The sequence below is a fragment of the Clostridioides sp. GD02377 genome (assembly GCF_045899875.1).
GTDB classification, from domain to species: Bacteria; Bacillota; Clostridia; order Peptostreptococcales; family Peptostreptococcaceae; genus Clostridioides; species Clostridioides difficile_A.
Window position 1 is genome coordinate 1 of sequence record NZ_JBJODA010000022.1, and the last position, 57,671, is coordinate 57,671.

A 57,671-nucleotide genomic window follows, 5' to 3' on the forward strand; every position below is an offset into this window, starting at 1 on the left:
ATTTATTTCTTTTTCCTTTTTTCAAGGACAAGTAATACTATACCACCTTTAAAACAGTAGGTCAATACTTTTTTTATATTTTTTTATAAATTCTTTTCATATTCTTTTTTTAGCTTTTCTACTACTTTTTTCTCCAGTCTAGAAACAGTCATCTGAGATATCTCTAATTCCTTAGCTATACTAGATTGTGTTTTATCAAAGAAAAATCTATCTTTAAATATTTTTACTTCCAATTCATTCAAAGTTTTAATAAACTTATTAATAAAATCTTCATACTCTATACTTCCAAAATTACCTTCTTCTTTTCCTATCTTGTCAATAAGAGTTATATCTTTATCTTCTGAATCATCATTACTTGATGAATCTAAAGACATAGGTTGATACCCGTAAGAAGCTTCCATAGCCTCTAGAACATCTTCTTCACTAACTCCTATATAATCAGCTATATCTTTTACTTTTGGATGCTTTTTATTTTCTTGCTCCAATTTAATCTTTGCATCACTTATCTTTTTACTTAGTTCCTGTATTCTTCTTGGTACTCTAAGTGTCCATACTTTATCTCTAAAATATTTTTTTATTTCTCCTACTATAGTTGGTGTCGCGAAACTGGAGAATTCAAATCCTTTTTCAACATCATATCTATCAATAGCATAAATTAACGCTAATGAAGCAACTTGATATATATCTTCAAAATCAACACCCTTATTTATATACTTCTTAGCTAACAATCTTGCTAAATACAGATGCCTTTCAATAAGAATATTCCTAATATCTACATTTTTATTTTTATTATATAAATTAAATAGCTCTTTTGTATCCATATTTAGGTAATGTGTAGCATTAGCTACATTTTTCATTAAATATCAACTCCTAAATATTTAGTCATTTTTATTTTTGTTCCTTGATTGTGTTCCGATTCAATATCTACATCATCCATTAAAGTTCTAATTATAAATAGTCCAAGACCACTCTCTTTTGGATTCTCTAAATCTGGTGTACTTATTGAGCTAACATCGTATCCTTTTCCATTATCCTGAATTTCTATATTAATTGCATTGTCTAAGATATTAAATACTATATTGAACACATCATCTTTACTGTGCTTTATTGCGTTTGTACACGCTTCTGATACTGCTACCTTTATATCTTCTATATCATCTATTGGAAATCCCATTTTATTAGCAATTCCAGACGCTGTTAATCTTATTATGCTAACATAATCCGGATTTGTAGTAATTTCCATCTTTATAGTCTCACAAGCCAAAGTCTATCCCTCCACTTTAAATATTTTATCTAGACCTGTTATAGTAAAAATCTTTCTGACATTACTTTTAGGATTTACTATGTATATCTCTTTTTCGTTTATTTTTAATTTTTTTAATACACCTATCATAGCTCCTAAACCTGTTGAATCTATATAATCTAAATCTTTAAGATTAATTTTTACATCTAACATATTTTTTTCTATCAAGTTATGCAAATGTTCCTTTAGTTTATCTGCTGTAGAAACATCAAGTTCTCCATCAAGACAAACATTCCAAAATTTATTTTGAGAATCTAAATTTGAATCTATATTCATAGACATGTAAAAACCTCCTATTTCCTCTTAATAATTTTAAATATATTTCCTATACTCATTATTTTGTTAATTACATAAACTATATCATCTATTCCCTTTGATATTGATGACGCATTCTCAACAATATCCTGTATGTGTCTCTCATTATAATCTACAATTTTATAAGCCTTTTCAACAACCTTATTTAGACTATTTAGAGTTTTTGCTAAATAAATTGCTACTATAAGAGCAGAACTACCTACTAACACTGCTCCAATCTGCCACCCCCATGCATTCATTAGTTAACATCTCCCTCCTCATCAAAGCTTTTACTTATTACTATATCTTCTTCAGAAATCTTTATATCTTCTTCATTATTATCATCATCTACTAAATTTATTATTCTCTCTTTGACATCATTAAATGTTTCATGTAGAACTTCTTTTGGATTTTCTTTCACATCATTAAACTTCTCTTTTGTTTCTTTTCTTAATTCAGAACCTTTTTTTGGTGCAAAAAACAGACCAAATACAAAACCTAAAATAGCTCCTATTAATAAAAATCCACCTTTTTTACAACTTTTTTTATTACACATAACAATTACTCCTTTCAATTTTAAATTTTTATCTAAGTACATTATACAAAAAGAATAGGATATTTATCCTATTCTTCTTCAATATTTATTTTGGCAATCGAAACTACATTGACCTCGTCATTAGTTTTCATTAATTTAACACCACTTGTAACCCTTCCAAATAGTGATATCTCATTAACTCTTATTCTAATAAGAACTCCATCAGAATTTATAATCATTATCTCATCATCTTCATTAACCATATCTGCACCTACAATTGTGCCAGTCTTTTCAGATATATTATAAGTTTTAATTCCTTTACCAGCTCTTATTTGGCTTCTGTATTCTTCTATATTTGTTCTTTTTCCAAAGCCATTTTTACTTACAACTAATACATCTGTACCTTTACTACAAAGGTTCATAGACACAACAAAATCGTCTTTACCTAAAGTTATACCTTTTACACCCATTGCTGTTCTACCCATATATCTTATATCATTTTCATCAAATCTTATAGACATACCATCTTTAGTGACTAAAAGTACTTCTTGTTTTCCATCTGTAAGTTCTACTCCAATAAGTTCATCATCATCTCTTAAACCTATAGCAATAAGACCAGATTTATTTATATTTCTAAACTCTTCTCTCTTAGTCTTTTTAACAATACCTTTTTTTGTTGTAAGTAGTAAATATTCATTTTCATCATTTCCATCTATAGGTATCAATGTAGCAATTTTTTCATCTGCTGATAATTGAAGTAAATTCACTATAGCAGTACCTTTAGCTTGTCTTTTACCTTCAGGTATTTCATATGCATTTAGTTTAAATACTCTACCTTTATTTGTAAAGAATAACAGTCTACTATGAGTAGTTGTAGTTATTAAGTGTCTTACAAAATCTTCTTCCCTAGTTGTAAGTGCTGAAATACCTCTTCCACCTCTTTTTTGACTCTTGTAAGTGTCCGATGGAAGTCTCTTTATATAACCAAAGTGAGTAAGAGTTATTGCTATTTCTTCATCGCTTATAAGGTCTCTCATATCTATTTCGCCTTCAGCATGTCTTATCTCAGTTCTTCTCTCATCAGCATAGTTCTCTTTTATTATTGTAATTTCGTCTTTTATTACATTTAAAAGTAATCTTTCATCAGCTAAAATTTCTTTTAATCTATTTATCTTCTTAATTAACTCTTCATATTCAGCTTCTATCTTATCTCTTTCTAGACCTGTAAGTCTTTGAAGTCTCATATCTAATATAGCTTGTGCTTGAATTTCAGTTAAATTAAATTTATCTATTAAACCTTGTTTAGCCTCTTGACCTGTTTTTGAAGCTCTTATCAAGCTTATAACTGCATCTATATTATCTAAAGCAATTTTTAATCCTTCTAAAATATGTGCTCTTGCCTCAGCTTTATTTAATTCAAATTTAGTTCTTCTTGTAACAACATCTTCTTGATGTTTAATATAATGATATAATATTTGCTTAAGATTTAAAACTCTTGGTTGTCCATCTACAAGTGCAAGCATTATTATACTAAAAGTATCTTCCATTTGAGAATGTTTATACAGATTATTTAATACTATATTAGCATTAGCATCTCTCTTTAATTCTATAACAATTCTCATACCATTTCTATTACTTTCATCTCTTAAATCTGATATACCTTCTATTCTTTTTTCTTTAACTAACTCAGCTATTCTCTCAACTAATTTAGCTTTATTTACTTGATAAGGTATCTCTGTAACTATTATTTGCTGTTTTCCCTTTGGAAGCTCTTCTATAAAAGCTCTAGACCTAACTTTAACTTTACCTCTCCCAGTTCTGTATGCTTCTGCTATACTCTCTTTTCCCATTATAATCGCAGCTGTAGGAAAATCTGGACCTTGCACAAATTTTATTAAATCATCTACACTACACTCTGGATTATCAATTAAATATATCGTTGCATCAATTACCTCAGCTAAATTATGTGGAGGTATTGAAGTTGCCATACCAACAGCTATACCATTAGAACCATTCACTAATAAATTAGGATATCTTGCTGGTAATACTGAAGGCTCTTTTAATGACTCATCAAAGTTTGGTTTAAAGTCTACAGTTTCTTTTTCTATATCTCTTAATAACTCTAATGATAATTTACTCATTTTGGCTTCTGTATAACGCATAGCTGCTGGTGAATCTCCATCAACAGAACCAAAGTTACCATGACCATCTACTAAAAGTGCTCTAGTTGAAAAATCTTGAGCCATTCTTACCATTGCATAATAAACAGCAGTATCTCCATGAGGATGGTACTTACCTAAAACGTCCCCAACAATACGGGCTGATTTTCTGTAAGGCTTATCTGGAGTTAAATTTAATTCACTCATTGAGTACAATATTCTTCTATGAACTGGTTTTAAACCATCTCTAACATCAGGAAGAGCACGTCCAGCTATAACACTCATAGAATAATCAATATATGATTTTTTCATTTCTTCCGCTATTTCAATAGGGAGTATTTTGTTTTTTTCTTCCATGTATACTAATCCCCTCTCTCTATATATCTAAGTTTCTAACAAATCTTGCATTTTCTTCTATAAATTCTTTTCTTGGAGCAACCTTATCACCCATAAGCATTGAAAATACTTCATCTGCTATTGCCGCATCCTCTACTGTTACTTGTAACAATGTTCTTGTATCAGGATTCATAGTTGTATCCCATAATTGCTCTGCATTCATCTCTCCAAGACCTTTGTATCTTTGAAGCTCCGCACCATTTCTTCCAATTTCATCTAATAAGATATTTAGTTCTTTATCTGAATAAACATAATGTTCCTTTTTTTGCTTTGTTACTTTATATAAAGGCGGTTGTGCTGCATAAACATAACCTTCATCTATAAGAGGTCTCATATATCTAAAGAAGAATGTTAATAATAAAGTTCTTATATGAGCTCCATCTACATCGGCATCGGTCATAATTATAATTTTATGGTATCTAGCTTTATCTATATCAAAATCTTCTCCAATACCACAACCATAAGCTGTTATCATATTTTTTATTTCATCTGAAGATAATATTCTATCTAGTCTTGATTTTTCAACATTAAGTATCTTCCCTCTTAATGGAAGTATAGCTTGGCTATTTCTATCTCTACCTTGTTTAGCTGAACCTCCTGCTGAATCCCCTTCGACTAAGAATATTTCACTTTTGGCAGGGTCCTTTTCTGCACAATCTGCAAGTTTTCCAGGTAAGGATGTACTTTCTAGTACACTTTTTCTTCTTGTTAACTCTCTTGCTTTTTTTGCAGCTTCTCTAGCTCTTTGTGCTCTTAAAGCTTTATCAACTATTATTCTAGCTGTTGCTGGGTTTTCTTCTAGGAAGGACCCAAGTTCATCAACTGTTACACTATCAACTAAACCTCTCATAAAACTATTACCTAGTTTTGTTTTAGTTTGACCTTCAAATTGAGGCTCTGGTAATTTAACTGATACCACTGCTGTAAGACCTTCTCTTATATCTTCACCAAGTAAGTTAACATCATTTTCTTTTAAAAATTTATTTCTCTTAGCATAATCATTTACCGTTTTAGTAAGAGCAGCTTTAAATCCACTTAAATGAGAACCACCTTCATGTGTATTTATATTATTTGCAAAGGAATATATGTTCTCTGTATAACCATCTGTATATTGCATAGCTAATTCGACAAAACAATCATCGACCTTTTTATCTATATAAACTATGTCATCATGTATACCAGTTCTAGATTTATTTAAATACTTAATATATTCCACCAAGCCACCTGTATAGTGAAATTCTTTTCTTTTCTCTTGACCTTCTCTTTTGTCTTCAAATACTATTTTTATACCTTTATTCAAAAAAGAAAGTTCTCTAAGTCTATACTCCAATGTTTCATATTTAAATTCTATTTCATCAAATATTGTCTCATCTGGCATGAACTGAATCATTGTTCCTTTATCTTGTGATTCTCCAACTACTTCAAGTTTAGATGTTGGTAATCCCTTTTCATATGTCTGCTTGTATACTTTTCCATTTAAATAAACCTCTGCTAGCATCCATTTTGACAGTGCATTAACTACAGAAACACCAACACCATGAAGACCTCCAGATACTTTGTATCCTCCGCCTCCAAACTTTCCTCCTGCATGAAGATTAGTTAATACTGTTTCTAAAGTTGATTTACCAGTCTTAGGATGTATTTCAACAGGTATACCTCTTCCATTATCCTTTACTAAAACACTGCCATCTTCATTGATAGATACATATATGTCTGAACAATATCCTTGCAAAGCCTCATCTATACTATTATCTACAACTTCATAAACTAAGTGATGTAAACCTCTAGGGCTTGTACTACCAATATACATACCTGGTCTTTTTCTAACGGCTTCTAATCCCTCTAATACTTGTATCTGACTTGCACCGTATTCTTGTTTCATTTAATTTCCTCCATTCTCTATGCTAATAACATCGCCATTTTCAATATTAAATATTGTAACATCCTTTTCATCAAATATTTTTTTATGTGAAACCTCAGCACTTGTTATAAACATTTGAACATTGCTTAAATTGTTTACTAAAAGTTTTTGTCGTGCTTCATCTAACTCACTAAAAACATCATCTAAAATTAATATTGGATATTCTTCAACTTCATTTTTTATTAATTCTATTTCTGATAGCTTTAATGATATTGAAGCTGTTCTTTGTTGACCTTGTGAACCAAAAAGTCTTGCATCTAAATCATTTATGAATATATTTAAGTCATCTTTGTGTATACCATATCTGGTAGTCTTAGATTCTATATCATTAGGTCTATTCGATGACAACTTGGCTAAAAATTTATTATATACTGTCTCTATAGTATCTTCATCAGTTATATTTATTTGATTCTTATATCTAATTGACAATTTCTCAATTCCATTAGTCAAATTCATATGCATATTTTCAGATATATTAGCTATCTTTTTTACAAAATCTCTACGTAAAATATAAATATAACTTCCATACTTTGCTAATGTATCATCATATACATCTAATAAAGCCTCATCAACATGCATGCTTTTAAGCACTCTGCTTCTTTGAGAAAGTGTTTTATTATAATTGGTAAGATATTTATAATATTTAGGCATAATCTGACTAATCTCTTTATCTATAAATGTCCTTCTCTCTTTAGGTCCTTCTTTAACCAGTCTCAAATCTTCAGGAGAGAATATGACAACATTTAAGTTGCCAAGTAATTCCTGTATTTTTTGTAAAGGGACTTTATTTATTCGTATCCCCTTTTTATCTTTTCCAATAATTAGCTCTATTAGACTATATTTATTATATTTTGAAAAACTTCCTCCAATATATAAATTTTCACTATTAAATCTAACCATTTCTTTATCTTTGTTGGTTCTGAATGATTTACCAAAAGAGAGCATATAAATAGATTCTACTATATTTGTCTTTCCTTGACCATTTTTCCCAACAAGAAGATTTACTTTTCCATTAAATTCCAGATGCAACTTTTCATAATTTCTAAAATTAACAAGTTGCAAACTTTTAAGTTTCACAAAAAGTTCTCCTTTTTTACAATACTTTTATTTTAGTTCCTTCTATTTCAACTATATCTCCTGATTTTATCTTTTTTCCTCTTCTTAATTCTATTTCATCATTTACTGTCACTAAACCTTCTTGAATTAAAAATTTTGCATGGCCTCCTGTTGATGCAATCTCTGCTAATTTGAGAAATTGGTCCAACTTTATATATTCTGATTCTATAGTTATTTCAGTCATAATAGTTCCTCCTTGTCACTATTTTAGGTAAACCCCTATTGATACACTAAAAGTATATTATACCATAAATGTGCTTATAAAAGGAGTTGTCTAATATTAGAAAAATTTTTCTACAAAAGACAACTCCTTCATGTCTGCTATATATTTGATGATATTCTTACTGGAAGTAGTAAGTAAATATAATTAACATCATCTGTTGGTTTAATTATACAAGGATTTACATTTGTAGTAAATTCTATAAATATTTCTTCATTATCTATATTTTTTAAACCTTCAATAAAGTATCTAGAATTGAAAGCTATATCTAAATAATCTCCATCTAAATCTATTTCAACTTCTTCATATACATTTCCTTTTTCTGTATTAGAAGTAATTGCCATTACTTTATCTCTTATAGATAATTTTATAAGATTATTTTTTTCTGATTGAGATAATAAAGATGCCCTTTCTATACTATTTAAAAGTTCTTTAGTATTTAATTTAACTCTACTATTATGCTCTCTTGGTAATAATTTTTTATAATCGATAAAGTCTCCTTCAAGCAATCTCGTAATAATTTTTGTATCATTAATTATAAAAATAGCATTTTTTTCATTAAATCCAACCTTAACATTATCTTCCCCAGAAAGTAAGCTATTTACATCTATAAGTGTCTTTCCTGGAATTATAACTTTTATATTTTCAGTTAAACTATCCACTGAACAACTTTTTACAGCCAATCTATATCCATCAATAGCGACTAAATTCAAATTTCTATCCACAATTTCTAAAAGTTCTCCCATTAAAATAGGTTTTGTTTGGTCCTGTGAAATAGCAAATACGGTTTGTTTAATCATATTTTTTAGAATTTCTTGAGGTATGCTATATAAATCTTCTTCGTTTAATTCTGGTAGCTTAGGAAATTCTTTAGCTGCATATCCTTTAATCTTGAATCTTGAATTTACACAATTTATGTAAATATTATTTTCTGAATCTGTTTCTATCTCAACAAATGAATCTGGTAATTTTCTAATTATATCTCCAAATAATCTTGCATCTACAACAACATCACCTTTTTCTATAATCTCTGCTTGTACATACGTTTCTATTCCTATCTCAGCATCATATCCAGTAAGTTTTAATTGACCTTCTTCTGTAGATATAAGTATACCCTTTAATAGTTCTATAGTTGTTTTTCCATTAATAGCTTTTTGAGCAATCCCAATTCTATTTGCTAGGATTTTTTGGTTACAAATTATTTTCAATGTGGATAACCTCCTTTGGTCTTTTATATAAAAAAATAAGTTAAAATCATAGTAGTAATAGTAGTAGGTGTTGTTGATAATGTTAATAAGTACTTATAACGTTATAAATACAAAGATATCAACATGTGTATAAAATGTTAATATCTTTGTTATTAGAGACTTAATTATTTGTTAATAATTTTTATTCAAAAAAAATATTAACAAGTTATCCAATAGATATAAACAGACAATTGTGTATAAATTATCCCTTTAAATCTGATATGATTTTCTCTATTTTAGTTTTAATTTCTTCGCTTTCTGCTATATCTTTAGATACCTTATCATGAGCATGAATTACTGTTGTGTGGTCTCTACCCCCAAACTCTTCTCCTATTTTGGGAAGGGATAAATCAGTAAGTTCGCGCGTTAAATACATAGCTATTTGTCTAGGATAAGCTATTGAGCGTGTTCTTTTTTTAGAATTAAAATCTTCCATTTTTATACTAAATACAGAAGATACTTTTTCTTTTATTCTAAGAACATTTATTTCTTCATTTTTAGATGTAGTTATAATATCTTTCAAAGCTTCTGTAGCAAGATCAAAAGATATCACTCTATTACTAAGAGAAGAATAGGCAACTACTCTAGTTAAGGCGCCTTCTAGTTCTCTTATGTTTGACTTAATATTTTTTGCTATATATGACATAACTTCATTTGGTACTTCGATGCGTTCCAATTGAGCTTTTTTTCTAAGTATAGCAATTCTCGTTTCAAAGTCTGGTGCTTGAATATCAGTTATAAGTCCCATTTCAAATCTCGATCTTAGCCTATCTTCTAGTGTAGGTATATCTTTTGGTGGTCTATCACTAGATATAATTATTTGTTTATTCGCCTCATGAAGAGTATTAAACGTATGGAAGAACTCCTCTTGAGTTCTTTCTTTTCCCGCTATAAATTGAATATCATCAATTAATAATACATCTACATTTCTGTACTTATTTCTAAATTCTTCGTTTTTATCATCTTTTATAGAGTTTATAAGTTCATTAGTAAATTTTTCTGAAGAAACATAAACAACTTTTGAGTCTTTTTTTTGACTAACAATGTGATGCCCTATAGCGTGCATCAAGTGGGTTTTACCTAGCCCAACTCCTCCATACAAAAAAAGTGGATTGTAAGCCTTAGCAGGAGATTCAGCGACCGCAACACATGCAGCATGAGCAAATCTATTGCTATTACCAATAACGAACGTATCAAATGTGTATTTTGGATTTAGGTTAGGGTAAAGTACTCTATAATTTAAATCTGTACTATCAGAATTTAGGTCAGCAACCTCTTTTTCGCTCAATACAAATTTAATATTATATTTTTTTAATGACAGTTGATTTATGGCATCTTCAATTAAATGCAGATATCTGTTTTCTAAGATATCTTTATTAAAATCACTAGGAGCCAATAGTATTAAGTCATTAAGATGTATTTTTAATGGTACGATGTTTTTAAAAAAGGTATTAAAACTTACTGAAGTTAAGTCACCTTTTATTAATTGTAGGGTTTTGTCCCATAAAGAAACTATATCCATAATATAAACCTCCGAACAGAATAATTAATATTTTCCACAAAGTTATTAACAGAAAAGCAAAAACATATATAAATTTTACAGAATAACTAAATTTATGGATAATGGTGTTGATAAATTAATAATAGTATAAATTATTAAAAAAATATGAAAAGATATAAACAATATGTAGATAAAGTTATAAATAACATAAACATACAATAAATGGTGATTATAACTAGAGTATTGTCAGTAATCTTAAAAGTTATACACAAAAGTATCCACAAGCTGTGAATAATTTTTAATAAGTTGATAACATTTATGCACATTATCAACAAGTATATTTATAATATCAAAATATATGTCAAACTTCAATGATTTGTAACTAATTTATCCACAATATTAACTAATTGTTGATAAAAATATAAACATGTTAAAATTACTTTATTTGTGTATATAATTGAAAAAAATAATTTAGAATAAAATTAAATAGATTTTTACTAGTATTTTCAATAAAAAAAATACATAATATATATATGGTAGATTTTGTGATAGAAGCGTCCCAAAAACTCGTTGACAACAGTGGTAAAAGTATTTATAATTATATGTGTTATGTTTACTTTGAGGGTAAAGTTATTATTTTTATAAACGGAAAATGAAATCTGAAAGGCGGTGCAAAATAATGAGTAAAAGAACTTATCAACCAAAAAAGAGACAAAGAAGTAAAGAACATGGTTTCAGAAAAAGAATGAAGACGTCTAACGGAAGAAACGTGTTAAAGAGAAGAAGAGCTAAAGGAAGAAATAGATTAACTCATTAATTACAAAAGGGCCGCTGCAAAGGTGGCCTTTTTGTGTAAATAATTACAATTCATAGCTGTGTTTATGGAGGTTAACTATGGACTTTAATAGGACTAAAGGGTTAAAAAAGGACTCTGATTTTAGAAAAGTATATAAACACGGCAAATCTTTTGCAAACAAATATTTAGTAATATATATACTTAAAAATAAATCAGATTATAGTAGAGTGGGTATTTCTGTTTCGAAGAAAGTAGGAAAAGCCATCACTAGAAATAGAGTAAGAAGACTAATAAAAGAAGTCTACAGATTAAATATTGATGAAAAAATTAAGCCTGGATATGATATAGTATTTATAGCAAGAGTATCTAGTAAAGATGCTACTTTTAAAGACATAGACAAGTCTATAAAAAACCTAGTTAAAAGAACGGATATTTCTATTTAAATTGTATGCTATAAATATGGAGGTTCATAACTTTGAATAAAATAATTTATATATTAAAGGAAATAAGTAAGCATTTATCGAATTTATGTATTTATTTAGTGAGATTTTATCAAAAATATATATCTCCCTTAAAGGGACCTACCTGTAGATTTTATCCAACTTGCTCACAATATTCAATAGAGGCATTTAAGAAATATGGATTTGTAAAAGGTATGTATTTAACAGTAAGAAGAGTTTTAAAATGTCATCCTTTTCATCCAGGAGGTTACGATCCTCTAAAATAAAAGAGAGTAACTATTAGGAGGTATAAAAAAATTGAATATAATAGGAAATTTCTTAGGAATGATTCTTAAGGTAATATTTGAATTTGTTAACCACTATGGTATTTCTATAATACTTTTTACTATTCTTGTAAAGATTATTTTATTACCATTAACAGTTAAGCAGACTAAGTCAACAAAGGCAATGCAAGATATACAACCTCGTATAAAAGAGATACAAGAAAAATATAAAAATAAGCCAGAAAAACAAAATGAAGAAATTGTTAAGTTATATGGAGAGGCTAAAATTAATCCACTATCTGGTTGTTTACCTTTATTAATACAGTTTCCTATATTAATAGGATTATTTAGCGTTTTGAGAGAGCCAGTTGCTCATGGCGTTTTTGCAAATCAAGCTGCATTTTTAGCAGCTGATAATGGGTTTTTATGGATAAAAAGCTTAACAGCACCAGATTATGTACTAGCAGTATTTTCAGGAGCAAGTGCATATGTAATGCAAAAAGTAATGACTCCAAAAGATCAATTACAAGGCTCTATGAAAGTAATGACATATGTAATGGCAGGTATGTCTTTCTATTGGGGATTTATATTCCCAGCAGGACTTACGTTGTACTGGACAGTAAGTAACTTATTCTCAATAGCTCAATATTACTTAATAATGAATCCTTTAAAAGCTAAACTGGCTGCTAACTCTAAGGAGGAAAAAGTTAATGAGAAAAAGCCTAAAATTAATAAAAAGTAAAAGCAAGGAAGAAGCTATAAGTAAGGCTATAGCAGAGTTAAATTTAAAATCAGAGGATATAGAAGTTGAAATACTTGAAAATCCAAGCAAAGGGTTTTTAGGTCTTATAGGTGCTAAAGATGGTACTTATGAAATTTTTGTTATCGAGAGGGAACTAGATGTAGCTAAAAATTTTATAGAGGTAATGTTGAAAAATGCAAATGTTGATGCCAAAGTCAATGTATCTCAAAAAGATAATTTAATCATGGTTGATATTGAAGGCAAAGAAGCTGCAAGTTTAATTGGTAGAAGAGGGGAAACTTTAGATTCTATTCAATTTTTAACTGGATTAGCTCTTAATAAAATAAATAAGGATTCTCATACAAGAGTACTTGTAGATATAGAAAACTATAGATCAAAAAGAGAAGAATCTTTAATAAGATATGCTAATAAAGTTGCTAGAGAAGTAGCGAAAACAAGAAAAACTAAAAAATTAGATTATATGAATCCGTATGAGAGAAGAATAATACATTCAGCTCTTCAAAACGACAAATATGTAATTACATATAGTGAAGGTACCGATCCATATAGAAGATTAGTAATTGAGTGTAAAAGATAAAATCAACCTCCTAAACATTAGGGGGTTTTATTTTTTAATATTATTACATTATTGTGATTAGCCAAAAGTAAATCTATATGTAAAAAATTATAAATTAAGAGGTGATAAATTTGTTTATAGATGATACAATTGCAGCAATAGCTACAGCACCTGGAGAAGGTGGTATAGGAATACTTAGAATAAGTGGAGAAAAATCCTTAAAGGTTGCAGAAGAAATCTTTAAGTCTATGTCAGGAAAAAGTATTAAAGAATATAATAAGAGAACATTAATATATGGAAATATAGTAGACGATGAAAATGTAATTGATGAAGTTTTATTGGCATATATGAAAGGTCCAAATTCATATACAGGAGAAGATGTAATAGAAATCAATTGTCATGGTGGATTTATATCAGTAAAGAAAATATTAGAATTAATATTATCAAAAGATATTAGGTTAGCAGAAGCTGGAGAGTTTACTAAAAGAGCGTTTTTAAATGGGAGAATAGATTTATCACAGGCAGAGGCAGTAATTGATGTTATAAAGGCTAAAACAGATATAGCTCATGAAGTTGCTCAAAACCAATTAGAAGGCTCTTTATCAAAAAGAATAAGGGAACTAAGAGATAAAGTTACTGAGATATTAGCCCATGTAGAAGTTGCTATAGATTATCCTGAGGAAGATATTGAACATATAACATATCAGACTCTTAAGGAAAAAACTGATGAACTTAAAAAGGAAATTAAAAAATTATATGATACAGCTGAAAGTGGAAAAATACTTAGAGAAGGTTTAAAAACAGTAATAGTTGGGAAACCAAATGTAGGTAAATCTTCATTGCTTAACTCTATTTTAGGAGAGAATAGAGCCATAGTTACTGATATACCAGGAACTACTAGAGATGTTATAGAAGAGTTTGTAAATATAAAAGGAATACCTTTAAAAATTGTTGATACAGCAGGTATAAGAGATACAGATGATATAGTTGAAAAAATAGGTGTTGAAAAGTCTAAAGAATCATTTACTAGTGCAGATTTGATTATAATGGTTTTAGACGCATCTAGGAAGCTATCAGAAGAAGATATAGAGATATTAGAAAATCTTAGAGATAAGCAAACAATAGTACTATTAAATAAGAATGATTTAAAACAGGAAATTGAAGAAGAAAAAATACTTAAATATGTAGAAAATAATAGTATAATAAAAATATCAGCTTTACAGCAAGAAGGTATAGAAGAATTACAAGATAAAATAGAGTCTATGGTATATAAAGGTAGTGTTAAAAATAACTCTAGTTTAGTAGTAACAAATTCTAGACATAAAGATGCACTTAATAAAGCATATAAATCTGCTACAGATGCTTTAATTGCTTTAGAACAAAGCATGCCATTTGACTTTGTAGAAGTAGACTTAAAAAATATATGGGATTATCTTGGTTATATTAATGGAGATACAGTAACAGAGGATTTATTAGATAATATATTCCATAACTTCTGTATAGGTAAGTAAGGTGTAAAACAAATTTGATTTTTTGATTATATAGGTGTTAAAAAATTATAGTGTTTCTCATGAAACATTAATTTAAAAGAAAGGAATTATAAATGATAAAGTTTGAAGCAGGAAAATATGATGTTATAGTGGTTGGGGCAGGACATGCTGGATGTGAAGCTGCCTTGGCTACTGCAAGAATGGGATATAAAACTTTGATAATAACAATGTCTTTAGACTCTATAGCATTGATGCCTTGTAATCCATCAATTGGTGGAACTGGTAAAGGTCAATTAGTTAAGGAAATAGATGCCTTAGGTGGTCAAATGGGATTAAATATAGACAAGACATATATACAAAGTAGAATGTTAAACACTGCCAAAGGACCAGCAGTGCACTCTTTAAGAGCTCAAGCAGATAAATTTAAATATCATGAAGAAATGAAAAAGACGTTAGAAAATGAACCAAACCTTGATATAACTATGGATGAAGTTGTGGAAATGTTACATGAAGGAAATGTTGTAACAGGAGTTGGGACTAAGCTAGGATGTTCATTTAAATCTAAAGCTGTAATACTAGCTACTGGAGTTTATTTAAATTCAAAAATATATATGGGTGAGGTTGCATTTTATGAAGGACCTAATGCATTAGGATATGCAAAATACCTTACAGATAGTTTAGTTGAATTGGGTCTGAGAATGAGAAGATTTAAGACAGGAACTCCAGCTAGAGTTCATAGAGATAGTATAGACTTTTCTGTGATGTCTTTACAGGAAGGTGATGAAAAAGTAACTCCTTTCTCATTTATGAATGAAAATATAGAAAAAGAGCAAGAGCCTTGCTATTTAACAAGAACTACTGAAGAAACTCAGAGGGTTATATTGGAAAATTTAAAAAGGTCTGCTATGTATAGTGGAGTAATAGAAAGTACTGGGCCAAGATATTGTCCTTCTATAGAAGATAAAGTGGTGAGATTTAGTGATAAAACATCACATCAACTATTTATAGAACCAGAAGGTTTAAATACTAAAGAGATGTATATCCAAGGAATCTCAACTAGTTTGCCTTTTGAAGTGCAATTAGATATGTACAAGACGATAAAAGGACTTGAAAACTGTAAGATAATGAGACCTGCATATGCCATTGAATATGATTGTGTTGACCCAACACAACTAAAAATAAGTTTGGAAATAAAGGGAGTTGAGAACTTATTTAGTGCTGGACAATTTAATGGGACTTCTGGATATGAGGAGGCCGCAGCTCAAGGGCTTATGGCTGGCATAAATGCAGTTAGAAAGATAGAAGGAAAAGAACCTTTTGTATTAGACCGTTCAGAGGCATATATAGGTGTTTTATTGGATGACCTTGTGACTAAAGGGACTAATGAGCCTTATAGAATGATGACATCAAGAGCAGAATACAGATTGTATTTGAGACAAGATAATGCAGATATGAGACTAACTCAAAAAGGTTATGATATAGGATTAGTTAAAAAAGATAGATATGAAAGATTCATAAATAAAAAGACTGCTGTAGAGAAAGAATTTGAAAGATTAAAAAATGAAAGAGTTACACCAAAAGAAGTAAATAGCCTGTTGGAAGCAAAAGGAGCGACACCAATAAAGGTTGGAATTTCGTTATACGAGTTTTTAAAGAGACCAGAGGTTACTTATGAATTACTTGAAGAATTAGGAAAAGGCGCTGGCGAAGATGTTTCAAGGGAAGTCAAAGAACAATGTGTAATAATAACTAAATATGAAGGTTATATAGAAAAACAATTAAAACAAATAGATCAATTTAAGAAACTTGAAAATAAAAAGTTAGATGAGAAAATAAATTATGCATCTATAGAAGGACTTCGATTAGAAGCAAGACAGAAGTTAGATGATATAAAACCTATTTCAATAGGGCAAGCTTCTCGTATATCTGGAGTTTCTCCAGCTGATATATCTGTTTTGCTTATATATCTAGAACAAGTTAGAAGAACTAGAGGTGGCAAAGGTGAATAACATAGAACTTCTGAAAAATGGGATTGAAGGTTTTAACATAATTATTAATGAGAGTATGCTAGAAAAATTTAAAAAATATAGAGAAATACTAGTTGATTGGAACCAAAAAATGAATCTTACTGGCATAGAAGATGAAAAAGAGGTATATGTGAAGCATTTTTTAGATTCTATTTCAGCTGTAAAAAATGGATATATAAAAAATGGTATGTCTATAATAGATGTTGGTACAGGTGCTGGGTTTCCTGGTCTACCATTAAAAATATGCTTAGATGATTTAGAGCTTACCTTATTAGATTCTTTAAATAAAAGAATAAACTTCTTAGAGGAAGTTAGTAGAGAACTAGAGCTAGCTAATATTAAATTTATACATGGAAGAGCTGAGGATTTTGGTAAAGATGAAAAGTATAGAGAAAAATATGATATTGCTACAGCTAGAGCTGTAGCTGGATTACCAATTCTTATGGAATTTTGTGTACCATTTGTAAAGGTTGGAGGATATTTCATTTGTCTAAAGGGACCAAATGCTAATTTAGAACTAGAAGAATCACAAAAAGCTATTGATATTTTGGGGCTAGAATTTGCTGAAAAAATAGATGTGGAATTGCCAGAAATAGATTTAAATCATAATATATTAGTTTTTAAAAAAATAAAAGAAACACCAGTTAAGTACCCTAGAAAGGCTGGGAAACCAGCTAAGAATCCTATTATATAGTTAAAAGATTATTATAGGTAAGCTTAATTATTTCTCAGGAAATAATTAAGCTTATCTTAAACAAAACAAAAATAAAGGAATTATTAAAGTGGATGCAGAAATAAATTTGTATGTACATATAGAGAACAAAAATATTTATATCTAAAATAAGAGAGGTATGTTATGGAAGATAAAAGAGTTATGGAGATACCTATAGAAGATGTAGTTCCAAATCCATACCAACCAAGAAAAATATTTTCACAAGTTTCATTGGAGGAATTGAGTAATTCTATAAAGGTATATGGTATAATTCAACCTATAACAGTTAGAGCAAAAGATGGTAAATATGAACTAATTGCTGGAGAAAGAAGATTAAGAGCAGCTAAATTGGCAGAACTTAAAACTGTACCAGCAATTATAAATAATATGAACGATGAATCTTCTGCTGTTCTAGCGTTATTAGAAAATTTGCAACGAGAAGACTTAAATTTCATTGAAGAAGCAATTGGTTATGAAAACTTAATAAAAGAACATGCTTTCACTCAACAGCAACTAGCAGAGAAATTGGGCAAAAATCAATCTACTGTAGCAAACAAGCTTAGAATATTAAAGCTTCCAAACAACATAAAAATGAAGCTGATAGAGAATAACTTAACAGAGAGACATGCTAGAGCATTCCTTAAACTACCAAGTGAAGATTTAATGCAAAATGTACTAGATAAAGTTATAAAGAATGAATTAACTGTTAAAAAAACAGAGAAATTGATACAAGAGATATTAGAAGAAACCAAAATTCAAGAAGAGCCTGATAAAAAACAGAATATAAAGGGTGCTATGAGTATAAGAATTTACATAAATACTATAAAGCAGGCCTTTGATGCTATATCAAATACAGGAATTGATGCTAAGTATAATGAAATAGATAAGGGAGATTACATGGAAGTCGTTGTAAAAATTCCTAAAAAATAGAGATTACTGCTTACCAGTAATCTTTTTTTGTAATATAAGCCTTGTAATATAAATTGATTTATAGACATTATTTGTAATTATAAAATCACCTAGTCAACATTTAAAATTAATTTAATTCTTAAAGGGGGGGAACATCATGGGCAAAGTTATAGCTGTATTCAATCAAAAGGGTGGAGTCGGAAAAACTACAACAAATGTAAATTTAAGTGCTAGTTTAGGAATCTTAGGAAAGAAAATATTAGTATTAGATTTGGACCCTCAAGGAAATACAACTAGTGGATATGGTATTAATAAAAATGAAGTAGAAAATACAATCTATGAAATTATGCTAGATGGGTTACATATTAAAGAAGCAATAATAAATACTGAGTTTGAAAATATCGATTTAGTTCCATCAGCTACTGAGTTATCAGGTGCAGAAATAGAACTTACTTCTAAAAGTAATAGAGAGTATATTTTAAGAAATTCCATAAAAGCAGTAGCAGATGAATATGATTATATATTTTTAGATTGTCCACCCTCACTTGGGATGCTTACAATAAATTGTCTAACTGCTGTAGATAGTGTCTTAATTCCTATACAATGTGAATATTATGCTTTAGAGGGAGTTAGTCAATTGATGGAGACTATAAAATTGGTAAAATCAAGATTAAATGCAGACATAGAGATTCAGGGTGTTGTTTTAAGTATGTTTGATGGGAGAGCTAATCTATCAATACAAGTAGTTGAAGAAGTCAAAAAATATTTTAAAGGAAGTGTATATACAACTCTAATTCCAAGAAATGTAAGGCTTGCAGAAGCTCCAAGTCATGGAAAACCTGTTATTTACTATGATAAAAGGTGTAGGGGCTCTATAGCTTATTTGGAACTAGCAGAAGAATTTATAGATTTAGAAGAGGAGGAATATTAGTATGGAGAATAAGTCTAAAAGAAGTAACAGATTGGGTAGAGGTCTTAGTGCATTGATACCAGAAATTAAAGGAGAAACTTCAGAAAAAGAGATAATCAACATCGATATAGACAAAATATATCCAAACGAAGTTCAGCCTAGAAAACAGTTTGATGAAGAAAAAATAAAAGTATTATCTGATTCTATAAAAAATTATGGCGTATTACAACCAATAGTAGTTAAGATGGATGAAAATGACAAATACATGATAATAGCGGGAGAAAGAAGATTTAGAGCATCAAAACTTGCAAATAAAAGTCAAATACCTGCTATAATTAAAGATATAGATATGAAAGACATAATGGAGATAGCTTTAATTGAAAATTTACAGAGAGAAGATTTAAACTCAATAGAAGAGGCCATAGCATATAAAAGCTTAATAGAACATTATAATGTAACTCAAGAGGAAATATCAGAAGCTGTTGGTAAAAGCAGACCTCATATAACTAATACTCTAAGACTTTTAAATCTTGGACAAGATGTTATAGATATGATAGATAGTGGTAGAATTACAGCAGGGCATGGTAAGGCGTTGTTGAGAATTGTAGATAAGGATTTACAGCTACAAATAGCAAAAAAAGTAGAAGAAGAAGAGCTTTCTGTAAGAGAAGTCGAAAATATAGCTAAAAAAATATCTGAAAACAAAGAAGAAGTACCAAAAAAATCTAAGCCTAAGGATGTATTTATCTTAGATGTAGAAGATAAACTTAGAAATATATTTGGGACGAAGGTAAATATTTCTAAAGGAAAGAAAAAAGGTAAAATAGAGATAGAATACTACAATGATGATGATTTAAACAGTATTGTATCAATGCTTCTTGAATAAAACAAAACTATAAAACGGAGAGGAAGATTGTTATGATTTATTTAGATAATGCTGCAACTACATATCCAAAACCAGAAAGAGTGTATGATGCTGTTTTAGATTGTATGAAGAACTACTGTGCAAATCCAGGTAGAGCTGGACATAAGCTTGCTATGAGAGCTGCTAGGGAAATATATGATACAAGAGAGAATATAGCTAAGTTATTTAATGTGAGCAATCCTATGAATATAGTATTTACATCTAATGCTACAGATTCTTTAAATCTAGCAATAAAAGGTGTATTACAGGATGGTGACCATGTAATAACAACATCTATGGAGCATAATTCAGTAATGAGACCTATAAAAGCATTGGAAAAAAGAGGTATTGAAAATACTGTAGTAAAATGCGATTATGAAGGCTTTCTAGATTATGAAGAATTAGAGAAGTCAATAAAGGGAAACACTAAATTGATTGTAACGACACATGCATCTAATGTATGTGGTACTTTAATAGATATAAAGAAGGTTGGAGAAATAGCTAAAAAACATAATATATTATTTTTAGTAGATGCATCACAAACAGCAGGTGTCTATGATATAGATGTAAATGAATTTAATATAGACATGTTGGCAATGCCAGGTCATAAATGCTTATTTGGACCTCAAGGAACAGGTATACTATACGTAAGGGATGGTTTAAATCTAAATATATTAAAAGAAGGTGGAACAGGAAGTAAGTCAGAAGAAATGGTTCAACCAGAATTGTTCCCAGATAAATATGAGTCAGGGACTCATAATACTCCAGGTATAGCAGGTCTTAACCAAGGTGTATTATTTATATTTGAAAGAGGAATCAACAATATAAGACAACATGAAGAAGAATTATGTCAATATATGATAGACAAGTTAGAGGAAGTGCCAGATATAAAGATATATGGACCAAAAGATAGTAAAAAAAGAGCGTCTGTAATAGCTATAAATATAGGAAACATGGATTCTGGAGAGGTTACTTTTTTACTAGACAGTGATTATAATATAGCAACTAGATCAGGAATACATTGTTCTCCACTAGCACATACCACTTTAGGCACTTTAAAACAAGGTGCAGTAAGATTTAGCATAGGATATTTCAATACAAAAGATGAAATAGATAAAGCAGTAGAAGCTTTAAAGAAAATCTCAAAAAATAATAAGTAATATTAAGTATTATAGAATTAAAGAATATAAAAAATAGTGTAGATTATATAATCTACACTATTTTAGTATGCCTTAAATGTATCTTAAAGTGTGTTCTAAAAAATTACTTTAAGTAATCTCCTTCTTCAAGAACTATATGGCCACTTTCATAATTAGCACCATCAACAGTAAGTTTTATTTGTTCAACATTCATATTTTTTATGTAAGTACGAGCAACTGAATCAAGCATTAAAGTTTCTGCATCACTACCTAAGTTTGACTTTGTAAAATCAGAATTAACATCTAATATACCAGTTTTTACACCATCAATGTCTTTTGTAGTAAATGAGTTTAATTTTGCAGATTCTGGAACAACTTTAAGTTTTTGAAGCTCCTCAAATAAAGTATTTTCATCAACTTTGCTTAGGTCAACTTTGTTTTCTATTAAATCTGTCTGGTCTACATCGAAAGAGTAAATAATAGCTGATTGAGTTTTATTTTCCTCTTTTGGAGTAGAAGTAGCTTTTTTATTAGGAACCTCTTTCTCGGCATTATTTTCTTCTTTTGGTTGCTCAACATTTGTATTACTCTTAGTTTCTTTTTTAGGTGTATCATTCCCAACTTGAGCATTAGTACAACCAATTGCGAATATAGATATAGATAATATACTTAACACTAACATTATTTTCTTATTTTTCATAAAAATTTCTCCTCTCATAAAAACTATTCTTATATATAATTATAGTCGTTATGAGCAAATATATGAATACAAAATAGTAACAAATTTAAAAAATGATTTATTTAAATTAATTAAATCCAAAATAAACTAAATTTTAGTCATTTTTATGGGAAATCATTTAATGTACACAGAAAATATTGTAAAATAAAAGTAGTGTTTTTAAAATAAATATAAGTTATAATTATATTATAAAAAAATGTCTTCAAAAGGTGGGAATAGTATGGAAATTTTGAGCTTAGGAGAAAAGATTAAAAAATTAAGAAAAGAAAAAAACATGACATTAAAAGAATTAGCTGGAGATAGGATAACAGCAGCACAAATAAGCCATATAGAGAGAGATAAATCTCATACTAGTTATGAACTGTTGGAATATCTAGGCGATAAGTTAGATGTAAGTGTAGAGTATTTATTAGAAACCAAAGAAATGCAGTCAAAAAAGATAACTGATAATTTAATACTACAGAGCGAAATCTACATAAAAGAAAATGAGTTAAACAAGGCTGAGGACCAAATAAAAGAAGTTTTAAATATATGTAAGAGATACGATTTAATGGAGAACTATGGCAGATGTAATTTTTTAATGGCTAATATTAACCTAAAAAAATCTGATTATAATGATGCTATAGAAAACTTTGAAAAGGCATTATACTTCTTTATAAAAAATAGTGATAGTGAAAATATACTTAAGTGCTATTTAAATATAGGAAAGATATACATGCAAGAAGACTTTTATAAAGGTGCTATAAGCCACTTTAATTTTGCAGAGGAAATTTTGTCAGAGAGTAAATTTGAGGATGTTAATATATACAAGGAACTATATAGTAAGATGGCATATTGTTACATAAAATTAGATAATCCAAATATGTCATTGAAGTACATAGATAAGATAAATGAAATAGACAATAGAAATGATAGAAAAGAAGATGTCGATATTTTGGTGTTAAAAGCAAATAACATGCTTGAGATAGGAAAATATGAGGAATCAAAAGATTATTTTAAAAAAGCATTAAAGATACTTGAAAATGAAGATAATAAAACTGGATTAGCAAATGTATATTTAACAATTTGTGATGTTTACAGAAAAATAGGTGAAACAGATAGAGTACTTGAATATTCACAAAAGGTATATGACATAAAGAAAAATGATGAAGATGAATATATGATGTCAGGATTATTCAAGATAATAGAAGCATATATAGATAAAGAGGATTATGATTTAGCTAGAAAATATTGTAAGATAGCCTTAGCTTCATCAATAAAAAATAAAAATAAGTTCAATGAATATAGAGCATTAAAATTCTACTCTAATATGTATAAGAATCAAAATGAGATTACCCTTGCAATTGAGTATTTAATCAAATGTATAAAAATAGTATCAGACCTAGGAAATAGTAGAATATTGGCTAATTTATATATAGACTTAGGTCAATTATATTCAAGTATCTCAAAAGAAAAAGAGTTAGAATATTATCAAAAAGGTGTATTTATGTATAAAAATCTAGAAATAATGTAAGAAAAATAAACCTATAAGGTTATAGAAACAATCTATAACAAGCAAGATAACATCTATGATAAAATATAAATTGTATGAATATTTTTAAGGAGATGAATCAAACAATGAGTATAAAAATAGATGCTAGAGGACTTGCTTGTCCTAAACCAGTTATAAATACAAAAAAGGAATTAGATAAAATAGAAGAAGGTATTGTAGTTACAACAGTTGACAATGAAACAGCTAAAGAAAATGTATTAAAACTTGCTAAATCTTTAAATTGTGAGGCAAGTATTGTTGACGAAAAAGAAAATTTTATATCTATAGAAATTATAAAAGGTCAAAATATCTTAGATAAACAAGATATTGTAGACAAGGAAGAATGTAAACTAGAAGATACATGTATATTTATATCTTCAGACAAAATGGGGCTTGGAAATGATGAATTAGGGAAAGTATTAATAAAAGGATTTATATATACTTTAACTGAATCTAAGCCTTATCCTAAATATGTACTTTTAGTTAATGGAGGAGTAACACTAAGTGCTGAAAATGAAGAAACTATAGAAAATTTAAAAATACTTGAAAATGAAGGCGTAGAAGTCTTATCTTGTGGTACTTGTTTAGACTACTACAATTTAAAAGACAAACTACAAGTAGGTTCAGTTACAAATATGTATACTATAGTTGAAACATTAAAGAATGCATCAAATACTATTTCTATATAATGTACGTTTGTTTAATAATATAAAAACTAATAATAATGATTAATTTAAAGAAAAACAGATAGTCAGAAAGGATTAAGCAATGAATCAGATGTATATAGTGTCATTTAATTCGACACATCATGCAATAAGATCAGAAAAGTTATTTGGTGAAAATGGTCTAAAGGTAATGGCTCTTCCAACACCAAGAGAAATAACAGCAAGTTGTGGGATATCAATTAAATTTTCTTTTGAAGACATGGAAAATATAAAAATAATTTTAACTGAAAATAATGTAGATATAAAAGGAATTTATTGTATAAGTAAATTAGAAGATGGTTCGAAAGAAGCAGAGAAGCTAGATTAGGAGGCTAATTATTTATGCCAATGGATTTAAAAATAGGAGACATTGTCGAATTAAAAAAACAACACGCATGTGGATGTAAAGAATTCGAAATTATAAGAACTGGAATGGATATAAAGATAAAATGTACCAAATGTTCAAGGTTAATAATGCTTGATAGAGAGACCTTAGAAAAGAGAGTAAAAAAGCTAATAAAAGAATGATATAAAATTAACATTTAAAAAATGTCAAATACCGTATATTAATATCCGAAATTTTGGTATAATAGAAAATGAAGAAAACATTTTCATGGGGGTGCTTTAATTATGGCAATTAAATATGCAAGAAGAATGGAAGGTTTACAAGGATCTGAAATACGTGAGCTTTTAAAACTTACTCAACAACCACAAATAATATCTTTTGCTGGTGGAATGCCTGCTCCAGAATTATTTCCAGTTGAAGAAATGAAAAAAGTATCAGTTGCAGTGCTTGAAGAAAATGGAAGATCAGCTATGCAATATACTACAACAGAAGGATATGAACCATTAAGAGAGAAAATAGCAGCTAGAATGAATGAGAAAAATCAAACTAATGTAGACAAAGACGATATATTAGTTACAAGTGGTTCTCAACAAGGTCTAGATTTTGCAGGAAAAGTATTTATTGATGAAGGTGATGTAATTTTATGTGAAAGCCCATCTTACATAGGAGCTATAAATGCATTTAAATCTTATCAACCTAAATTCATAGACGTTCCAACTGATTCTGATGGAATGATAATGGAAGAATTAGAAAAAATACTAGAAACAACTGATAGAATAAAAATGATTTACGTAATTCCTGACTTCCAAAATCCAACAGGAAGAACTTGGCCACTTGAAAGACGTAAAAAATTCATGGAAATAGTAAACAAATTTGAAATACCAGTAATAGAAGATAATCCATATGGAGATTTAAGATTTGAAGGAGAATCTTTACCATCTTTAAAATCAATGGATACAAAAGGATTAGTAATATTCTTAGGAACTTTCTCTAAAATATTCTGCCCAGGATACAGATTAGGATGGACTTGTGCTTCTCCAGAAATATTATCTAAATTTAACTTTGCAAAACAAGGTGCAGACTTACAAGCATCAACTATATCTCAAATGGAAGTAAGTAAATTCATGGATATGTATGACTTAGATGCACACGTTGAAAAAATTAAAGCAGTTTATATTAAACGTAGAGATGTAATGCTTAAGACTATGGAAGAAGAATTCCCAGAAGGATTAGTATTTACTCATCCAGAAGGTGGATTATTTACATGGGTAGAGCTTCCAAGTAATTTAAATGCTAAAGAATTAATGCCAAAATGCTTAGAAAAGAATGTTGCTTATGTTGCTGGAGGAGGATTCTTCCCTAATGGTGGTAGAGAAAATACTTTCAGACTTAACTATTCAAATATGCCAGAAGAAAAAATAATAGAAGGTATAAAAAATATAGCATCAGTTTTAAAAGAAGCTATGGGTGTTGAAGCTTAATTAAAAATAATAACTTATATAGATATATTATAGGGGATGGCTATTGCCATCCCTTGTTAATTTAAGAATATATAATTTGCCTTATATTAAACTTTGTCCAAAATTTAAATTGACATAAATGAGAATAAATGATAAAATGTGTAGGTATGAGATTTTAGTCTCATTTCTCTGCTCTAAGAGTGTAGAGCCGTTAAGTCCAAAGGGAGGTGAATTATAGTGAGAAATTATGAATTAGTTTATGTGGTAAAGCCAAACTCTGATGAAGAAGTAAGAGAGGCTATACTAAACAAAGTTAAGGAAGTTGTTGCAACTGACGGAGAAATAGTTAAAGTTGATACTTGGGGAACTAAAAAATTAGCTTATCCAATAGCTAAGTTTACAGAAGGTTTTTACGTATTAGTTAACTTTAAATCAGCAGTAGACGTTCCTAAAGAGATAGACAGAAACTTAAAGATAAATGAAAACGTAATAAGACACATGATAGTTGTTGCTTAATAACTGGTTTTATTATAAAAAATAGGTGGTGTTTTTATGAATCAAGTTGTATTAGTGGGAAGATTAACTAAAGACCCTGAATTAAGATACATCCCAGGTACAGGAACACCAGTGGCATCCTTTACAATAGCCATTGATAGAGACTATGTAAAAAAAGATGGATCTAAAGAAACTGATTTTATACCTGTTGAAGTAATGGGTAAATCTGCTGAATTTTGTGCTAACTACATAACTAAAGGTAGATTAGTTGCATTGCAAGGATCTATAAGAGTAGACAATTATCAGACACAATCAGGTGAAAAGAGAACTTTTACAAAAGTAAGTACTAGATCAGTACAAGCTTTGGATAGTAAGAATAAATCGGAAAATTCATATAGAGAAAGTGCTCCAGCTTTTGAGCCAAGCTTTGAACCTCAAGGTCTAGACCCACAAGGTTTCCAAGCTATAGATGATGACGATATACCATTTTAAAAAGGAGGGAAAAAAGTCATGATGAATAAAAAAAGACGTAAGAAAAAAAGAGTTTGTCAATTCTGTGCTGACAAAAACGCTAAAATAGATTACAAAAGTACTCAAAGATTACAAAAGTATATAACTGAAAGAGGAAAGATATTACCAAGAAGAATATCTGGAACTTGTGCTAAGCATCAAAGAGAATTAACAGTTGCTATAAAAAGAGCGAGAAATATAGCACTTTTACCATATACATTAGACTAAAAAAATGAGCCTTGTGCTCATTTTTTATTATAGGTATTTATATATCTAAATGAAGCGAGCTATAAAGCTCGTTTTTTTGTTTATATACTTAAATATATTATTATTTATGATATAATATTATATATTAAGGAGGGTTGTAAACGTGAAAATAGATAAAGGTTCTGAGATAACGAGAAACATAAAGATAATAGAATGGATGAAAACAGAAATATTAATGAGTGTAAGTGATTTGTTTAACTTATTATTTAAAGGGGTAAAACCTTTAGATGAAGCAATTCAAGATACTCTAGCAAATATAATAATGATAACATATCTCTTAGCAAAGAGATTAGGAATTAGTTTTAGAGATGTGGATTATAAAGTCAAAGAAAAAATAAAAATTGGTATAGATGAAGAGCATAGTGTTGAAAGATGGTATGGAGATTTATCTAATTTAAAAAAACATATGGATAATAGGGAGTGATATTAAATTGAATAATAAAATTAGACTATCTAAAGCAATGCATATAATAGTTTTAGCTGTAATAATCGCTTTAGTAATAGCCTATATTCCAATGCTAGGAATGTTTAGTATATTAGCAGCTGTTCCATATGTAATTATAGGTGCTATTACTGATAGAAGGTATTCTTTTATATCTATTTTGATTACATTTTGCGTACTAATTCTATTTGCAGACATTTCTTATGCATTAAATATATGTATAATGTATTCTTTACCAGGTATAGCAATAGGAAAGATGTTAAAGAGAAGTTTTGAACAAGAAGATAGCAATAAATTTGAACCAATATATGGTGGAACAATAATATTTGTACTTTCAATGCTTGTATATTTCTTTGTATTAAAAACATTTTTAAATGTAAATTTATTAGATGAAGTTTCTAAGATGATAGCAGAAATTGTAAACATCCAAAAGAATAGTTTTTCAGCAACTGAACTTAAAATATTTGATAAGATGAAGCCAGATGAGATTGTAAGCTATTTTACAAACATGTTACCAATGATGCTATTTTTACAAGGGTTATTATCAGCATTTGTAACATATTATTTAAGTGTATTTTTTATCAAAAGAATTACAAAGATGGATATAAGATTTCCTAAATTTGCAGATTTTTATTTACCAGGAAATGCTATACTCACAACTTTCTTACTTTATTTGTTAGTCTTATTTATTCAAATTATTGGTTCAAAACTATATACAGAATTAATAATGACTAATTTACAGCTAGTTTTTAATTTAATGTTTGTAATTCAAGGTATAGCAGTTTGTATTTATTTTTTAAAGAAATGGATAAGACAGGGACCAAATAAAATTATGTTTCTTTCAGGGATAATTTTATGTTTATTTGGATTTATGGGAATATCTTTTGTTGGTATGGTAGATAGTATAATTGACTTTAGAAAGGTGAGAAGTTATAAATCCACTTAGGAGGATAGAAATGAGTAATAAACAAACCTTTAAATTAAATATGCCAGAAATAAATTTATATATAATTGTTATTGGTATTTCTAGTATAATTTTGCTTTATTACAACTTGTATGTAGGGTGTTTATTTTTCTGTATTTTTGTATATATGGTTTTTCACAATTGGAGAACAACTAATATTAGACGTCATGAATGGACAGAGTATATTCAAAATTTATCTTTAGACATAGATGAAACAACCAAGAAAGCCATAATAAATCTTCCAATACCACTGTGTATCCTGGAGTTTGATGGAAATATATCGTGGTATAATGGAAAGTTTTATGATATGATTGGTCAAAAAGATTTACTTGATAAAAATATAGAAGAGATAGTTAAAAATCTTAATTTAAGAAAAGTATTGAATGAAAATAAAGAGATGTACACAGAAATAAACTACAAAGAAAAAGAATATACAATAATTTATAATGTTATAAAAAATGATCAAGAAAAGAATCCTAAATATTTGATGATATTATACTGGATAGACAAGACAGAATATTTAAAAGTAAAACAAGATTATGATGACGAAAAAAATGCAATGATGCTAATACAAGTAGATGGATATGATGAAGTATTAAAAAGTGCAGCAGAAGACAAGAGAGCTTTAATTAATGTTGAAGTAGAAAAAATACTTTCTGCTTTAGAATTAAACTCAAATGGTGCATTGAGAAGAACTTCAAAAGATAAATTCTTCTTGGTAATGCATAAAAAAGAGTTAAAAAAATTAGAAACTGAGAAGTTCTCTATTTTAGATACAATAAGACATATTGATTATGGAAATAATCTTCCTGTTACTATAAGTATAGGAATTGGTATAGATGGAGATACATTAAATGAGAACCTAAAACTTGCGACAGGTGCACTTGATTTAGCACTTGGTAGAGGTGGAGACCAAGCTGTTGTAAAAACAAAAGATAAATTTGTGTTTTATGGAGGAAAATCTAAAGCTGTAGAAAAGAAAACCAAAGTAAAATCTAGATTGATAGGTCATGCCTTAAGAGAGGTTATACAACAAAGTGACCAAGTTTATATAATGGGACATAAATATCCAGATATGGATGCTATGGGAGCTGCAGTTGGAGTTTATGACATATGTAAATCCTGTAACAAAACAGCAAACATAGTTTTACAATCGGTAAATGAATCTATAGAAATATTTATAAATAAAATAAATGAAAATAATTATTATAAGAAACTATTTATTGGAAAAGAAGAGGCTATTGACAACTGTACTAAAAACACGTTAGTCGTGGTAGTTGATACTCATAGACCTAATTATACCGAATGTGAAGAGCTATTAAAGCTATCAGAGAAGATAGTGGTAATAGACCATCATAGAAGAGGTGTGGAATTTATAAATGATGCAGTACTTTTATTCCATGAGATATATGTATCTTCAACCTGTGAAATGGTTACAGAATTAGTTCAATATATGGATGAAGATGTAACAATAAATAAACTAACAGCTGAAGGTCTTTTAGCAGGAATAAGTTTAGATACTAAAAACTTTGCATTCAAAACAGGTGTTAGGACTTTTGAAGCTGCTTCTTATCTTAGAAAAGTTGGAGCAGATACTATTGAGGTCAAAAAATTCTTCAATTCTGATGTGAAAGATTTCATAATAAAAGCTGAAATAATTCAAAGTACTAAAATAATTAACAATAGAATATGCTTAGCATATTCAAGTACAGAGATAGATAGTATAAATGTTATAATAGCTCAAACTGCTGATGAGTTATTAAACATAAAAGAAGTAGAAGCTTCCTTTGTATTAGGTGAAAAAGATGATACGATATTTATAAGTGCGAGGTCTTTAGGACAAATAAATGTACATGTGCTTATGGAGAAATTAGGAGGCGGGGGACATATAGATATAGCTGGAGCACAGTTAAAAGATGTTTCTCTAAAAGAAGCTTATAAGATGGTAAATAAAATAATAGAGGAGTATTTGGAGGAGGAAGAATAGATGAAAGTTATATTATTAAAAGATGTAAAAGGAACTGGTAAAAAAGGGGAAATGAAAGAAGTAAGTGATGGATATGCAAGAAATTTCTTATTTCCTAAAAAGATGGCTGTGCAAGCAGATAATGTAGCAATAAAAGAGTTAAATGAAAAGAATAAGTCTAAAGAGATAAAAGCGAAAAAAGAATATGAAGAAGCTGTTTTATTAGGGAAACAAATGGAAGAAATCAATATAGAAATATACTCAAAAGCAGGAGAAGGTGGGAGACTTTTTGGTTCAATAACTGCTAAAGAGATTGCTGAGCAATTAAAGAAACAAAAAGATATAGATGTAGATAAAAGAAAAATATTATTAGATGAACCAATAAGAACTCTAGGTTCAACATTTGTAGAAATAAAAATACATCAAAAAGTAACTACTAAAATAAGAGTAGATGTAAAAGAAAAACAGTAATAACTAGAGGTGATAAAGATGGAAGATATGACGAGAATTCCTCCTCATAGTGTAGAATCAGAACAATCAATATTGGGTTCTATACTTCTAGATAAAGATGCTATAATAACAGTTACAGAAACTATAAAGCCTGATGATTTCTATAAAGAGGCTCACAAAATAATATATGAATGTATGATAACTTTAAGTAATAAAGGTGAGCCTATAGACTTGATAACACTGACAGAAGAACTAAGAAAACAAGGGCATCTTAATGATATTGGAGGAGTCAGTTATATTACAAGTCTTTCTACTATAGTACCTACGACTTCAAATGTAAAATACTATGCTGACATAGTAAAAGAGAAGTCTGTGCTTAGAAAGCTTATAAAAGCTTCTAATGAAATAATAAATCTAGGATATAGTGGAGCAACTAAAATTGAAGATGTTTTAGAACAAGCTGAAAAGAGCATATTTGATATATCACAGGAGAAAACTAGTGATGATTTTAAATCTATAAACTTAGTTTTGATGGACGCCTATGATATGATAGAAAAATTATACACTAATAAGAGTGATGTAACTGGCATAACTACTGGTTTTAAAGATTTAAATAAAAAAATAAATGGTCTTCAAAGGACTGATTTAATATTAATTGCAGCCAGACCAGCAATGGGTAAAACTGCGTTTTCTTTAAACTTAGTACAAAATGCCGCCTTAAAAGGTGATGCGTCTGTAGCTGTGTTTAGTCTAGAGATGTCTAAAGAACAATTAGTACAACGAATGTTATCTTCACAGTCTAGTGTAGAATTAAAAAAGATAAAGACTGGAACACTTAATGATAATGACTGGCCTAGAATTATAGATGCTATGGCAGTGTTGTCAGATGCGAAAATACACATAGATGATACTCCTGGTATAAAAATATCAGAATTAAGGTCAAAGTGTAGAAAGTTAAAGATAGAAAAAGGTCTAGATTTAGTGCTTATTGATTATCTTCAACTTATGGAAGGAGAAGGTAATAACGAAAGCAGACAACAAGAAATATCTAAAATATCAAGGTCACTAAAGATACTAGCAAAAGAATTAAACTGTCCTGTTGTGGCATTATCTCAGTTATCACGTGCACCAGAACAAAGAGCAGACCATAGACCAATGTTATCTGACTTAAGAGAATCTGGAGCGATAGAACAGGATGCAGATATAGTCATGTTTTTATATAGGGATGAATATTATCATGCTGATTCTGAGAGTAAAAATATAGGAGAAGTAATAATAGCAAAAAATAGACATGGTGAAACTGGTTCTGTAGAACTAGTTTGGCTTGGTGAAGTTCAACGATTTGGGGATAAGTTGAGAGACCTATAATCTAACGAATATCCACAGAACATTCTTTCTTTCTACAGGAAAAATGTGGATACATGTCACTAAATATGTCTAAACCTTGAAATATAGCTAAAAAAATATCCACAGTATCCACAGATAGCCTGTTGATAAGTGTGAATAAGTAGATAAAGCAAGCTTTTAGCTTGCTTTATCTGTGTATAAATATTAATTATTAGGAGGAATAATATGGAGAAAATAAGCTTAACGTGTATATATCCCAATATAATTAAAGTACTTGATGAAATAAACTTATTTAGAGTAATTGATAATAACCTAAAGGAATCAATTGTTGTCTATGCTAGTATTGTGGATAGTCAATATTATATAAATATGACTAACACAAACTTTGGAAATATAACTAACATATGTAAGTTAGAAAAACTTCTAGATGTGGATAAATTTATGGAAAAAGTTATAAACTATGAAAAAGAAATCATAGAGAAAGATGAATTTTCAAAAATAGAAAAATATATGTTAAATATTGGAGAACGCTAAAAAAGTTGAAAAAAATACGAATGTTTGATAGAATAAATAAGTAAAGCGTTCGAGAGTATATAAAATATAGAGGTGAATTACATGAAAACAGTTGCAATTGTTGGTTCTCAATGGGGAGATGAAGGTAAAGGTAAAGTTATAGATTATCTTGCTACTCAAGCAGATGTAGTAGTAAGAGGACAAGGTGGAAATAATGCAGGACATACATTAGTTGTAGAAGGTAAGAAGTATGCACTACATTTAATTCCATCTGGAGTATTAAATCCAAAAACAGTGAATATAATAGGAAATGGTATAGTATTTGACCCTAAAGGATTTTTAGAAGAATTGGAAATGTTTAAAGCGGATAATATAAATACAGAAAATATAAAAATAAGCGATAGAGCCCATGTTATATTCCCATATCATAAAGAACTAGATGCATTGTCAGAAGAAGCCAGAGGCGATTTAAAGATAGGCACAACAAAAAAAGGTATTGGACCTTGCTATATGGATAAGACAGAGAGATCTGGAATAAGAATCTGTGATTTAATGGACAAGGACAAATTTGCTATAAAATTAAAAGCTCAGATAGATGCTAAAAATGAAATAGTTAAGAATATATATGGAAAAGAAGAATTATTTGATTTTGAAACAATATATAATGAATATATCGGATATGCAGAACAAATAAGAAAATACGTTGCAGATACATCAGTTATTGTATATGATGCAGTGAGAGCAGGTAAAAAAGTATTATTTGAAGGAGCACAAGGTACTTTATTAGATTTAGATTTAGGAACATATCCATTTGTTACATCTTCTCACCCAACATCTGGTGGATTTGCAATTGGTGCAGGTATAGGACCAAACATGATAAAAGATGTTGTTGGGATAGTAAAAGCATATACTACAAGAGTTGGAGAAGGTCCATTTGTTACAGAACAAATAAATGAAACTGGTGACAAAATAAGAGAGCAAGGTCATGAATTTGGAGTAACTACTGGTAGACCAAGAAGATGTGGATGGTTTGATGCAGTTATAGTTAAGTATGCAGCTAGGGTTAATGGTTTAACTAGTATCTCATTTATGTTACTAGATGTTTTAACTGGATTTGATAAGATAAAAGTTTGTACATCTTATAAGATGGGTGATAAAATAATAACAGATTTCCCTGCATCATTAGACGACTTAGCAAAATGTGAACCTATATATGAAGAATTAGATGGATGGAATGAAGATATAACTCAAGTAGATAATTTTGATAATCTTCCAGAAAATGCAAAGAAATATATAGCTAAAATAGAAGAGTTGGTCGGAGTAAGTGTAGACATGGTTTCTGTTGGGCCTAATAGAGCTCAAACAATAATAAGAAAAAATATATTTGCTTAATATTTTATTAAACAATTTAAATTGTGAATAATAAGGAAAGAGTATCTCAAGATAATGATTATAGTTATTAGAGATACTCTTTTGTGTTAGATTTGTATTAAGTCTTTATTCAGTTAAAATTATTTATGTATGTTCTATGTGTAATTAAAGTTGAATTTCTGTATTCTAATTATATATTTTATTCAAAATGCTTGTTGAAAATAAGTAGTTCAAGAGGATTCTAATTATATGCTAAAAAAAATAAAAAAACTATTGACTAAAAATTGTACAGCAGTTATAATATAACTTGTGAGTGAAAGAAACGACGAAAAAAGTCGAAAAAAATGTGGTCTATTAGCTCAGTCGGTAGAGCACCTGACTTTTAATCAGGGTGTCCCGCGTTCGAGTCGCGGATAGATCACCAAAATGGCTCGTTGGTCAAGAGGTTAAGACACCGCCCTTTCACGGCGGTAACAGGGGTTCAATTCCCCTACGAGTCACCAGTATGGGACTATAGCTCAGCTGGGAGAGCACCTGCCTTACAAGCAGGGGGTCACAGGTTCGAGCCCTGTTAGTCCCACCATTTTTGAATTAGAGATAAATACTAGATTATATGCTGGTGTGGCTCAACGGTAGAGCAGCTGACTTGTAATCAGCAGGTTGTAGGTTCGATTCCTATCACCAGCTCCACAAAGTACATAAGTTCAAATTAATATAATTTTCTACGTTACAGGATACTTTTAAGTATCTTTTTTTGATTGAAAAATTAAATTTAATTACAATAAAGTATTAAGTTATTTGTAATGATATAATTTATAAGATTAAAATTTAGAGTATTTTTAGGATAGTATTATATAATCTGCTAAGTTTACAATATTGATAAATTATAAGTAATATAAAGAATTAGATGTATTAAAGATACTTTAGAAATGTACTTATAGTAGAGAGATTAGTTTCTTTAGTATAAGTTTTAAACAGAGAAGCAAGTTTGTCTTACCTCTCTATTTAAAAATAAAAAAATGTTTTTTAAGGGCTACTTTATTTAAATCTTTCCCATCTCAAATCATCACCAGTAAATTCTAAAATCCTAAATTTGTCTAAAATTCTAGAAAGAGTTCTTTGAGTATAAGTATTTCCTATTTGGGATGGTGTTAAGTTGGTTGATATAATAATTTTTTTACCAGTAACAAGTCTTGTGTTTACAATGTTGAAGATTTCTCCACTAGTAAAAGAGTTATTAAGTTCAGTACCAAGGTCATCTATTATTAATAAATCACAATCAAACAAGTTTTTATAATTATCTTCACTTATCGGATTATTTGTGTCTCTTCTAAATTTATAGTCTTCGAGAATATCTAATATTCTAAAAGAAGTTTGATAAATTACAACATTTCCTTTGTCCAATAATTCCTTTGCAATACAATTGCACATATATGTTTTTCCCAGTCCAGTAGAACCATAAAACAGTAGATTTTCATCATTATCTTCCTTGAAATCATGAACAAAATTTTCGCAGACACTTAAATTATTTAGCATATTTTCCCTAGGAGATATTTCTCCATCAGAGCCTTTCTTAGGAGAAAATATATTCAAGTTAAAATTCGAAAAATTTTCCTGACTTAAAATCCTGTCTAAATTAGACATTTTATAAGCTTCATTTACAATTTCTTGTTTAAGGCAAGAGCATTTTTCCCCATTAGGTAAAAAACCTTTATCTTTACAAGAAGTACATTGAAACTTTATTTCTAAGTAATCAAGAGGGATATTATTCTCAGCTAAAAGTTCCTCCTTCTTTACTTTTAAAGATTCTATAGTATTTTTAGATTTATTTACAATCTCATCTTTAGACTTAGGATTTAAAAGTACTATTTTAGCTAGACTAAGGCCTATTTTAGAAATCTCATCATCTATAGATTTTATTTCAGGAATTCTATTATATACCTCATTTTTTCTATGTTCTAATAAGAGTTCGCTATTATCTCTTCTCTTATCATATTTAGCAAGTATTTTTCTTATTTTATCTTCATTCATTTAATCACCTACTTAAACTTTTCTTTTTGACTTTTTTTAATAATCTCATCGAGTTCATCAGAGGTATACTGAGTGAATGTCTCGTTGAAATTATGAAACTTAGTTTTCTTGTAAGTATTGTTGTTTTGAGTAGTATTAATCTGCTTCTTATTAATATTCTCCTTAACTATACGTTCTTCCTCTTTTTGCTTTAAATCATTTAAATTTTTTATATTTTTTTCATTCCAATTTTTAATTATACCATTTATATAAGATATACTTGGGTTTGAAATATTTTTAGATTTAGAGCAAGCATTTATTATTAAGTCCATATCCATACCAAATTTATCAAACCAAGTGTCCATAAGTTCTTTTTCTGACTTTGATGGTTGTCTTGAAAATCCTAATTCATTGAAAATGGTTTTGTATAAAATATATCTTTCACTTCTAACTAAAAAGCTATCTTCAACATCTTTTGGTGTATATAAATTTGAATCATACCAATTCCTGATAATACCCTCAATGTATTTAACTGGTTTTGATGTACCAGTTTTATCTTTTACATATTCATAAGCACAAAGTATCATATCAGGACTCATATTGTACTTATTCATTATATCCATGATACTTATCTTTTCACTTGGGTCGAGATAGCGGCCAACTATTTTATTTATGGAATTGAACATTTTTCTAATACTTGGATTTTCAGAAGTAGATACAACTTGGTTTGTATTAGATTTTACAGATGAATTATTACCTAATATATTCTCAATATAGAAATTTTTTAAATCTAAAAATTCTATTGAATAATTAAAATTATCATATTCTCCATTGTCATGTATTTTTATAATCTTCTTTTCCTCCCAAAATTTCCAAGCAGATAACACATCAGACAAAGGTATATTTAGGTTTTTGGCTATTGAATTATTGTCGAACTTAGGATTAGAAGTAATATCACATGCTTGTCTATAGCCTAAAAGATAAACTTTTACGTATAACCCGTCCGCCATTGGCATAAATATATCTATAAAGATATTGGGAATAGTGATTTCACCTAAATCTATTTCATTGCTTTCTTTGAAAAACATTTTATCACCTCAGATTAAATTATATCATTTTTTATATTATATTTGTCTGTAAACAAATAAAAGGTCGCAAGATTAGCATGTAAATATTTTCTAGAAAGATTCATTTTGAAAGGGAGGAGATATTTTGGTTATAAAATTCAACCAAAAAGTAAGAAGAACATTATCAGTAGCAATTTTATTTATGGTATTAATAATAGGTTGCTTTATAGAAAAGGATGACAGTTTAGAAGCGTATAAAGAAAAAACTAATTCAAAGATAAATCAATATAATATGGATGTTATATTTGATGATGAAACGAAGAGGCTAATGTGTAATCAGAATGTTGAGTACATAAATAATACAAAATCAAACATGGATAAAATATATTTTCATATATATCCAAATGCTTTTTCAAAAAAAGAGTTTGCTCCTTTTGAAAAAGAGGAAATGACAAAAGCTTATCCTAATGGGTTTAATGAAGGCTACATAGATATAAAGAATATATTAAATAGGAATAGTAAAATGGAGTATAAAATTAAAGGAGATAAAAATGATATATTAGAAATAGAATTAGGGAAAGAATTAAAACCGAATGAAAGAATATCATTAGATATAAAATATAATGTAAAAATACCAAATTCAGTTGGAAGATTTGGATATGGGGAAAATACTATAAACGTTACTAACTGGTTTCCTATAGCTTGTGTTAATGATGAAAGAGGTTGGAATCTAAAGAGTTATGAAACAATTGGTGACCCATTCTATAGTGAGACTAGCGATTTTCATGTGAAACTATTAATTCCAAATAAGTATAAGATTGCTCACACAGGAAAACTTATTAATGACAAGCATGACAATAAAAAGATGCTATATGAAATAGAAGCTGAAAGTGTTAGGGATTTCGCATTTATATTAAGTAGTAAATTTGATGTGACTAAGGTAGATTCAAAAGGAATAGCAATTAATACATACAATTTAAATAAAAAACTTTCTAAAAAAGCAACTGAAGTGGCAAAAGATTCAATTGATATATTTAGTGAATTATTTGGGAAATATCCATATAAAGAATACTCTGTCGTAGCGAGTGACTTTTTTATAGGTGGGATGGAATATCCTATGCTCGTTATGATAGACCAAAGCTTATATAATGAGAAAAATGAATTTCTACTTGAATATGTTATTGCCCATGAGACAGCACATCAATGGTGGTATTCTGCTGTTGGAAATGATGAAATAAGTGAACCTTGGTTAGATGAAGCACTTACTGAATATTCTACAATAGTGTATTTTGAGCAAAAATATGGTAAAGAGATGGCAAATAAACTTCTAAAAACTATGGAGATACAGACAAAGAGTTATTTGAGTGAGAATATATTTAAACCAGCAAATGAGTATAAAAATTCTACTGAATATAGCTTGAATGTTTATACAAAAGGTGCAATAGCGTTTAATGAAGTGAGAAAAGAAGTTGGTGATAAAGTATTCTTTGAGACTTTAAATGAATACTATAATAAATATAAACATAAAAATGCTAATGGAAGGGCTTTTGTGGAGATATGGAGCAATAAAGGGGTAGATATAAATAAGATTATAAGTGAATACAAGTAAATTTTGTATAGGGAATGTTTCAAAATAAGAATTTGGAGCATTTCCTTTTTTATGTAAAGAACAGAAAAATAGAAATGGAGGTCTTAAGAACCTCTAGTCTACAGGATATTTGTTCTTAAAAAAAGAAAAGTATCATGTCTAATTGTTATTTCAAAATAAATATTATATCATTATACTTTATTTGGGTGCATATTTACCTTATAGCTACAACAATAGTTTTTTATTTAGCAGAGTTTATATGACTTGTACTATTCCTAAATTTTTTTCATCATCATAGTATCTATACTGATTTTCTTCATTTCTAAATGATGGTTCTAAAATATCTTCTTTATCGTAATAACGTAGAGCTTTTACAGTCAAACCAGATATTTTAGAAAACTGACTTATTCTATACATAATTACCTCCTTTGATTTTAATTGTAAACTATCCTCTGCACTGGAATGTTAGGAAAATTATAATGTATTAAAGATAGCTATACAATAAACTATTTATATATAATGTCTTATGGAATATAGAGTTAATATTCCTAGCAATTTATAATATCTTTTTAAAGTAATTTGCTTTATGGTTTGCATATTGAGAACATTGTATATAGTATTCAAATATGCTTATGCAATTTAATAGATATTACTTTGGGGCTTGAAAAGAGCATTGTAGGACAAGCCACAATATATGCTAGATGATATCATGTTAACTATAAATATAAAATAAACTTATTGGAGGAAATGAAATGTCAAGAATAACAGATATTACTGTGGTCGAACAGAGTGCATATTATGCTTTAGTAATAAAGAAAACAATTAACTTCAAGGTTGAATTTCAAGAGTTTTCTGCTGAGGGATATGCCAAAATTAAGGACTATATAAAAAGTAAAAATACTTTTGTAGCAGGAGCACCTATTGTCTGCTTTCACAATATGGACTTAGAAAACTTAAATATTGAAATAGGCTTTCCTACTGCAACTAAGATGGAAGGCGTAGATGATATTCAGGGTATAGAAATACCTGCACAAAAGATAGTTACTGCAATTGACCAAGGTGATTATCTTTTGCAAGACCCTACATTAGAAGAATTGTTTGCATGGGTACAAAATAGCCCCTATGAAATGCTTGGAGAAATTTATTATCAATACTTAAATACACCAAATCGCCCAACAAATGAACTATTGACTAAAATGATGTTGCCTATTCGTTAATATGAAGTATCAAAAATAAAACATGAAAATATAAAACAGGAGTTGAACTTAAAATTTGATTGGAAAAAATCAATTTCGAGACAACTCCTGTTTTTTTGGTATAATATAATTTATAAGGCAGAAAAAGAGGTGAAGGAATGCTAAAGTATTGTTCAGTTGGAAGTGGCAGTAGTGGAAACTGCCATTATATAGGGTATAAAAATACTAATATACTAGTAGATGCAGGGTTAAGTGGAAAGAGAATAACTACAGGTCTTAAAGACATTGATGTAGATGCAGATAAATTAAAAGGAATATTTATAACACATGAACATGTTGACCACATAAAAGGGGCAGGTATATTATCAAGAAAGTTTGATATACCAATATTTGCTAATATAAAGACATGGTGTTCTATGAAGGATAAGTTAGGAGATGTCAAAGATAAAAATATGAAAGTTTTTGAAAATGATAAAACTTATTCATTAGGAGATATTATAGTGAGACCTTTTTCAATAGAACATGATGCATCTGACCCAGTTGGATATAATTTCTATACAGAGAGTGATGAAAAGATATCTATAGCTACTGATATAGGATGTATAACTCAAAATATAAAAAAACATCTATATAAATCTAAGTTAGTAGTATTAGAATCAAATTATGACCCTAATATGCTTATGATGGGTTCATATACATATGCTTTAAAGAAAAGAGTAATGTCAGACACTGGACATTTATCTAATGAAGATGCTGCTAATTTCTGTGTTGAGCTGATTAATGAAGGTACAGAATCTATATTATTAGCTCACTTAAGTAAAGAAAATAATTTTCCAGAATTGGCATATGAGACTTCAAAAGGAGTATTAGCATCAAATGATATAGTAGTTGGACAAGATGTGAAGCTAGATGTACTATCACGAAATGATGTTTCTAATGTTTATGAAATGAAGTAGAGGTGAATAACTTTGCTAAAAAGAAATTTCGAAAATGTTGAAGATAATAAAATTTTATATTCTATAAAGCAAGGAATGATTTTAGCCATACCTGCTATTATGACTGGCTCAACTGCTCTTGTCATTTTAAATCTTCCAATAAGGGCGTATCAAGAATGTTTATCAAATTTATTTAATGGAGAAATCACAAAGATTCTTAACTTTATAAATAGCTCTACTTTAGGAATAATTTCATTAATAATATTATTAACAATAAGTTATAGTTATGGGAAAATATATGGGAGCAAGTATACAGTACTTGTTCCTATAGTTGCAATGTGCTCTTTTTTAGTGTTTTCAAGTGGCAATGAACTTAATTATATAGAAGTATTTAATACAAAGTGGCTATTTACAGCTATTATTGTCGCTATGACATCATCTGTATTGTTTGTAAAACTTACAGAATCTTTTGTCACAAGTGTAAAGTTTCATACAGAGGGAGCAGATGCAGACTTTAATATGGTAGTCTCAGCTATAGTTCCATTTATAATTGTAGTATTTTTATTTTCTATTTTTAGAGTAATAATGATAAGTTTAATTGGTAGTTCAAACTTTCAAGATATATTTTACGATTTATTTTCAAATGTGTTTAGCAAAATGGGAAGAAATCTCATGAGTGCCTTATTATTTATTTTCTTGATGCATTTTATGTGGTTTTTTGGAATTCATGGGAGTAATGTTCTAGATACAGTTGCAAAAAGTTTATTTGAAAATAGTATGGCAATTAATATCAATTTAGTTAATAATAATCAATTGCCAACAGAAATCTTTACTAAGACTTTTTTTGATACAATGGTGTTGTTGGGTGGATGCGGTTCTTTGCTATGTCTAGTAATTGCGATTTTTCTTAGTGAAAAACGTATAAATGTAAGAAAGCTAGCCAAAATTGCTTCCATACCAGCTCTTTTTAATATAAATGAGATGTTGGTTTTCGGGATACCAATTGTTTTTAACCATATTATGTTTGTACCTTTTGTAATTACGCCTATAATCTTGACTATTACAAGTTATATAGCTATGTCTATAGGGTTTGTTCCATGTACAGTTTCTCCTGTAGAATGGACATCGCCTATATTTTTAAGTGGTTATATGGCTACAGGCTCTATAAGAGGTAGTATGTTACAATTGTTTAATCTATGTATCGGGGTTATGATTTATATACCATTTATAAAGATGTCGCAAAATAGATATACATATATGTTTAAAAATAATATAGAAAACTTAACAAATTTAGTAAAAAGGTATGAGTTAACAGGTGAACAGCCAAATCTTTTAAATTACAGTGGTAAAATAGGGTCAATTTCAAAAATGTTAGCTTCAGATTTAAAGTTTGCTATGAAAAGAGGAGAGATAGAACTTTTTTATCAACCTCAAGTCAATTATAATGGAAGTGTTGTAGGAGCAGAAGGATTACTTAGATGGAAACATTCAATAGGAGGATTCATTTATCCACCATTAGTTATAATTTTGGCTAAAGAAGAAGGGTTCTTAGATGAGCTTGGAGAGTATATTATTGATAAAGCATGTATTGACTTAAAGAAGAGTGAGAAGTTATTGAGAAATCCTGTTAAATTCTCTGTAAATATATCTCCAGACCAACTTGATGACCCTAAATTACCAGAGCAAATAAAAAATATCATTAATAGGAATGATATAAATCCTAATATGTTAGGTATAGAAATTACAGAACAGGTTGCATTATCAGGTTCGCAAATAATTATAGAACGTATCAATGCGATACATAACTTGGGAATAAAGCTAATTATGGATGATTTTGGTATGGGTCATAGCTCACTCATATATCTTCAAAATAATAATTTTGATATAGTTAAATTGGATGGTTCGTTAGTTAAAGAGATACTTACAAATAAAAGAAGTAGTGAAATTATAATGTCTATTGTAAATCTTTCAAAAAATTTGGAGTTTGACATAGTTGTTGAATATGTTGAAAATTTGAGTCAAAGAGATAAGCTATATGGATTAGGATGTGAGATATATCAAGGATATTATTATAGCAAAGCTGTAACTTTTGAAGAGTTTATAGAGTATGCAAATCAAGAAAGAGTGAGATAATTTTATAAGAGTTTATAGATTATATTAGGATATAAATGTGTAGCAAAATTAAGTTTAGGAGAAACATATGAATATAAGTATAGTTGTGGTAGGTAAAATTAAAGAGAAATATTTAAAATTAGGTATTGATGAGTTTAAAAAAAGACTTTCTAAGTACTGTAAGTTGGAAATTATAGAGTTGGACGATGAGAAAGCTCCAGAGAATTTGAGTGCTAAGGAAATGGAAATTATAAAAGATAAAGAAGGTAAGAAAATTTTAGGGAAGATAAAGCACAATAGTTATGTTATAGCTTTAGCCATTGATGGAAAGAATTTGTCTTCTGAGGAGCTTGCTAAGACTATGAGTGATTTAGCAGTTAGAGGTAATAGTAGTCTCTGTTTTATAATTGGAGGTTCTCTAGGGCTTTCTGATGAAGTCCTAGGAAGAGCTGATTATAGGTTATCTTTTTCTAGGATGACTTTTCCTCATCAGATGATGAGGTTGATATTGTTAGAGCAGATTTATAGAGCATATAGGATAAATAATGGAGAACCGTACCACAAGTAACGGAGCGCGGATTTAAATAGTTATATAAATAAAAATACTACCTATCGAATATAGGTAGTATTTTTACTTATTAATATCTCTCAATTATTAGACTATCCCAATAACTATTGCTAGCTCTCCACATAGAATAAGGTCTTGGGTTTTTTTGATGCATTCCACTATCAAATATAACAATTCCTTGACGAATTAATTCAAGCCAATTTTCGTAAGTCATAGGAGCTCCAAAGCAGATTTCAGAATAAACTCCATTAGAGTCAGTCTTACAAGTAAACCAACCGTTTTGATTAAACTTCTTTTCTAGTTTTTTCTTTAGAGAATCACCATTCCATATAGCAAGGCAAATGCCTTTCTCTTGAAACTCTTCAGGGATTATACTTGCTTTGTTAGGTCTTTTATCTTGATTATAATCATAATATGCAACAATATCATTATTATGGATTAATAATATTTGACCAAAGTCATTGAATCCGTGGATTTTAGGACAAGGAGAGCCAGACCAAGAATATCTCCCATTAACATTTTGACCAAAAATACTTAGAAATACATCTCTTTTTTCTACCATTGTGCGTCCTTCAAATATATTAGTAAATTTACTATCTTTGTAAATATAATAATCAGCAGACCAATCTCCAAATGTAGTTTTTGAAGTTGTTTGATTTTTAAGTTCATAACCGTATAAATCAGGAGCGTTATCTCCATTTGCTACAATACCAAATTGTTCTTCTAACCAATGTCCATATTTTCCATCGTGTCTTTTATTTTTCGTAGAAACATTAGGAGTTCTACCCTTTACATTTTTATTAAATAATTCTATAATTTTATTTTTATCTGTCATAAATAAACCTCCTCAAATAAAGTATGAAACTATTATAACAGATTATGGTAAAAAATACCTATTGGGAGTCATTGATATTTATTATAGACTATAAATTTTTTACATTATATAATAAATATAATATTTGCTCGGTAATTAATATAAAAGGAGATGATAAGATGTCTAAACTAACTATATCTAATATAGATGAAAAAACTAAATCAATTTTAATAAAAGAAAAGAGAGATAGGCTAGGAATGACTACTAAGGAATTTATTGATGCAGTAGGAATTCCTAACGTAGATGTAAAAAAAATAAGAAGCTGGGAAAAAGGTGAGCTTATTCCGTCAGATTTAGAATTAGAGATGATATTAAGTTTCCCAGAAGAACCTCCTTTCAAAAATCCACAAGAAGCTAAATACAAAATGATTGATCTTTTTGCAGGAATTGGAGGGACTAGATTAGGATTTCAATTAAATGGAAATGTAAAAATAGTATTTACGAGTGAGTGGGATAAATTTGCACAAAAAACATATAAGGCAAATTACGGAGAATGGCCACATGGAGATATAACAGAAATAGATGAAAAAGACATACCAGACCATGATATTTTAGTAGGAGGTTTTCCTTGTCAAGCATTTTCATTAGCTGGATTAAAAAAAGGATTTGAAGATACAAGAGGTACTTTATTCTTTGATGTTGCTAGAATATTAAAAGAAAAAAGACCAAAAACATTTTTACTGGAGAATGTTAAAAATCTTAAAACTCATGACAATGGAAAAACATTTGAAGTAATAGAAAAAACATTAATAGATTTAGGATATGAGGTTACAACTATGATATATAAGGCTAGAGATTTCGGAGCACCTCAAAATAGAGAAAGAATATATATAGTTGGATTTGATAAAAAACAAGTTAAGAATTATAAAGATTTTAAGCCACCAGTAGCACCTATGCCAAAAACTAGAGTAGGAGATATTTTAGAGAAAAATGTAGATGATAAATATACGATATCAGATAAATTATGGGAAGGACATCAAAGAAGAAAAATAGAAAATAAAAAGAAAGGTAAAGGATTTGGATTTAGTTTATTCAACTCAGAAAGTTCATATACAAATACTTTATCTGCAAGATATTATAAAGATGGTAGTGAGATTTTAATCGAACAAGAAGGTAAGAACCCAAGAAAAATAACTCCTAGAGAAGCATCTAGATTACAAGGTTTTCCAGATGAATTTATTATACCAGTATCAGATAGTCAAAGTTATAAGCAATTTGGAAATTCAGTATGTGTACCAGTAATAAAAGCTATTGCAAAAGAAATTTTAGATGTATTAGATAGTGGTAGTTATACAGAATATATAGATGAAAACAAAGAAGAAGTAATAGATGAAAATAAAGAAGAAGTAATAGATGTGAATGATGAAGTGGCAGTAACTCAAATTGGATGGAATATATAAAATAAACAGTTTATAGATAATCTTAAATAATCTTAAATATTCTTAATTAATAAATTATAAAGAATTAAAAATAAATTTAAATATATATTATAATTATGATAAAGCTAGATGAGGTAAAATACTTCATCTAGCTTGTTTTGTTTTCAAAGATAAGGAGGAAGAATAATGATAATAAACATTTTGAAAAAGCAAGACTTAGACTTAATAAAGGAAATACCCAAAGAAGTATTATATGCAATAGAAATTACCATAGAAATACTAGATGAAAACTACGGCACAGAAAGAACAGCAGAAGACTTAGGTGGATACGTAGCTGTAGTAGATAAAGCTGGAATAGAAGAACTAAAGCGACATCAATTAAAAGGAATAGTACCTGAATACATAGATGAAATAGAGAGAGTTGAATACATTTCAGCTCTATTTTTGTGTTCAAATGACTTCTCGATAGTAGTTGTTTGCAAGAAAGAACTAAAGAATCTAATAGAATATGAGGAGAACTAAGATGATAAATCAAAACTCAGAGATACTAAATAAACTATTTTTCACAGAACTACAAATGTTGGTGGAAAAATACAACAGAATAGAGGAAGATACAAAGCAAAATATTGAAAATATAGCAGCTAACTTAAAATATGAAGAGTTACAAGAATATATAATGAGGAATCCAAATAAGCTACTAGAGATACTACAATAAACTGATGAAGTAGATAATGATGTAGTAATATTCTTTGTTTGGTACAACTCACAAATAAAACCTATAAGCATACATAAAGCTAAGGTATGTATCGAGGGACTAAAATTAAATAGGCACATAGAGATAGGACAATATCTAATCTATCAAGATGATAAATATTTAAAAGAGTACACTAAGGAGCTACTAGAAGATAGGTTAGAGCAAGAGTACTATGTGGATAAGCTATTTGAAAAAGAAACTATAATTGAGATGTGGATAAATGGGACAACTAAAGATGAAATAATAGATGAGATTGTGGATAGTGTAAATTTAGAAGAAACATTAGAACTATATCAACAAGAAGCTTTTTCAATAGGAGGAATTCAATACAAATATGCAGAGATAGAAGAGTAAAATGATAACGAACAATAGGTGGAACTTTTCAAGGGATAATTACAGAAGAAACTTTCCGTAGAAGTCGTTATTATTAATAAGTACCGACAGAGGAGGTGGAGCATGAAAAAGGATAAGGGTGACTATAGAGGAATCTATGCAGAAATGGTAGAGATTTTAGGGGAAGAAATAGTAAAGATGATACATAAACACTATAAAGGTCAGCAGATAAATCTACCTATGAAGCTTCATTCAAATGAATACGTAGAAAAATACATCATTGAAAATAAAGATAAGAAGAGCCTAAGAGAAATGTCTAGAGAACTAGGTTACTCTGATAGATGGGTAAAGAGACTAATAAATAAACTTAATAAAGAATAGCACAATTTGGAGGAGAATAATAAAATGATACTGGGAGTAATAGCAATAATTTTAGCAACAGTTATATTTTTTATAGTAAATTCAATGCTAGACATAACATATTTTGGATGTGGAGCAATAGGAACTCTTTGGTTTGGATGTTTTGTCATAGCGTACATAATATTAACTTCGCTAGGAGGAATTTTCATAGGGTTATTAAAGTGGATAGTAATAGGAGCAGTAATATTAGGGATAATAGGATTAATTGCAGGGGCAACAAATAAAGCAGAATAAATATTAACTAAAGAGATAGTCGATAAAAAGACTATCTCTTTTTCTATGTCTAAAAAGAAAGGATGAAGATAAATGTTTGATAAAGATAGATACTTAACTAGAGGTATTTCTGAGGAAATACCATTAGAAATACAGATACTACTGTGGTCAATAATAGGAGAAATAAAAATAAATAAAGACTATTTACAAGTATTCCAAATAGAACCTATAAAAAGTAACTTACTTAAAATAGAGCATAGGCAGGAAATACCTAAGTATAAAAAAGAGCATGTAGTAGTAAATACAGGAATAAATTCTAAAGTAAAGATATTTGTAATAGATGATGGGGAGTATTCAACAATGATGTTGAGTAGTGAGTACTAATAAAAAGGAGAAATAAAATGAGTAAAATAATAAAAGAAACTAAATACTGTAAGGTACTTAGACAAGCTAAAATTAGAGAAGCTAACATAGCTTACGGAATAGAAAAAATATTTGTAAAAGAAATAAATCAAGAAGAAATAAGATTTGTTTACTTTAAAGATACATACAGACAAGAGGAACAATTAGTACCAAGGCCATTGGATTTACCTGAAGAAGATTTACTAAAACTAATAGAAGTTGCAATAAAACAAAATGTGTTTTCAAAAGAGTTTTTAAATAATTTAAAAGAAATAGTAAGTAGATTGATACTAGGAGGTTCAAGATGACTGTAGAACTATTTGTAGCAGGAGTAACATTTGGAATAGCAACATTTAAAACTATAATAAATCAAAGAAAAGAATATCTTAAAAAATAAAGGAGGAAGTAAAATGTGGGGATTTGTAATAGGAGCATTAATAGGTTTAGGAGTTTGTATAGCAGTTGAAATAATGGTTTCTAACAAAGCAATATTGGTATAAAATAGTAATAAGGTTGACATAGTTAGCCTTATTTTTTTGACAACAAGTAAAAATTGAAAGGAAATTAGACGTATGAAATATTATGATTTAAAAGAATTAGTACCAGAAATAACAGGAGTAGATGAAGAAGATTATGTTCTATGGCAGTCAACGCTTAAAGATATACAGAGGATTGATAAATTAGTAAGAGGAATTTCATCATATAGTGATACAAATAAAATACCTGAAAGTCAAAAAGATGATATAGTAGCCCTATATAGAACATTAAACAAAGATCGTGAAAAACTTGATATTCTAAAAAAATTCGCGAGAAAAAAACATCTAACAGAAAAAGAAAGTGAAACATTATTTGATTTGTTTGTAAATAGCATGAATAATAAAGAAGAAAGAGAAGAATATTCTAAGCATAGAGAGGAAGTAAAAGCAGAAGAATTAAAAGCAGGAGTTGATAAAATAATATCATCAATAATAGAGGCAGTAAAAGAAACAGAAGAGTTTACATATGGAGCTAGATTAAAGCTATTAGATAGTCTAAGTAAACATGTAGAAATGGTAATAGAGTTCCATAAAAAAGAAATCCAAGTTGCAAAGGAATTAGGATGCAAAGAAATAAAAATACTTGAAGAAGAGGCTAGATTGGATAAAATATCAAAAGAAGATAAAATACGTAATAATTATCCTGAATCTAAGAAAAAGTAAATATTATAACACTAAAACACCAAAATGTCAAAGACAAATTTGGTGTTTTTTCATGTCCATGACCAATAATTAAAAATATAGTAAGATATACCCATACCAAAGCAAAAAGACTTAAATTTCAGCATATAGACAATAAGGAGGACATTGGTAGGATGCTTAAAAGATTAAATAAAGTAGTGTTAAAGAAAAATGGAAAGTTGATAACTTCTGAAGAAGATAAAAGAGAAGAAAGGTACATTCCTAGAGAGTTAAAGATACCGACTGAAATAGCAAAAACAGAGGAATCAAATACTATTCAAGATGTAAGTAAAATTGAAGAAAAAGAGGATGATTCTAGTAGAACGATAGAAGAAATTAATCAAGAGGGACATAATAACATGATTGTAATTGATCCTGAACTAAATGAACATGAGAAAAAACTACACGAAATGGAGAAAATAGATGACGACTTATCAATCTGCTACAAAACAAAGCAAATTGTCTACGAGGGAGGTAAAACTGCTAATTTACTAGAAATAGGAACGCCTGAAAAAAATATTGATACAAATAATGTAATACTACCTATAACAACAAAATACTTAGATAGATATGTAGAAATATGTGTTCCAAGAGATAAAGCCATGTCAAAGAGGGAGATACTTAAGCTAAGTTTACATGGAGCTAATGTCACCGAAGAAAATGCAAAGTACCACATAAGGTCGATAAACTACCAAGAACGTAAAATTGGAAAATCTAATAATACTCATAGCGAGTTAGGTTTTGCTATGCATGATGAAAAAGAAATTTTTAAACTATATAGGGCAATAAATGAAGATAGCAAATACGTTGGGGTATTAGATTTGAAGCCTAAAGGGAATTTAGAAGACTACTTAAAAGATATAAGAGAACATGTAGCACCATATACAAATATTTCATTAGCATTTGCACTAGGGTCAAGTTCAGCAGTAGTTGCTAAGTTGAATCAGTATTGTGAGGATGTAAATACAGTACTATCACATTTTGTAACTGAATCAAGTAAGGGAAAAAGTACAGCAACAATGTTGGCAATATCTATTTGGGGAAACCCAAAGTTAGGAGCAGGAGGATTGTATAATACTTGGAACTCTACAGAAAATGCACTAGCAACTTCATTAGCTGGAAACTATGGGGTAGCATATGCACTAGATGAACTATCAATGTCTAAAATAGAAGATACAACAAGCTTAATCTATAATCTTGTTGGAGGAAAAGATAAAGCGAGGCTTACAAAAGATATAGAACTTAGGAAATCAGGAACTTGGGTAACTACAATAATTTCTAATGGAGAAGCATCACTTCTAAATAGAGCTAAAAATAATACTGGACTAGATGTAAGAGTATTAGAGTTAGAAGGTATAGTTTGGACAGAAGATGCAAGACATTCAGACAATGTAAAAGCATTGGCAAATAGAAACTATGGTGTTTTTGGATACAGTTTTGCAGAAAAACTAATTAAATATTCAATAGATAAGTTAAAACTACTGTTTGAAGATGAAAAAAGAACTTTTATAGAGAAAGTAAAGGAAAAAGGAATAGTAGATAACATGGTTGCTAGAACTGCAACAAAATACGCTATTTTAACATTAACTACAAGACTAATAAATGCAGGATATAAGGAGCATGGAATAAACTTAGACATAGAAGGGATTAGGAATGTGTTAGTTGATACAGAAATCAATAGCATACAGAGAAGAGGAATACAAAAGAAAGCATCAGAATGGCTAATAGAATACGTGGAAGCAAATGCATCTAAGTTTAAATGTGGTAAGGAGATTAATCCAAATGTAGACTATTGGGGAAGTAGAAAAGAGCTACCAAATGGAGATTTAGAAATAGCAGTACTAAAGCAGAGATTTGAAGATGTAATGAGACAAGGAGGGTTTGAAGATACTGTGGTTGTACTTGACCAATTAAAAAAAGAGGGAATACTAGACTATGAAGAAGGAAGGCTAACAAGAAAAAGAAAGATAAATGCAGTATCTACACCAGTGTATGTAGTGATACTTAAACCATAGATAATTTTGAAATAAGCGATGATATTGTAAATAAAATAGTAATAAAAATCTATATTACTAAATGAAGTAAAATAGTGAAAATAGAATTAAGTCTAAATAGATGTAATCAAATAAACAGTTAAAATGAGGTGCAGAAATGGACAACATAGGTAAAATGACAGAAGCAGAAGTGAAAAGTAGTACAGTAATAGAGATAATTGGTGAAATAGTTCAATCATATCTTTTGAATGAAGGTAACAAGGAAATTGCATCAGTAGAGCAATAATAAATAAGGTATAGGGGATGTGAAAATTCACACTCTATTCCCATAAAACACTGCATTAAAAGTTAAGTATTTCCAATAGATAGAGATAAAAATTCACGTTTCCACATTGAAATTAAAATAGATGATAAAAAATAGATAGACAGGAGATAAATGACATGGAGAGATACAAGCAATATAAATATGAAGATGTAGGAGTATACATAAAACCAGAAATAGATGATAGGGAATTACACATTCAAACTAAGGTAAATTTCCTTACAGGAGAGCTATACGATTACGGTTGTGAGCCGATTACAATGGTAGAAAGTAATGTAAAAGGAGACTATATCAAATTAGAAGAACTAATAGAAATGATTGAGTGTTACAGAGTTAGTGCAGTAATAGTTTGGTCATATTCAGAAATTGAAGAAGAGTCACTAGATAGACTGAGAGAAGTTTGCTATAAAAATGGAATAGAGATAAATGCATATAAAGAAGATATTCAGTAATTGTTATTTGATTAAGAAGTAAGTAGAACGTGAAAAACCACGTTCTACTAAATAGAATTTACATTGATAAAACATAGTAGTATCAATATAAGAAGCTAAAAATTCACGTTTTCACGTGTAAATTAAAATAGATAATAAAAATAAACTAAATTAGGAGACAGACAATGAATACATGCAGAATGAACATATACAGTAACTATAAAAATAAAAACGTAGCAATTTACGCTAAGAAAAGTTCAGAAAAAGAAAATGTAAATGAGCCTATAATTGGGAAAGTAACATGGATGAAAATGGAGATAGAGGAGTTTGGTGTAAACATACTAGAATTTGTAGATAGTCATGTAAAAGGAGAGTATCAAGAGATAAATAAGCTAATAGAACTAGTAAAGGAAGATAAAATAAGAGCAATATTAATTTGGGACTTTGATGATATACCAACAGAAATAGTAGAAATTTTAGTAGACGAATGTAGTCAGAGAGATATTTACTTAAATGGAATTCTAACCCCTATAAAAATAAAAGGGGCAATCTTATTTAATAAATAAAAATAAATTACATCTAAAAAATAACGTGAAAACGTGGAAATAATATTTAAACCTTTGGAACAACACAATGTTTAACGTGAATCTAAATGTGGGTTCAAGGGTAATTAGTGACAAAAAAACGAGAAAATAGTGTTTGGAGGACATCAAGATGACTAAAAAGGTAGCAATATATTGTAGAGTATCAACAGTAGAGCAAGCAGAAGAGGGATATAGTATAGATGAACAAAAAATAAGAAATATAGAATACTGTGAAAAAGAAGGGTATGAAGTTTTCAAAGTATACGAAGATAGAGGAATAAGTGGAAAAAATATTTCAGGTAGACCAGGATTGAAAGAATTACTAAGAGATGCAAATGATAAAAAATTTGACTTAGTAATAGCTTGGAAACTAAATAGGCTAAGTAGAAAGCTAATAGATATACTTAACATAATAGACACACTAGATAAAAATAATATAGCATTTAATTCTATAACAGAGAGCTTTGAATCAGAAACTACATCAGGAAAGTTACATCTTAATATAATGGGAGCAATTGGAGAGTTTGAAAGAAGCACTATATCAGAAAACGTAAAAATGGGAATGATAGCACGAGCTAGAGAAGGTAAATGGAATGGCGGAAAAGTACTTGGATACGATATAGTAGAGATACCAAGTGAAGGAAAGAAGAGAAAAGATACTAAACTAGAAATAAATGAAAAGGAGGCAATGACAGTAAGAAGAATATTCGAGTTGTATAGTGAAGGACATGGGTACAAAGCAACTGTAAATAGAGTAAATAAGGAAGGACATAAAAGTAAGAGAGGGAATGCTTTTTCAACAGCAGCTATAAAAGAAATACTAAAAAATCCAGTATACATTGGGAAAATAAGATATAACTTAAGGCAAGATTGGAATGAAAAGAGAAGAAGAAATATTAATCCAAATCCTATACTTGTAGATGGAGAACATGAAGCAATAATAGATATCGATACATGGGAAAAAGTACAAATAATCTTAAAAGATAGAAGTAAAACTCACAATAGAGTCTACGATAGTGAACTAATCTTAAGTGGACTACTTAAATGTCCTGTGTGTGGAGCATCAATGACTGTAAGTAGATCAACTAGAAAAAGAAAAGATGGAACTAAGGTAGTAAATGAGTACTATTCATGTAGCAATTGGAAGAATAAAGGAACAGCAGTATGCAATTCAAATTCTGTAAAAGCAGAAGTTGCAGATGAAGTTGTAATAAATAAACTAATAGAAACAGTAAACAACGAGCTACTACTAAAGAAAGTAATAAACAACATAAACAAGAATAAATCTAGTAAGCTAAAGCCTAAACTAGATGAAATGAACTTAGTAAATAAGGAAATTGATAACTTAAATAGCAAGAAAAACTCTAGTATAGAGTTATTTGAAGATGGAATCTTAACTAAGAGTGAGTTGGCAGAGAGAGTAAAGAAACTAAATGAAGAGATAGACAAATTGAAGTTTAGGCTAGATGAAATAAAGCAAGATGTAATGTTGGCAGAAGGAGAGCCAGTACCTTTTGAGTTAGTAAGTCAAGTGATGAATAAGTTTGGAAAAGTATTCCACGAGAGTAGCACAAGAAAACAAAGAAAGCAGTTGTTAAACCTACTTGTTTCAAAGATAACAATAGATAAGTCAAGAGCAATAGATACTATAGAGTTACAAATAAATGAAGATGTAATAAAGTACTTAGTGAAGGAAGGGTCGTCTGAAGAAGACGAAGACCCTTCCTTTTTTAATATTCCTAGGCTTAATTGTACTTGCTTTAAATTTGTAATATAATAGAAAGTAATAAAATCTCATAGGAGTAGTAAAATGATAGAAAACTTGATGATAACAGAAAATGAGGTTGTTGATTGTGTAGTATCATATTTAGAAAAAATAGGTTTTTCAATAGAATCTAGATGTAACACTATGGAAAAAGGAATAGATATTGTAGCACAAAAAAATAATAGAAAGCTATTAATAGAAGCAAAAGGAGCGACAACATCAAAGGATACTAGTAGAAAAGGACATCCATTTTCAAGTAATCAAATAAATAATCATGTATCAAGAGCTGTATTTAAAGCACTACAAATGAAGGAATATGAAGAAGATGCAGTAGTAGCAATAGCATTACCATATACTAAGACTCATGTAAGGGTAACTAAAACAGTAGAAAAAACATTGAAATCTCTAGAGATACTAACTATTTGGTGTGATGGAGTAAATGTTTCAATAGATGGAAGTAGTAAGATTTTAGAACAATTAAAGTAAACACGCTCCTTTGGAGGTGTAACGGAGAACCGTATCACAAGTAAGTGATATAACAGAATCAATAAAGTAAGGTAGATAAGGTAATGAATACCTAATCTACCTTACTTTATTAAATTGATGTATAAGCGCCATCCCACACTATTCTTTTATAATTTTCAGGATCAGTATCACCCTCTGTACTTATAACAAGTATTTTTGAATCTTTATTTATGTTTAGCTTATCAGCTATTTCTTTTAATCCATCTTCCTCTAAAATCAAACTTAAAATCCCTAAACCTACCGCACCAGATTCTCCAGATACAACCTTAGGGTCTCCCTTTAGTGGGTTAGCAAGTATTCTCATTGCTCTTGCAGCTACATAATCAGGGCAAGAAATATACATATCAGAATAATCTCTTAAAATATTCCAACCTATAGTGTTAGGTTCACCACAATTAAGCCCTGCCATTATAGTTTCCATAAAACCTGTAACAGCATGTGGTTTTTGGTCATTTATTTCTGCTGATTTAAATATACATGCTGCTTCATTTGGTTCAACTATAGTAGTTATTGGTCTATTATTGCCAAATACATATTCTAGATATCCTTGTACAGTTCCAGCAAAAGAGCCAACCCCCGCCTGAAGGAATACATGAGTAGGCATTCCATTATCTAAAGAATTTATTTGCTCTATAGCTTCATCGATAAGAGTAACATATCCTTGCATAATCCAAGTTGGAATTTCTTCATAACCATCCCAAGCAGTATCTTGTATTATAACACCATTATTTTCATCAGCATATTTAGTAGCTAATCTTACTGCATCATCATAATTTAAGTCTGTTATAGATGCTTCTGCACCTTCTTTTCTAATATTATTTAATCTTATCTCAGAAGATCCTTTTGGCATAAATACTACTGATTTTTGTCCAATTTGATTTGCAAACCAAGCAATCCCTCTTCCATGATTTCCATCAGTGGCTGTTACAAAAGTTAAGTCTCCAAGCTTTTCTTTTATATTTTTACTATTTAGCATTTCAAAAGAAAGATTAGAAATATCCATATTTAATTTTTTTGCTATATATTTTCCAACCGCATATGAACCACCAAGACTTTTAAATGCATTAAGTCCAAATCTATATGACTCATCTTTTAGCCAGATATTACTAATACCTAATTCATTAGCTAATTCACTTAAACTGTGAAGAGGAGTTACTTTATACTCTGAAAAGCTTTTATGGAAGTTTCTAATTTTTTCTATTTGTTCTTTGTTAATAAAGTCTACACTTACTTTAGATTTGTGTAAATTTCTTGCATTTTCATTTTGTATATATTTGATATCTTTTATATTTCTCATAGTTTTTATCTCCTAAAATTATTTATTATTTATTTCTTAATTATAATTATATTGACTAATTAGCAAAAAATATATAATAATATAGGCAATAAATATCGTTATATTATCAAGTTGTGTATGATTAAAAAAAATCTAAATTAGCAAAAGGAGACTAGATTTATGAAGGATAATATTGTTACTAATAAAAATAAAAAAGAAGTAACACAACAAGGTTCATTTGAATTTCCAATTACAGTCTATAAGACTAAAATAAGTGAAAATATTTTGGGGTATATTGATTGGCACTGGCATGAAGAGTTACAATTTTGTATTGTAACAAAAGGTAATATTAATTTTAATGTTGATGGAGACTCAATAATTTTATCTGAAGGAGAAGGGATATTCATAAATGCAAGGCAATTACATCAGGCAAAAAATTATAAAGGAAGTGATTGCTCTTATATAAGTGTAGTTTTTAATTCAGACTTTATATCTAGCTTTGCAGGAAGTCTCATAAATATAAAATATATACAACCTTATATAGATAATTCTAGAATTAATTATTGTATTTTGAAAAATGATATTGACTGGAAATCGGTTATACTAAACAATATTTTTAAAATTTATGAAGAGTATAATAAAATGGAAATGGGATTTGAATTACATATATTTATATTATTAATAGAAGTATGGAATATTTTAATAAAATCTTATTTTGTATCATTCCCTAATGATAATGCTAGAAACAATAGTTTGCATATAAGAAATATAATTGGCTATATATGTGACCATTATATGGAGAAAATCGAACTTAATGATTTAGCAAAAGAAGTTAATTTATCTAAAAGTACTTGTTGTCGTGAATTTAAAAAATATATGAATTGCACTATTTTTGAATATATTATTAATTACCGCTTGGTAACTAGCTCAAATTTATTAATTTCAACTAATGATTCTATTTCAGATATAGCTTATCAGT

At 28.9% G+C, this 57,671-nt stretch carries 65 protein-coding genes and 4 tRNA genes (1 of these 69 running past the window's edge); 52 read left to right on the forward strand and 17 right to left on the reverse strand.

What is annotated here, in order from left to right; all coding sequences use genetic code 11:
* Positions 1-83 precede the first annotated feature (83 nt).
* The 11 genes from Q3304_RS17260 to dnaA form a co-directional block, all read right to left on the reverse strand.
* On the reverse strand, positions 84-857 hold the full coding sequence (locus tag Q3304_RS17260) for a SigB/SigF/SigG family RNA polymerase sigma factor (RefSeq protein WP_021386626.1): 774 nt from the start codon (positions 855-857) through the stop codon (positions 84-86).
* Positions 857-1,264 carry an ATP-binding protein gene (locus Q3304_RS17265; RefSeq protein WP_021386612.1) on the reverse strand — a complete coding sequence of 136 codons (408 nt, stop codon included), beginning with the start codon at positions 1,262-1,264 and terminating at the stop codon, positions 857-859. Before Q3304_RS17265 ends, Q3304_RS17260 begins: the two co-directional genes overlap by 1 nt.
* A 3-nt stretch (positions 1,265-1,267) precedes the next feature.
* Entirely contained in the window at positions 1,268-1,585 is a 318-nt protein-coding gene (locus Q3304_RS17270; RefSeq protein WP_054268631.1) for an STAS domain-containing protein, read from the reverse strand.
* An 11-nt stretch (positions 1,586-1,596) separates the two neighbouring features.
* A complete protein-coding gene (locus tag Q3304_RS17275; RefSeq protein WP_021386594.1) occupies positions 1,597-1,857 on the reverse strand; it encodes a hypothetical protein in 261 nt (86 codons plus the stop codon).
* A complete protein-coding gene (locus Q3304_RS17280) occupies positions 1,857-2,153 on the reverse strand; it encodes a YtxH domain-containing protein (protein ID WP_054268630.1) in 297 nt (98 codons plus the stop codon). The genes Q3304_RS17275 and Q3304_RS17280 overlap by 1 nt, the downstream gene beginning before the upstream one ends.
* Before the next feature lie 68 nt (positions 2,154-2,221).
* Positions 2,222-4,648, reverse strand: a complete 2,427-nt coding sequence (gyrA, locus tag Q3304_RS17285; protein WP_407814367.1) for a DNA gyrase subunit A — start codon at positions 4,646-4,648, stop codon at positions 2,222-2,224.
* Between the two features lie 19 nt (positions 4,649-4,667).
* Positions 4,668-6,569 (reverse strand): DNA topoisomerase (ATP-hydrolyzing) subunit B, encoded by a 1,902-nt coding sequence (gene gyrB / locus Q3304_RS17290; protein WP_054268628.1) that lies wholly within the window; start codon positions 6,567-6,569, stop codon positions 4,668-4,670.
* A complete protein-coding gene (recF, locus tag Q3304_RS17295; protein ID WP_054268627.1) occupies positions 6,570-7,685 on the reverse strand; it encodes a DNA replication/repair protein RecF in 1,116 nt (371 codons plus the stop codon).
* A gap of 16 nt (positions 7,686-7,701) precedes the next feature.
* Positions 7,702-7,908, reverse strand: coding sequence for a S4 domain-containing protein YaaA (gene yaaA, locus Q3304_RS17300; protein ID WP_003420479.1), 207 nt, complete (start codon positions 7,906-7,908; stop codon positions 7,702-7,704).
* Between the two features lie 137 nt (positions 7,909-8,045).
* Positions 8,046-9,152, reverse strand: a complete 1,107-nt coding sequence (gene dnaN, locus Q3304_RS17305; RefSeq protein WP_021408963.1) for a DNA polymerase III subunit beta — start codon at positions 9,150-9,152, stop codon at positions 8,046-8,048.
* 241 nt (positions 9,153-9,393) lie between these two features.
* The gene (gene dnaA / locus Q3304_RS17310; protein WP_054268626.1) at positions 9,394-10,713 is read right to left on the reverse strand and encodes a chromosomal replication initiator protein DnaA; all 1,320 of its coding nucleotides are present in this window, start codon (positions 10,711-10,713) and stop codon (positions 9,394-9,396) included.
* Positions 10,714-11,371: 658 nt separating this feature from the next.
* Between dnaA and rpmH the strand changes: the two genes are divergently transcribed.
* From rpmH to Q3304_RS17370, 12 genes are all read left to right on the forward strand, one after another.
* Entirely contained in the window at positions 11,372-11,509 is a 138-nt protein-coding gene (gene rpmH / locus Q3304_RS17315; RefSeq protein ID WP_003420485.1) for a 50S ribosomal protein L34, read from the forward strand.
* A gap of 77 nt (positions 11,510-11,586) precedes the next feature.
* Positions 11,587-11,931, forward strand: coding sequence for a ribonuclease P protein component (gene rnpA / locus Q3304_RS17320; RefSeq protein WP_003420486.1), 345 nt, complete (start codon positions 11,587-11,589; stop codon positions 11,929-11,931).
* Between the two features lie 32 nt (positions 11,932-11,963).
* Positions 11,964-12,215 (forward strand): membrane protein insertion efficiency factor YidD, encoded by a 252-nt coding sequence (gene yidD / locus Q3304_RS17325; RefSeq protein WP_021386578.1) that lies wholly within the window; start codon positions 11,964-11,966, stop codon positions 12,213-12,215.
* Positions 12,216-12,246: 31 nt separating this feature from the next.
* Positions 12,247-12,954, forward strand: coding sequence for a YidC/Oxa1 family membrane protein insertase (locus Q3304_RS17330; protein ID WP_021386599.1), 708 nt, complete (start codon positions 12,247-12,249; stop codon positions 12,952-12,954).
* Positions 12,923-13,552, forward strand: a complete 630-nt coding sequence (jag, locus tag Q3304_RS17335) for an RNA-binding cell elongation regulator Jag/EloR (RefSeq protein ID WP_407814368.1) — start codon at positions 12,923-12,925, stop codon at positions 13,550-13,552. Before Q3304_RS17330 ends, jag begins: the two co-directional genes overlap by 32 nt.
* Positions 13,553-13,662: 110 nt before the next feature.
* Positions 13,663-15,042, forward strand: a complete 1,380-nt coding sequence (gene mnmE, locus Q3304_RS17340; RefSeq protein ID WP_054272091.1) for a tRNA uridine-5-carboxymethylaminomethyl(34) synthesis GTPase MnmE — start codon at positions 13,663-13,665, stop codon at positions 15,040-15,042.
* A 92-nt stretch (positions 15,043-15,134) separates the two neighbouring features.
* The gene (mnmG, locus tag Q3304_RS17345) at positions 15,135-17,030 is read left to right on the forward strand and encodes a tRNA uridine-5-carboxymethylaminomethyl(34) synthesis enzyme MnmG (RefSeq protein WP_407814369.1); all 1,896 of its coding nucleotides are present in this window, start codon (positions 15,135-15,137) and stop codon (positions 17,028-17,030) included.
* A complete protein-coding gene (gene rsmG, locus Q3304_RS17350; protein ID WP_407814370.1) occupies positions 17,023-17,742 on the forward strand; it encodes a 16S rRNA (guanine(527)-N(7))-methyltransferase RsmG in 720 nt (239 codons plus the stop codon). Before mnmG ends, rsmG begins: the two co-directional genes overlap by 8 nt.
* A gap of 162 nt (positions 17,743-17,904) precedes the next feature.
* A complete protein-coding gene (gene noc / locus Q3304_RS17355) occupies positions 17,905-18,690 on the forward strand; it encodes a nucleoid occlusion protein (RefSeq protein WP_054272088.1) in 786 nt (261 codons plus the stop codon).
* Between the two features lie 136 nt (positions 18,691-18,826).
* Complete coding sequence (locus Q3304_RS17360) at positions 18,827-19,600, forward strand: ParA family protein (RefSeq protein ID WP_054272087.1); 774 nt, start codon at positions 18,827-18,829, stop codon at positions 19,598-19,600.
* A 1-nt stretch (position 19,601) separates the two neighbouring features.
* Positions 19,602-20,465 carry a ParB/RepB/Spo0J family partition protein gene (locus tag Q3304_RS17365; RefSeq protein ID WP_407814371.1) on the forward strand — a complete coding sequence of 288 codons (864 nt, stop codon included), beginning with the start codon at positions 19,602-19,604 and terminating at the stop codon, positions 20,463-20,465.
* Between the two features lie 32 nt (positions 20,466-20,497).
* Positions 20,498-21,643, forward strand: coding sequence for an aminotransferase class V-fold PLP-dependent enzyme (locus Q3304_RS17370; protein ID WP_407814372.1), 1,146 nt, complete (start codon positions 20,498-20,500; stop codon positions 21,641-21,643).
* A 103-nt stretch (positions 21,644-21,746) separates the two neighbouring features.
* Here the strand turns inward: Q3304_RS17370 and Q3304_RS17375 are convergent, their stop codons facing one another.
* Positions 21,747-22,322, reverse strand: coding sequence for a GerMN domain-containing protein (locus Q3304_RS17375; protein ID WP_054272084.1), 576 nt, complete (start codon positions 22,320-22,322; stop codon positions 21,747-21,749).
* Positions 22,323-22,581: 259 nt separating this feature from the next.
* On the opposite strand from Q3304_RS17375, the gene rstA reads away from it, so the two are divergent.
* The 19 genes from rstA to Q3304_RS17470 all read left to right on the forward strand — a co-directional run bounded on the left by rstA (position 22,582) and on the right by Q3304_RS17470 (position 35,417).
* On the forward strand, positions 22,582-23,874 hold the full coding sequence (rstA, locus tag Q3304_RS17380) for a toxin production/motility transcriptional repressor RstA (protein WP_054272083.1): 1,293 nt from the start codon (positions 22,582-22,584) through the stop codon (positions 23,872-23,874).
* 104 nt (positions 23,875-23,978) lie between these two features.
* Positions 23,979-24,581 carry a sulfurtransferase-like selenium metabolism protein YedF gene (gene yedF, locus Q3304_RS17385; RefSeq protein WP_054272082.1) on the forward strand — a complete coding sequence of 201 codons (603 nt, stop codon included), beginning with the start codon at positions 23,979-23,981 and terminating at the stop codon, positions 24,579-24,581.
* A 79-nt stretch (positions 24,582-24,660) separates the two neighbouring features.
* Entirely contained in the window at positions 24,661-24,924 is a 264-nt protein-coding gene (locus Q3304_RS17390; RefSeq protein ID WP_407814373.1) for a DUF3343 domain-containing protein, read from the forward strand.
* A gap of 14 nt (positions 24,925-24,938) precedes the next feature.
* Entirely contained in the window at positions 24,939-25,124 is a 186-nt protein-coding gene (locus tag Q3304_RS17395) for a DUF951 domain-containing protein (RefSeq protein ID WP_021386561.1), read from the forward strand.
* A gap of 102 nt (positions 25,125-25,226) precedes the next feature.
* Complete coding sequence (locus Q3304_RS17400) at positions 25,227-26,423, forward strand: PLP-dependent aminotransferase family protein (protein WP_054272080.1); 1,197 nt, start codon at positions 25,227-25,229, stop codon at positions 26,421-26,423.
* A gap of 216 nt (positions 26,424-26,639) precedes the next feature.
* Complete coding sequence (rpsF, locus tag Q3304_RS17405) at positions 26,640-26,918, forward strand: 30S ribosomal protein S6 (protein ID WP_003420522.1); 279 nt, start codon at positions 26,640-26,642, stop codon at positions 26,916-26,918.
* Positions 26,919-26,954: 36 nt separating this feature from the next.
* A complete protein-coding gene (locus tag Q3304_RS17410) occupies positions 26,955-27,389 on the forward strand; it encodes a single-stranded DNA-binding protein (RefSeq protein ID WP_021386628.1) in 435 nt (144 codons plus the stop codon).
* Between the two features lie 18 nt (positions 27,390-27,407).
* Positions 27,408-27,635 carry a 30S ribosomal protein S18 gene (rpsR, locus tag Q3304_RS17415; protein ID WP_003420527.1) on the forward strand — a complete coding sequence of 76 codons (228 nt, stop codon included), beginning with the start codon at positions 27,408-27,410 and terminating at the stop codon, positions 27,633-27,635.
* 142 nt (positions 27,636-27,777) lie between these two features.
* Positions 27,778-28,098 (forward strand): MazG-like family protein, encoded by a 321-nt coding sequence (locus Q3304_RS17420; protein ID WP_054272079.1) that lies wholly within the window; start codon positions 27,778-27,780, stop codon positions 28,096-28,098.
* 7 nt (positions 28,099-28,105) lie between these two features.
* Positions 28,106-29,062 carry a YybS family protein gene (locus tag Q3304_RS17425; RefSeq protein ID WP_074179468.1) on the forward strand — a complete coding sequence of 319 codons (957 nt, stop codon included), beginning with the start codon at positions 28,106-28,108 and terminating at the stop codon, positions 29,060-29,062.
* Between the two features lie 10 nt (positions 29,063-29,072).
* A complete protein-coding gene (locus tag Q3304_RS17430) occupies positions 29,073-31,067 on the forward strand; it encodes a DHH family phosphoesterase (protein WP_167640166.1) in 1,995 nt (664 codons plus the stop codon).
* Positions 31,068-31,517: a 50S ribosomal protein L9 gene (rplI, locus tag Q3304_RS17435; RefSeq protein WP_054272076.1), complete on the forward strand. Its 450-nt coding sequence runs from the start codon at positions 31,068-31,070 to the stop codon at positions 31,515-31,517.
* 18 nt (positions 31,518-31,535) lie between these two features.
* A complete protein-coding gene (gene dnaB, locus Q3304_RS17440; protein ID WP_407814374.1) occupies positions 31,536-32,864 on the forward strand; it encodes a replicative DNA helicase in 1,329 nt (442 codons plus the stop codon).
* Between the two features lie 204 nt (positions 32,865-33,068).
* Positions 33,069-33,377, forward strand: a complete 309-nt coding sequence (locus tag Q3304_RS17445; RefSeq protein ID WP_407814375.1) for a hypothetical protein — start codon at positions 33,069-33,071, stop codon at positions 33,375-33,377.
* An 81-nt stretch (positions 33,378-33,458) separates the two neighbouring features.
* Complete coding sequence (locus Q3304_RS17450) at positions 33,459-34,748, forward strand: adenylosuccinate synthase (protein WP_231301229.1); 1,290 nt, start codon at positions 33,459-33,461, stop codon at positions 34,746-34,748.
* A gap of 327 nt (positions 34,749-35,075) precedes the next feature.
* A tRNA-Lys gene (locus Q3304_RS17455) sits at positions 35,076-35,151 on the forward strand.
* 4 nt (positions 35,152-35,155) lie between these two features.
* A tRNA-Glu gene (locus Q3304_RS17460) sits at positions 35,156-35,230 on the forward strand.
* 4 nt (positions 35,231-35,234) lie between these two features.
* Positions 35,235-35,310, forward strand: a tRNA-Val gene (locus tag Q3304_RS17465).
* A gap of 32 nt (positions 35,311-35,342) precedes the next feature.
* Positions 35,343-35,417, forward strand: a tRNA-Thr gene (locus Q3304_RS17470).
* Between the two features lie 348 nt (positions 35,418-35,765).
* On the opposite strand, the gene Q3304_RS17475 is transcribed toward Q3304_RS17470, so the two are convergent.
* Positions 35,766-36,758 carry an ATP-binding protein gene (locus Q3304_RS17475; protein ID WP_054277831.1) on the reverse strand — a complete coding sequence of 331 codons (993 nt, stop codon included), beginning with the start codon at positions 36,756-36,758 and terminating at the stop codon, positions 35,766-35,768.
* 8 nt (positions 36,759-36,766) lie between these two features.
* Positions 36,767-37,825, reverse strand: coding sequence for a DnaD domain protein (locus Q3304_RS17480; protein WP_407814376.1), 1,059 nt, complete (start codon positions 37,823-37,825; stop codon positions 36,767-36,769).
* Positions 37,826-37,949: 124 nt separating this feature from the next.
* Here Q3304_RS17480 and Q3304_RS17485 point away from each other — a divergent pair, with 124 nt between their 5' ends.
* A complete protein-coding gene (locus tag Q3304_RS17485) occupies positions 37,950-39,413 on the forward strand; it encodes a M1 family metallopeptidase (RefSeq protein WP_054277830.1) in 1,464 nt (487 codons plus the stop codon).
* A gap of 234 nt (positions 39,414-39,647) precedes the next feature.
* Here Q3304_RS17485 and Q3304_RS17490 read toward each other — a convergent pair whose 3' ends face one another.
* On the reverse strand, positions 39,648-39,809 hold the full coding sequence (locus Q3304_RS17490) for a MerR family DNA-binding transcriptional regulator (protein ID WP_407814377.1): 162 nt from the start codon (positions 39,807-39,809) through the stop codon (positions 39,648-39,650).
* 335 nt (positions 39,810-40,144) lie between these two features.
* Here Q3304_RS17490 and Q3304_RS17495 point away from each other — a divergent pair, with 335 nt between their 5' ends.
* The 4 genes from Q3304_RS17495 (at position 40,145) to rlmH (ending at position 44,203) form a co-directional block, all read left to right on the forward strand.
* A complete protein-coding gene (locus Q3304_RS17495) occupies positions 40,145-40,609 on the forward strand; it encodes a GyrI-like domain-containing protein (protein WP_407814378.1) in 465 nt (154 codons plus the stop codon).
* 137 nt (positions 40,610-40,746) lie between these two features.
* Positions 40,747-41,544: an MBL fold metallo-hydrolase gene (locus tag Q3304_RS17500; RefSeq protein WP_407814379.1), complete on the forward strand. Its 798-nt coding sequence runs from the start codon at positions 40,747-40,749 to the stop codon at positions 41,542-41,544.
* 12 nt (positions 41,545-41,556) lie between these two features.
* Positions 41,557-43,656, forward strand: a complete 2,100-nt coding sequence (locus tag Q3304_RS17505; protein WP_407814380.1) for an EAL domain-containing protein — start codon at positions 41,557-41,559, stop codon at positions 43,654-43,656.
* Between the two features lie 67 nt (positions 43,657-43,723).
* The gene (gene rlmH / locus Q3304_RS17510) at positions 43,724-44,203 is read left to right on the forward strand and encodes a 23S rRNA (pseudouridine(1915)-N(3))-methyltransferase RlmH (protein ID WP_054272067.1); all 480 of its coding nucleotides are present in this window, start codon (positions 43,724-43,726) and stop codon (positions 44,201-44,203) included.
* A 70-nt stretch (positions 44,204-44,273) separates the two neighbouring features.
* Here the strand turns inward: rlmH and Q3304_RS17515 are convergent, their stop codons facing one another.
* A complete protein-coding gene (locus Q3304_RS17515) occupies positions 44,274-45,038 on the reverse strand; it encodes an LlaMI family restriction endonuclease (RefSeq protein WP_407814381.1) in 765 nt (254 codons plus the stop codon).
* 158 nt (positions 45,039-45,196) lie between these two features.
* On the opposite strand from Q3304_RS17515, the gene dcm reads away from it, so the two are divergent.
* The 15 genes from dcm (at position 45,197) to Q3304_RS17590 (ending at position 55,377) form a co-directional block, all read left to right on the forward strand.
* The gene (gene dcm, locus Q3304_RS17520) at positions 45,197-46,477 is read left to right on the forward strand and encodes a DNA (cytosine-5-)-methyltransferase (protein WP_407814382.1); all 1,281 of its coding nucleotides are present in this window, start codon (positions 45,197-45,199) and stop codon (positions 46,475-46,477) included.
* Between the two features lie 165 nt (positions 46,478-46,642).
* Positions 46,643-46,978 carry a hypothetical protein gene (locus Q3304_RS17525; protein WP_407814383.1) on the forward strand — a complete coding sequence of 112 codons (336 nt, stop codon included), beginning with the start codon at positions 46,643-46,645 and terminating at the stop codon, positions 46,976-46,978.
* A gap of 1 nt (position 46,979) precedes the next feature.
* A complete protein-coding gene (locus Q3304_RS17530; protein ID WP_407814384.1) occupies positions 46,980-47,171 on the forward strand; it encodes a hypothetical protein in 192 nt (63 codons plus the stop codon).
* 213 nt (positions 47,172-47,384) lie between these two features.
* Positions 47,385-47,564, forward strand: coding sequence for a hypothetical protein (locus tag Q3304_RS17535; protein WP_407814385.1), 180 nt, complete (start codon positions 47,385-47,387; stop codon positions 47,562-47,564).
* Positions 47,565-47,666: 102 nt separating this feature from the next.
* A complete protein-coding gene (locus Q3304_RS17540) occupies positions 47,667-47,924 on the forward strand; it encodes a Mor transcription activator family protein (protein WP_407814386.1) in 258 nt (85 codons plus the stop codon).
* Between the two features lie 24 nt (positions 47,925-47,948).
* Entirely contained in the window at positions 47,949-48,197 is a 249-nt protein-coding gene (locus tag Q3304_RS17545; protein ID WP_195418659.1) for a hypothetical protein, read from the forward strand.
* A 72-nt stretch (positions 48,198-48,269) separates the two neighbouring features.
* Positions 48,270-48,560, forward strand: a complete 291-nt coding sequence (locus Q3304_RS17550) for a DUF960 family protein (RefSeq protein WP_407814387.1) — start codon at positions 48,270-48,272, stop codon at positions 48,558-48,560.
* A 17-nt stretch (positions 48,561-48,577) separates the two neighbouring features.
* Entirely contained in the window at positions 48,578-48,886 is a 309-nt protein-coding gene (locus Q3304_RS17555; protein WP_407814388.1) for a hypothetical protein, read from the forward strand.
* Between the two features lie 264 nt (positions 48,887-49,150).
* Positions 49,151-49,777, forward strand: a complete 627-nt coding sequence (locus tag Q3304_RS17560) for a hypothetical protein (RefSeq protein ID WP_407814389.1) — start codon at positions 49,151-49,153, stop codon at positions 49,775-49,777.
* 152 nt (positions 49,778-49,929) lie between these two features.
* Positions 49,930-51,810: a DUF927 domain-containing protein gene (locus Q3304_RS17565; RefSeq protein WP_407814390.1), complete on the forward strand. Its 1,881-nt coding sequence runs from the start codon at positions 49,930-49,932 to the stop codon at positions 51,808-51,810.
* A 136-nt stretch (positions 51,811-51,946) separates the two neighbouring features.
* Positions 51,947-52,075, forward strand: coding sequence for a hypothetical protein (locus Q3304_RS17570; protein ID WP_407814391.1), 129 nt, complete (start codon positions 51,947-51,949; stop codon positions 52,073-52,075).
* A 155-nt stretch (positions 52,076-52,230) separates the two neighbouring features.
* Positions 52,231-52,563: a hypothetical protein gene (locus tag Q3304_RS17575; RefSeq protein ID WP_195418664.1), complete on the forward strand. Its 333-nt coding sequence runs from the start codon at positions 52,231-52,233 to the stop codon at positions 52,561-52,563.
* 164 nt (positions 52,564-52,727) lie between these two features.
* A complete protein-coding gene (locus Q3304_RS17580) occupies positions 52,728-53,108 on the forward strand; it encodes a hypothetical protein (protein ID WP_407814392.1) in 381 nt (126 codons plus the stop codon).
* Positions 53,109-53,256: 148 nt separating this feature from the next.
* Positions 53,257-54,903, forward strand: a complete 1,647-nt coding sequence (locus Q3304_RS17585; protein ID WP_407814393.1) for a recombinase family protein — start codon at positions 53,257-53,259, stop codon at positions 54,901-54,903.
* Positions 54,904-54,936: 33 nt separating this feature from the next.
* A complete protein-coding gene (locus tag Q3304_RS17590; RefSeq protein ID WP_407814394.1) occupies positions 54,937-55,377 on the forward strand; it encodes a hypothetical protein in 441 nt (146 codons plus the stop codon).
* Between the two features lie 109 nt (positions 55,378-55,486).
* On the opposite strand, the gene dpaL is transcribed toward Q3304_RS17590, so the two are convergent.
* Positions 55,487-56,704, reverse strand: a complete 1,218-nt coding sequence (gene dpaL, locus Q3304_RS17595; protein ID WP_407814400.1) for a diaminopropionate ammonia-lyase — start codon at positions 56,702-56,704, stop codon at positions 55,487-55,489.
* Between the two features lie 168 nt (positions 56,705-56,872).
* Here dpaL and Q3304_RS17600 point away from each other — a divergent pair, with 168 nt between their 5' ends.
* A protein-coding gene (locus Q3304_RS17600; RefSeq protein WP_407814395.1) for a helix-turn-helix domain-containing protein crosses the window boundary here: on the forward strand, positions 56,873-57,671 show its 5' portion. 95 nt of this gene lie beyond the right edge of the window; 799 of the gene's 894 nt are visible here — the first part of the coding sequence; its start codon is at positions 56,873-56,875; its stop codon lies beyond the right edge, outside the window.

What these genes read in the sequence shown, in the direction of transcription:
- Q3304_RS17260 (WP_021386626.1), bottom strand. Translation starts at nt 857, where the DNA reads ATGAAAAATGTAGCTAATGCTACACATTACCTAAATATGGATACAAAA.
- Q3304_RS17270 (WP_054268631.1), bottom strand. Translation starts at nt 1,585, where the DNA reads ATGTCTATGAATATAGATTCAAATTTAGATTCTCAAAATAAATTTTGG.
- Q3304_RS17275 (WP_021386594.1), bottom strand. Translation starts at nt 1,857, where the DNA reads ATGAATGCATGGGGGTGGCAGATTGGAGCAGTGTTAGTAGGTAGTTCT.
- Q3304_RS17280 (WP_054268630.1), bottom strand. Translation starts at nt 2,153, where the DNA reads ATGTGTAATAAAAAAAGTTGTAAAAAAGGTGGATTTTTATTAATAGGA.
- gyrA (WP_407814367.1), bottom strand. Translation starts at nt 4,648, where the DNA reads ATGGAAGAAAAAAACAAAATACTCCCTATTGAAATAGCGGAAGAAATG.
- gyrB (WP_054268628.1), bottom strand. Translation starts at nt 6,569, where the DNA reads ATGAAACAAGAATACGGTGCAAGTCAGATACAAGTATTAGAGGGATTA.
- yaaA (WP_003420479.1), bottom strand. Translation starts at nt 7,908, where the DNA reads ATGACTGAAATAACTATAGAATCAGAATATATAAAGTTGGACCAATTT.
- dnaA (WP_054268626.1), bottom strand. Translation starts at nt 10,713, where the DNA reads ATGGATATAGTTTCTTTATGGGACAAAACCCTACAATTAATAAAAGGT.
- rpmH (WP_003420485.1), top strand. Translation starts at nt 11,372, where the DNA reads ATGAGTAAAAGAACTTATCAACCAAAAAAGAGACAAAGAAGTAAAGAA.
- rnpA (WP_003420486.1), top strand. Translation starts at nt 11,587, where the DNA reads ATGGACTTTAATAGGACTAAAGGGTTAAAAAAGGACTCTGATTTTAGA.
- jag (WP_407814368.1), top strand. Translation starts at nt 12,923, where the DNA reads ATGAGAAAAAGCCTAAAATTAATAAAAAGTAAAAGCAAGGAAGAAGCT.
- mnmG (WP_407814369.1), top strand. Translation starts at nt 15,135, where the DNA reads ATGATAAAGTTTGAAGCAGGAAAATATGATGTTATAGTGGTTGGGGCA.
- noc (WP_054272088.1), top strand. Translation starts at nt 17,905, where the DNA reads ATGGAAGATAAAAGAGTTATGGAGATACCTATAGAAGATGTAGTTCCA.
- Q3304_RS17360 (WP_054272087.1), top strand. Translation starts at nt 18,827, where the DNA reads ATGGGCAAAGTTATAGCTGTATTCAATCAAAAGGGTGGAGTCGGAAAA.
- Q3304_RS17365 (WP_407814371.1), top strand. Translation starts at nt 19,602, where the DNA reads ATGGAGAATAAGTCTAAAAGAAGTAACAGATTGGGTAGAGGTCTTAGT.
- Q3304_RS17370 (WP_407814372.1), top strand. Translation starts at nt 20,498, where the DNA reads ATGATTTATTTAGATAATGCTGCAACTACATATCCAAAACCAGAAAGA.
- Q3304_RS17375 (WP_054272084.1), bottom strand. Translation starts at nt 22,322, where the DNA reads ATGAAAAATAAGAAAATAATGTTAGTGTTAAGTATATTATCTATATCT.
- rstA (WP_054272083.1), top strand. Translation starts at nt 22,582, where the DNA reads ATGGAAATTTTGAGCTTAGGAGAAAAGATTAAAAAATTAAGAAAAGAA.
- yedF (WP_054272082.1), top strand. Translation starts at nt 23,979, where the DNA reads ATGAGTATAAAAATAGATGCTAGAGGACTTGCTTGTCCTAAACCAGTT.
- Q3304_RS17390 (WP_407814373.1), top strand. Translation starts at nt 24,661, where the DNA reads ATGAATCAGATGTATATAGTGTCATTTAATTCGACACATCATGCAATA.
- Q3304_RS17395 (WP_021386561.1), top strand. Translation starts at nt 24,939, where the DNA reads ATGCCAATGGATTTAAAAATAGGAGACATTGTCGAATTAAAAAAACAA.
- Q3304_RS17400 (WP_054272080.1), top strand. Translation starts at nt 25,227, where the DNA reads ATGGCAATTAAATATGCAAGAAGAATGGAAGGTTTACAAGGATCTGAA.
- Q3304_RS17410 (WP_021386628.1), top strand. Translation starts at nt 26,955, where the DNA reads ATGAATCAAGTTGTATTAGTGGGAAGATTAACTAAAGACCCTGAATTA.
- rpsR (WP_003420527.1), top strand. Translation starts at nt 27,408, where the DNA reads ATGATGAATAAAAAAAGACGTAAGAAAAAAAGAGTTTGTCAATTCTGT.
- Q3304_RS17430 (WP_167640166.1), top strand. Translation starts at nt 29,073, where the DNA reads ATGAGTAATAAACAAACCTTTAAATTAAATATGCCAGAAATAAATTTA.
- rplI (WP_054272076.1), top strand. Translation starts at nt 31,068, where the DNA reads ATGAAAGTTATATTATTAAAAGATGTAAAAGGAACTGGTAAAAAAGGG.
- dnaB (WP_407814374.1), top strand. Translation starts at nt 31,536, where the DNA reads ATGGAAGATATGACGAGAATTCCTCCTCATAGTGTAGAATCAGAACAA.
- Q3304_RS17445 (WP_407814375.1), top strand. Translation starts at nt 33,069, where the DNA reads ATGGAGAAAATAAGCTTAACGTGTATATATCCCAATATAATTAAAGTA.
- Q3304_RS17450 (WP_231301229.1), top strand. Translation starts at nt 33,459, where the DNA reads ATGAAAACAGTTGCAATTGTTGGTTCTCAATGGGGAGATGAAGGTAAA.
- Q3304_RS17475 (WP_054277831.1), bottom strand. Translation starts at nt 36,758, where the DNA reads ATGAATGAAGATAAAATAAGAAAAATACTTGCTAAATATGATAAGAGA.
- Q3304_RS17480 (WP_407814376.1), bottom strand. Translation starts at nt 37,825, where the DNA reads ATGTTTTTCAAAGAAAGCAATGAAATAGATTTAGGTGAAATCACTATT.
- Q3304_RS17490 (WP_407814377.1), bottom strand. Translation starts at nt 39,809, where the DNA reads ATGTATAGAATAAGTCAGTTTTCTAAAATATCTGGTTTGACTGTAAAA.
- Q3304_RS17495 (WP_407814378.1), top strand. Translation starts at nt 40,145, where the DNA reads ATGTCAAGAATAACAGATATTACTGTGGTCGAACAGAGTGCATATTAT.
- Q3304_RS17500 (WP_407814379.1), top strand. Translation starts at nt 40,747, where the DNA reads ATGCTAAAGTATTGTTCAGTTGGAAGTGGCAGTAGTGGAAACTGCCAT.
- rlmH (WP_054272067.1), top strand. Translation starts at nt 43,724, where the DNA reads ATGAATATAAGTATAGTTGTGGTAGGTAAAATTAAAGAGAAATATTTA.
- Q3304_RS17515 (WP_407814381.1), bottom strand. Translation starts at nt 45,038, where the DNA reads ATGACAGATAAAAATAAAATTATAGAATTATTTAATAAAAATGTAAAG.
- dcm (WP_407814382.1), top strand. Translation starts at nt 45,197, where the DNA reads ATGTCTAAACTAACTATATCTAATATAGATGAAAAAACTAAATCAATT.
- Q3304_RS17525 (WP_407814383.1), top strand. Translation starts at nt 46,643, where the DNA reads ATGATAATAAACATTTTGAAAAAGCAAGACTTAGACTTAATAAAGGAA.
- Q3304_RS17530 (WP_407814384.1), top strand. Translation starts at nt 46,980, where the DNA reads ATGATAAATCAAAACTCAGAGATACTAAATAAACTATTTTTCACAGAA.
- Q3304_RS17540 (WP_407814386.1), top strand. Translation starts at nt 47,667, where the DNA reads ATGAAAAAGGATAAGGGTGACTATAGAGGAATCTATGCAGAAATGGTA.
- Q3304_RS17545 (WP_195418659.1), top strand. Translation starts at nt 47,949, where the DNA reads ATGATACTGGGAGTAATAGCAATAATTTTAGCAACAGTTATATTTTTT.
- Q3304_RS17550 (WP_407814387.1), top strand. Translation starts at nt 48,270, where the DNA reads ATGTTTGATAAAGATAGATACTTAACTAGAGGTATTTCTGAGGAAATA.
- Q3304_RS17555 (WP_407814388.1), top strand. Translation starts at nt 48,578, where the DNA reads ATGAGTAAAATAATAAAAGAAACTAAATACTGTAAGGTACTTAGACAA.
- Q3304_RS17560 (WP_407814389.1), top strand. Translation starts at nt 49,151, where the DNA reads ATGAAATATTATGATTTAAAAGAATTAGTACCAGAAATAACAGGAGTA.
- Q3304_RS17565 (WP_407814390.1), top strand. Translation starts at nt 49,930, where the DNA reads ATGCTTAAAAGATTAAATAAAGTAGTGTTAAAGAAAAATGGAAAGTTG.
- Q3304_RS17570 (WP_407814391.1), top strand. Translation starts at nt 51,947, where the DNA reads ATGGACAACATAGGTAAAATGACAGAAGCAGAAGTGAAAAGTAGTACA.
- Q3304_RS17575 (WP_195418664.1), top strand. Translation starts at nt 52,231, where the DNA reads ATGGAGAGATACAAGCAATATAAATATGAAGATGTAGGAGTATACATA.
- Q3304_RS17580 (WP_407814392.1), top strand. Translation starts at nt 52,728, where the DNA reads ATGAATACATGCAGAATGAACATATACAGTAACTATAAAAATAAAAAC.
- Q3304_RS17585 (WP_407814393.1), top strand. Translation starts at nt 53,257, where the DNA reads ATGACTAAAAAGGTAGCAATATATTGTAGAGTATCAACAGTAGAGCAA.
- Q3304_RS17590 (WP_407814394.1), top strand. Translation starts at nt 54,937, where the DNA reads ATGATAGAAAACTTGATGATAACAGAAAATGAGGTTGTTGATTGTGTA.